Raw genomic sequence first — 55,413 nt, 5'->3', positions numbered from 1 at the left:
GCCTTTGCGCTGGACAACAGATCCAACACGGGAGTTGAACAATGAAAAAACTGCTTCTTGCCGCGTCTGCAGCCGCCCTTGCTTCTGGGGCCGCCCACGCCGAGAGCCACATGTCCGAAGTCAAGATCGGGATCATCCTGGGCTTCACCGGGCCGATCGAATCCATCACGCCGGCCATGGCCGACAGCGCCGAGCTGGCGCTGACCGAAGTGAACGAGAGCGGCATGTTCCTTGACGGCATGACGCTGGCACCGGTGCGCGCGGATTCGACCTGCGTCGACGCTGCCGCCGCAACCGCCGCCGCCGAGCGTCTGGTGACCTCCGAGGGCGTCGTGGCGATCATGGGCGCGGACTGCTCCGGCGTGACCGGCGCCGTGCTGTCCAACGTGGCCGTGCCGAACGGCATCCCGATGGTGTCGCCGTCCGCGACCTCTCCGGCGCTGTCGACCGCCGAGGACAACGGCCTGTTCTTCCGCACCGCGCCGTCCGATGCGCGCCAGGGTGCGGTGATCGCCGAGATCCTGAAGGAAAAGGGCATCTCCTCGGTCGCGGTGACCTACACCAACAACGACTACGGCAAGGGCCTGGCCGATGCCTTCGCGGAGAACTTCGAGGGCGAAGTGACCCTGTCCGCGCCGCATGACGACGGCAAGGCGGACTATTCCGCCGAGATCGGCGCGCTGGCGTCTGCCGGCGGCGACGCGCTGGCGGTGTTCGGCTACACCGACCAGGGCGGCAAGGGCATGATCCAGGCGTCCTACGACACCGGTGCCTTCGACATGTACATCATGGGCGACGGCATGTACGGCGACACGCTGTTCTCCGAGCAGTCCGACGCGCTGGAAGGCTCCTTCGGGACCTCGCCCTGGGCACAGGGCGAAGGCGCGGAAGCGTTCGACAAGGTGGCCGGCGATGCGGGCATCGACGCGGCGTCCTCCTATACCCGCGAATCCTACGACGCGGCGGCGCTGATCGCGCTGGCGATGGCGAAGGGCGGCGAGGCGACCTCCGAAGCCGTGGCCGCGAACCTGATGGATGTGGCCAACGCCCCCGGCGAGCCGATCCTGCCGGGTGAGCTGGGCAAGGCGCTGGAAATCCTGAAGAACGGCGGCGACATCGACTACGTCGGTGCATCCGGCGTCGAGCTGATCGGTGAAGGCGAAGCGGCGGGTTCGTACCGTCACTACACCGTCACCGGCGGCGCGGCAGAGACCGTCGAGTTCAAGTAAGCCAGGGCGAAACTTGGGGCCGTCCGGAATTTTTCCGTGCGGCTTCAATGCTTTATGGGGCGCACTTGATGTGCGTGCCACGGGGGACGTTCATTGATAAAGGTGGAGAACCTGCACCGTCATTTCGGTGCCTTCCGCGCCGTGGACGGCGCTTCGCTGGAGATCGCCAAGGGGTCGATCACGGGCCTCGTGGGGCCGAACGGCGCGGGCAAGACGACGCTGTTCAACGTGATCGCGGGCGCGCTGCCGCCGACCTCGGGCAAGGTGACGATGGACGGCGAGGACATCACCGGCCTGCCGCCGCACGAGCTGTTCCACAAGGGGCTGCTCCGGACCTTCCAGATCGCGCATGAATTCTCGTCCATGACCTGCCGCGAGAACCTGATGATGGTTCCGGGCGGGCAGTCGGGCGAGACGCTGTGGAACACCTGGATCGGCCGCAAGCGCATCGCCGAGGAAGAGCGCGCGCTGCGCAGGATGGCCGACGAAGTGCTTGATTTCCTGACAATCTCGCATCTGGCCGATCATCCCGCCGGGGCCATTTCCGGCGGCCAGAAGAAGCTGCTGGAGCTGGGGCGGACGATGATGGTGGATGCCAAGATCGTCTTCCTCGACGAGGTGGGCGCGGGCGTGAACCGCACGCTCCTGAACACCATCGCCGACACCATCGTGCGGCTGAACCGCGAGCGCGGCTATACCTTCTGCGTGATCGAGCACGACATGGATTTCATCGGCCGCATCTGCGACCCGGTGATCGTCATGGCGGAAGGCAAGAAGCTGGCCGAGGGCACGCTGGACGAGATCAAGGCCAACGAGCAGGTGATCGAGGCCTATCTGGGCACCGGCCTGAAGAACAAGGACAAGGTGGCGCAGGAATGAGGGCGGTTTTCGCAACACGCCGTCACCGGCGAAAGGCCTGCACCGGCGGCACGGGCGCCGTCTGCGCGGCCGGGCACCTGCACACGACGGATACCGGGGGGCGCGCATGAGTGGCGAGGACGGGTTCTACCAGGACGACCGCGGCAACCACGATGCGTCGATCACCCGGCGCGGCGGCGAGGGCACGGTCGATCCGACCCGGCGCTCCGGCGCGGTGACGGATGCGCCCGGCGGGCCGTTCCTGATCGGCGACAGCATGACCGGCGGCTACGGCAAGGGGCCGGACATCCTGCACGACTGCACCATCGCCGTCGAAAAGGGCGAGATCGCGGTGATCGTCGGCCCCAACGGCGCGGGCAAGTCCACGGCGATGAAGGCGGTCTTCGGCATGCTGGACGTGCGGTCGGGCGCCGTGCGGCTGGACGGCCACGACATCACCCAGCTGACGCCGCAGGACCGGGTGGCGCGGGGCATGGGGTTCGTGCCGCAGACCTCGAACATCTTCACCTCGATGACGGTGGAAGAGAACCTGGAGATGGGCGCCTTCATCCGCACCGACGATTACCGGACCACGATGGAGCAGGTCTACGACCTGTTCCCGATCCTGCGCGAGAAGCGCCGCCAGCCGGCGGGCGAGCTGTCGGGCGGGCAGCGGCAGCAGGTGGCCGTGGGCCGCGCGCTGATGACCAAGCCCACCGTCCTGATGCTGGACGAGCCGACGGCGGGCGTGTCGCCCATCGTGATGGACGAGCTTTTCGACCGGATCATCGAGGTGGCGCGCACCGGCATCTCCATCCTGATGGTGGAGCAGAACGCCCGGCAGGCGCTGGAGATCGCGGACAAGGGCTATGTCCTGGTGCAGGGTGCCAACGCCTACACCGGCACGGGCCGCGAACTGCTCGCCGACCCCGAAGTGCGCAAGAGCTTTCTCGGGGGGTGACGGTTTGAGTATTTGCAAAGCAGAGAAGCTGGGCGCGCTGGCGCTGATCGTCGCCGCCCTGCCCGTCTTTGCGCAGGAGCATGGCGGGGGTGCTGGCGGTGAGGCTGGCGAGGATACCGGCACGATGCTGACCGTGACCGATGCGCCGGTGCAGGAGGACATCCGCCTCGCGTGCCGGTTCGAACGCGAGTGTTACGAGGACGAGGCCTGCAGCGACGGCGGCTTTGCGCCCCTGCTGGACGCCCGTGCCGGCGGGATGGACCCGTCCGTGATGATGGTGGAGGCGAACCTGATCGCCGATGCCGGGACGGTCTTCATGGTGGGGGCGAAGGACGGCGGGCGGCTGTCGCTGTCCGGCGGCGACTTCGACGCGCGCCACCTCTTGACGATCTCCGAGGCGGGCGACGTGCGCTACACGGTGCATTACGCGGAGGGGCCGATGATGGTGAGCTACCTCGGACGCTGCGAGGCGGCGGAATGAGGGCGGCGTGGCAACCGGTTTCCGGGGGCGTAGCGCCCGTGCACATGCCCGCGGCCCGCGCGGGCGCGGCGCGGCCGTCCGGCATGGACGCTGAGACCGTCGGGCGGCCCCTGCGGGCCTTCGCCCTCTTTGAAAACGGCGCGTTCCACTTGGGCGCGCGCAACGACCTTGAGAGGCCGGGCCCGACCGGCTTAGGGGGCGTCACGCTGTACCGCACCTGCGACATGGAGGGATTGTCCTGATGGACCTGCTGAACGCTTTGGTGGCGCTGTCGAACTTCGTGCTGATCCCGGCCATCGCCTATGGCAGCCAGCTTGCGCTGGGCGCGCTGGGGGTGACGCTGATCTACGGCATCCTGCGGTTTTCCAACTTCGCCCATGGCGACACGATGGCCTTCGGCACGATGGTGACGATCCTCGTGACCTGGCTGTTCCAGAGCTGGGGGATCGGGCTGGGCCCGCTGCCCACGGCGCTGCTGGCCATACCCTTCGGGATCGCAGGGACGGCGGTGCTGGTGCTGCTGACCGACCGGGTGGTCTATCGCTTCTACCGGGCGCAGAAGGCCAAGCCGATCATCTTCGTCATGGTCTCGATCGGGGTGATGTTCATCTACAACGGGCTGACGCGCTTCGTTCTGGGGGCGGACGACCAGATCTTTGCCGATGGCGAGCGGTTCATCATCTCGGCCGGCGACTTCAAGCGCGCCACGGGCCTGGCCGAAGGGCTGGGCCTGAAGACGACGCAGGCGATCACGGTGGTGGTGGCGGTCGTCGTGGTGGCGGTGCTGTTCTGGTTCCTGAACCGCACGCGCACCGGCAAGTCGATGCGCGCCTATTCCGACAACGAGGACCTGGCGCTCCTGTCCGGCATCAACCCCGAGCGGGTGGTGATGGTGACATGGCTGATCGTGGCCGGGCTGATCACCGTGGCGGGCGTGCTTTACGGGCTCGACAAGTCGTACAAGCCCTTCACCTACTTCCAGCTCCTGCTGCCGATCTTCGCCTCGGCCATCGTGGGCGGGCTGGGTTCGCCGCTGGGCGCCATCGCGGGCGGGTTTGTCATCGCGTTCAGCGAGGTGGGCATCACCTACGCATGGAAGAAGGTGCTGGGCTACATGATGCCCGAGGCGCTGGAGCCCTCCGGCCTCGTGCAGCTCCTGGCCACCGAATACAAGTTCGCGGTCAGCTTCATGATCCTGGTGATCGTCCTGCTGTTCCGCCCCACGGGCCTCTTCAAGGGGAAATCGGTATGAACCAGTCGTTGAAGACCGTCCTTCTCTTCGCTCTCGTGGCCGGGCTGATCCTGTTCACCGGCTTCTACCAGAGCTGGAACACCGCGCTTGTGATCCTGAACATGGGGCTGGTCAGCGCGATCATGGCGCTGGGCGTGAACCTGCAGTGGGGCATCGCCGGGCTGTTCAACGTGGGTGTCATGGGCTTCGTCGCGCTGGGCGGGCTTGCGGTGGTGCTGACCTCCGTCTCGCCGGTGCCGGAGGCCTGGGCCGCGGGCGGGCCGCGGGCGCTTCTGGCGCTGGTGGTGGGCACCGCGGTCATCGCCGTCTCGGCCATGCTGTGGAAGCGGTCGCGCAAAGGCTGGCTGGTGGCGCTGGTGCTGATCGCAGGCTTCTTCCTTTATCGCTGGGTGCGGGACGACGCGGTCAATGCCATCGAGGCGGTGAACCCCGCGGGCACCGGATTCCTAGGGGGGCTGGGCCTGCCGGTGGTGCTGGCCTGGCCGATGGGCGGCCTGCTGGCGGCCGGCGCGGCCTGGGTGATCGGCAAGACGGCGCTGGGGCTGCGGTCCGACTACCTCGCCATCGCGACGCTGGGCATCTCCGAGATCATCATCGCGATCATGAAGAACGAGGAGTGGCTGTCGCGCGGCGTGAAGAACGTCAACGGCCTGCCCCGCCCCGTCCCCTACGAGACCGACCTGCAGGCCGATCCGGCCTTTGTCGAGCAGGCGGCGGGCCTTGGCCTCGATCCGGCGACGGCCTCGACGATCTACGTGAAGCTCGGCTATTCGCTGATGTTCGCCGCCGTGCTGGTCGTGCTGCTGGTGCTGGCGCAGCTGGCGCTGAAATCGCCCTGGGGCCGGATGATGCGGGCGATCCGCGACAACGAGGTCTCGGCCCGCGCGATGGGCAAGGACGTGACCTACCGCCACCTGCAGGTCTTTGTGCTGGGGTCCGCGATCTGCGGGATCGCCGGGGCGATGATGACCACGCTCGACGGGCAGCTGACGCCCACGACCTACCAGCCGCTGCGCTACACCTTCCTGATCTGGGTGATGGTCATCGTCGGCGGTTCGGGCAACAACCTGGGCGCCGTGCTGGGCGGCATGCTGATCTGGTTCTTCTGGGTGCAGGTGGAGCCGCTGGGCCAGTCGCTGATGTCGCTTCTGACCGCGGGCATGGCGGACGGGTCCTGGCTGAAGGCGCATCTGCTGGATTCGGTGCAGCACATGCGGCTTCTGACCATGGGGGTGATCCTGCTCTTGGTGCTGCGCTTCAGCCCGAGGGGCCTGCTGCCCGAACGGTGACGGCGCCGGTGGCGTCATAGTCAGCAAGAGACATGATTTGTCGCAAACGGAGGCCGGCGCGGGGATGAATCCTTCGCGCCGGTGGCCTTTGGCCTGTAGGCTGCGGGAAGGTCCGAACCCCGACGCGCGAAAGGTCATCCCATGCTTCAGGTCCTTGCTACGATCTGGGCGCTGCTGATCGGCATCGTCTTCATCATGCTGGGCAACGGCATGCATTTCACCCTGATCGGCCTGCGCGGCGGGATCGAGGGGTTTTCGGCGGGCGAGCTGGCCATCGTCACCTCGGGCTATTTCATGGGGTTCCTGTCGGGCGCGCGGTTTGCCCCGGTGCTGATCCGGCGGGTCGGACACGTGCGGGTCTTTGCGGCGCTCGGCAGCTTCATGTCCGCCGGGCTGATCGCCCTGACCCTGCTGGCGGAGCCGTGGGCCTGGACGATCCTGCGGGTGATCCTCGGCTTCTGCATGTCCGGGATCTATGTCGCCGCCGAAAGCTGGCTGAACAACGCCGCCACCAACGAGACGCGCGGCAAGGTGCTGTCGGCCTACATGATCGCCCAGACGCTGGGGATCATCGGTGCGCAGGGTCTGCTGACGCTGGGCGACGCGGGCACGGCGGCGCTGTTCATCGGGGCGTCGATCCTTGTGTCGATCTCCTTCGCGCCGATCCTGCTCAGCATCTCGCCCGCGCCGGTGGTCGAGGTGGCAAAGCCCATGTCGCTGAGGCAGCTCTTCGTCAGCTCGCCGCTGGGCGTTGTGGGCACCTTCCTGCTGGGCGGGCTCTACGCCACGCAGTCGGGGATGGGCGCGGTCTTTGGCACGCAGATCGGCATGTCGGCCAACCTGATCTCGCTGTTCATCGCGATGCTGTTTGCCGGGGCGCTGGTGCTGCAATACCCGTTCGGCTGGCTGTCGGACCGCATGGACCGCCGCAAGCTGATCTTCGGCGCGGCGGTGGTGGGCGCCGCCGCCTGCCTGCTGGGCTGGGGCTACGGCACGGACCGCCGGGCACTGATGGCCGCGGCCTTTCTGGCCGGAGGCGTCACGACGCCGCTTTACGCGCTGTTCCTGGCCTATACCAACGACTTCCTGACGACCGAGGAGATGCCCGCGGCCTCCGGCGGGCTTGTGTTCACCTTCGGGCTGGGCGCCATCGCCGGGCCGCTGATCACCGGCTGGGCGATGCAGGGCTTCGGGCCCTTCGCCTTCTGGCTTGTGCTGGCGGTGACCTTCGGGGCCGTGGCGCTCTACGCGCTCTACCGCATGGCACAGCGCGCGGTGACGCCGGTTGCGGAGACCGACAGCTACCTCGGCGTCCTGCCCATGTCCTCGCCGGTCGCGGTGGAGGCCGCGGGCGCCTGGGCCGCCGAACAGGCAGAGGCGGAACGCGAGGCAGAGGGCGAGACCGTGCCGGGGTGAGGGCGGCATGCGGCCGCCCGCTGCAATCTGCGCGCTTACCAGGTTATGTCGATGACACGCCCGTCGCTTATCTCGCAACGGCCGACACCGCCGGACGAGGTCATTCCGCTGCTGTCAGCGTAATTCATTTCACATCTCATGCTCGAGCCCTTGTCTCCCAGCAGGACGGCAACGAAATTGCCGCTGGAGGTGGTCGTGAACACGTTCTGCACACCGTTTCCGGTGAAGACATTTCCGATGCCGCTTGTCGCACCGACATCGACGGCGTGACCGCTGAACTTCTCTCCGTCAATCGTTGTGGTGTAGAAATCGCGATCCATGCCCTGTTCGTATTCGAACACCACGGGCGTGCCCTCTCCACGGATCACGCCCTGCATGGTACCACTGCATGCAGTCAGCAGCACAAGCATCGAAATACTTACGGAAAATCTGGAAACGTTCATTGGTCTTTCGTCTTTCGGAAATCGTCCTCGGCGAGGACTTCGCACACCAAATTTCCGGAAAGGTCTCGGAAAAACAATAGGTGTCGTGAGCCCTTTCGGTCCGTGTTTCCTATCTGCAACCAGACCGTCACAAACCCCGTTCTCGGGATACCTTCGCCGCCCCTACCCCAGCGTCACGTCGAGGAACATCATCAGCACCAGTCCGACGATGAAGCCCAGTGTCGCCTTGTCCTGATGGCCATGACGGTGGGTTTCGGGGACGATCTCGTGGCTGATGATGAACAGCATGGCGCCTGCCGCGAAGGTCAGGCCCCAAGGCAGGAGCGAGGCGGAGACGCTGACCGCCGCCGCGCCGAGGCCCGCGCCCACGATCTCCACCGCGCCGGTCATTGCCGTGACGCCGAGCGCCTTCCAGCGGGAATAGCCGAGGCCGGTCAGGGCGACGGCGACGGCCAGCCCCTCGGGGATGTCCTGAAGCGAGATGCCGGTCATCACCGACAGGCCCTTGGCCTGGTCGACGCCGAAGGCCACGCCGATGGACAGGCCCTCGGGGAAGTTGTGGATGGTGATCGCGAGGATGAAGAGCCAGATGCGCGCGACCGTGGCCTTGTCGGCGCCGCCTTCCGGGCCGGACTTGAAGTGTTCATGCGGGATCTTGGCGTTCAGCAGCCAGACGAACCCCGCGCCGAGCGACACGCCCGCCGCCGCGATGGCCGCCGCGAGCCAGACGGAGCCGGTCTGCTCCTGCGCGCGTTCGATCCCCGGCAGGATCAGCGAGAAATAGGCCGCCGACAGCATGACGCCCGCGGCAAAGCCCAGCATCAGGTCGGAGGTGGCGCGGGTCATCCGCTTGCCGATCACGGCGGGAATGGCGCCCGAGGTGGTGGCCAGCGCGGCAATCGCGCCGCCAAGGAGGGCTGTGGCGAGGGGGGTCATCTTGTCTCCGGTGTCGCGCAGGAGGTGGCGCAAAGCGGTCGGAGGGCAAGCTGCATCCTGTGTGTCCGCGTTCAGGCCAGCGAGGTGACCCAGAGGATCGTCGCATCCTCCGGCGAGACCGAGACGACGTTGTGCCCCATGGTCGCGTCGTAATAGGCGCTGTCGCCGCGCTTCATCTCCACCGGCTCGTAGAACTCGGTGTAAAGGCGGACCACCCCGGTCAGAACGTAGAGGAATTCCTCGCCGTCGTGGCGCACCCAGCCGTCGAATTCCTCCAGCGTGCGGGCGCGGACGCGGGCGCGGTAGGGCAGCATCTTCTTGCGGCTGAGCGATTCCGCCAGCAGGTCGTGTTCGTAGGTGGCGGTGGCGAGGTGCCGGCCCTCTTCCACGCGGGTCACCGCCATGCGGCCGTTGGCCTGCGCCTGGACGGGCGGCGTGAAGAGCTGCGGGACGGAGATTTCCAGCCCCGTGGCCAGCTTCTTCAGCGCGTCGTAGGTGGGCGACATCTGCCCGTTCTCGATCTTCGACAGCGTGGAGCGGGCGAGCCCGGCCTTCTTCGCCGCCTGTTCGAGCGTCCAGTCCTTTTCCTTGCGGAGTTCGCGTACCCGGAGGCCGAGGTCGAGCGGCTCTGCCACCGTCTCGGGGCCGGTTTCGCGCGCGATGCGGATCAGGGATTTCGGGTCGTTGGACATGGCTTGGATGACGGCCTCCGGTGTGGCGCCCTTCTATAGGAGCGCGGGGCCACCCTTGCAAGCGGCGGGCGGCGGACTTACTCCATCCATCATGAAAGCCTCCGTCTTCGATCAGGGCGCCTTTGCGCCATGCCCCGCGCCGTTCAACCTTGCCGCGCATGTCTTGGCCGCGGGTGCGCTGTCACCGGACAAGATCGCGCTGTCGGTGGTCCGGCCCACGGGCGCGCAGCGCTGGTCCTACGGGCGGCTGATCGCGGCGGTGCGCGGCACGGCGACCGGGTTGCTGGAGGCGGGCCTTCGCCCCGGCGACGTGCTGCTGATGCGGCTGGGGAACACGGTGGATTTCCCGATCGCCTACCTTGGCGCGATTGCCGCGGGCGTGGTCCCGGTGCCGTCCTCCTCGCAGCTGACCGCGCCGGAGGTGCAGAAGATCCTCGACCATCTGTCGCCGGCGGCGATCCTGAGGGCGGAGGGCGTGCCCTGCCCCGGGACCACCGTGCCGGTCTTCGGGCCCGAGGTCTACGAGGGCTGGCACGATCTGCCGCCCGCCGATTATGCCATGGGCGATCCGGAGTGGCTGGCCTACATCGTCTACACCTCCGGCACTTCCGGTACGCCGCGGGCCGTGGGCCATGCGCACCGGGCGATCTGGGCGCGGCAGATGATGATGGAGGGCTGGTACGGGCTGGGGCCGGAGGACCGGCTGCTGCACGCGGGCGCCTTCAACTGGACCTTCACGCTGGGCACCGGGCTGATGGACCCCTGGACCATGGGGGCCACGGCGCTGATCCCCGCGGCGGGCACCGATGCGGCGCAGCTGCCGCTGCTGATGAAGCGCAACGATGCGACGATTTTCGCAGCCGCGCCGGGCGTTTACAGGCAGATCCTCAAGTTCCCGGTGGTGCCGATGCCGCGCCTCCGGCACGGGCTGGCGGCGGGCGAAAAGCTGTCGGAGGCGATCCGGGACGGCTGGCGCGCCGCGACGGGGACGGAGATATTCGAAGCCTACGGCATGTCGGAATGTTCGACCTTCATCTCCAACGCGCCGGCGCGGCCCTCCGCCCCCGGCACGCTGGGCCGTCCGCAGGCGGGCCGTCACCTTGCCATCGTCGACGAGGCGGGCGTGCCGGTCGGCCGGGGCACACCCGGCACCATCGCCATCCACCGCGACGACCCGGGGCTGATGCTGGGGTACGTGGGCGCGGAGGAGGCCACGGCGGAGAAGTTCACCGGCGACTGGTTCATGACCGGCGACCTTGGCGCGATGGACGAAGACGACCAGATTTCCTACCTCGGGCGGTCGGACGACATGATGAACGCGGGCGGCTACCGGGTCTCTCCCCTTGAGGTGGAGGCGGCGCTGGCAGGACTGCCGGGGGTGATTGAACTGGCGGTCACGGACCTGCAGGTGAAGGACGACGTGCGGGTGATCGCGGCGTTCTACACCGCGCCCGACGCGCTGGACGAAGAGGCGCTGAAGGCCGCGGCCGCGGAGCGGCTGGCGCGGTACAAGTGCCCGCGCACCTTCATCCGGCTGGACGCCCTGCCCCGCAATCCCAACGGCAAGCTGATCCGCAAGGCGCTGCGACGGCCCGATCCGGCGTGACCGCGCGCCCCTCGGGGCCGTGACACAGCGCCGTGCAACGCGGTCTCGCCACCGCGGTGCGTGGCTGCTAAGAGACCGGGACTGGAGGTCTCATGGTACAACTCGATATCTTTTCCGACCCGATCTGCCCGTGGTGCTACATCGGCAAGGCCTATCTCGACCGGGCGCTCGAGGCGCATCCCGATCACCCGTTCCGCATCCGCTGGCTGCCGTTCATGCTGAACCCGGCAATGCCGCAGGAAGGCATGGACCGGCGGGAATACCTCGAAGGCAAGTTCGGCGGACAGGAGGGCGCGGTAAAGGCCTACCTGCCGGTGGAGGAGCACGCGAAGAAGGCCGGACTGACGATCAACCTCGACCGGATCGCGCGCACGCCCTCGACCATCGACGCGCAGCGGCTGATCCACTGGGCGGGGATCGAGGGGCGGCAGACGCCCGTCGTCTCGGCGCTGTTCCGGGCCTATTTCGTCGACGGCCGCGACATCGGCGACCGCGAGACGCTGGCCGACATCGCCGACAGCATGGGCATGGACGCGGCGTTGGTCATGCGGCTGATGAACTCCGACTCGGACCGCAAGGAGATCGTCGAACAGGACGCCACGGCGCGCGGGATGGGCGTGACCTCCGTCCCGACCTTCGTGGTGGCGCAGAAACATGCCGTGCCGGGTGCGCAGCCGCCGGAGCTTTGGGCGAAGGTGATCGAAGAGCTGCGCAGCGGGGCCGACCCGAGCGCGTGATGCAGAGGCTGCGCTGGCTCACCCTGATCCTGACGCTGGCGGCGATCATCGCCACCGGCACGGTGTTCTTCCACCGGGTCGAGGGCTGGAGCTGGCTGGACAGCTATTTCTTCACCGTGGTGACGCTGTCGACCGTGGGCTACGGTGAGCTTGTTCCCGCCACCGCCGTCGGCAAGATCGGCACCACGGTGTTCATCCTCGTGGGTCTGGGGATTTTCGCGGTTGCGATCCAGCAGTTCGGGCAATACGCCATGCGCAAGCGCGAGGAGCACACGGAATGGCTGATCGCGCGGCTCGACACCAGCGAAGAGAATGCTGCCAATGATGATGATCCGCCGGACCGCCGCTGACGCCTGCGAGGTGGCGGCATGACGTCCCGTCCCCAAGCGCCTCAGGCGCCCGCAACACCTGCCACGCCCGATTACGTCATGCCGGGGCGGTTGGAGTTCGTCACGATGATGGCGATGCTCACCGCGATGGTGGCCTTTTCCATAGACGGGATGATGCCCGCGCTGCCCGAGATCGCCAGCGATCTCAGCCCCGACTCGCCCAATGCCGCGCAACTGGTGCTGACCACCTTCGTGCTGGGGCTGGGCATCGGCACGCTGTTCACCGGGCCGCTGTCGGACCGCTTCGGACGCAAGCCGGTGATCGTCGCGGGCGTGGCGGTCTACGTACTGGCGGCGCTGGCCTCGGTGCTGTCGGACAGCCTGTGGTGGCTGCTTGCCACGCGCATGTTGCAGGGGCTGGGCGCCGCGGGGCCGCGCGTGGTGGTGATGGCCGTGACGCGCGACCTTTACGAAGGGCGCGGCATGGCGCAGATCATGTCCTTCGTGATGATCGTCTTTGCGCTGGTGCCCGCCATGGCGCCGCTTCTGGGCCAGCAGATCATCCGCGTCTGGGAATGGCACATGATCTTCGTGGCCGCGGCGATCTTCGGGGTGGCGGCGGCGACCTGGGTGACGATCCGCCTGCCCGAAACCCTGCCGAAGTCCCGGCGCCGCCCGTTCCGCCCGCGGCAGATCCGCGCGGCGCTGACGGAGATGATGGCGCTGCCCGACGTGCGGCTGCCGATCGTCGTGCTGACGCTGACCTTTGCCTGCCTGTTCTCGGTCATTTCCTCGATCCAGCCGATCTATTCGGTCTGGCTGGACCGGGCCGAGACCTTCCCGCTGTGGTTCTGCCTGACGGCAATCCTGGCCGCCTCGTCGAGCTACGTGAACGCGAGGCTCGTGGTGCGGCTGGGGATGCGACGGCTGATCAACTCCATCCTCTACGTGCAGATCGTGGCGAGCGTCGGGATGCTGGTGCTGCTCGTGCTGAACCCCGGCGCGCTGGTGCTGTTCGTGGCCTTCCTCGTCTGGCAGCAGGTGCAGTTCTTCCAGGCCGGGCTGACCATCGGCAACCTCAACGCCATCGCCATGTCGCCCATGGGCCATATCGCGGGGACCGCCGCTTCGGTCATCAGCGCGCTGGCGACCGTGGCCTCCGTTGTCCTGGCGATTCCCATCGGGCTCTTGTTCAACGGCACGCCAGTGCCGCTGGTGGGCGGGGTGCTGATCTATGCCACGCTGGGCCTGCTCGTCATGCGCAGGCTGCGCCACCTCGAAGACGCCTGACGCAAGGCGCGCGCACCTGCAGGGCTGTCCGGCGGTTCAGGGCGCCGGGCCGGTCCGGTCCGGCGGTGGCCGGTCGTCGGGGTCCTTCAGGTCGTCCTCGGAGAAGGTGAAAGCCTCCATGTCGCAGGACAGTTTCCTTGAGGAGACGGTCATACGGCGGCTCATTCCGGCAAGCCGTTCGCCCATGACGGCGGCCTGCCGGGTCCGGTCGTTGGTGCTGCGCACCATCTCGTGCAGTTGCGAAAGCGCGCCCGCCTGTTCAGCGTTGCGGTTGGAGATCGAGGCGGTGAGCTCGCTGGCGCGGGAGATCTGGTCCTTGATCTCCTGCAGGCGCTGGCCCACGGCATCCACCAGTTCCGCGCCGCTGCTGACCTGACGGGTGCTGTCGTGGATCAGCTGACGGATGCCGCTGGCCGCCTCCGACGTGCTTTTCGCCAGTTGCCGCACCTCTGCCGCGACGACGGCGAACCCCTTGCCCGCCTCTCCGGCGCGCGCCGCCTCCACCCCGGCGTTGAGCGCCAGGAGGTTGGTCTGGAAGGAGACGTCGTCGATCAGGTCGACGATGGATTCGATCTGGCGGGAGCCTTCCTCGATGGCGCGCATGGCGGCGATGGCGGCGGTCGTGACCTCGCTGCCGTTGACGGCGCTGTCGCGCGCCTCTCCGGAGCTGCGGGCGGCGTCGCGCGCCTGTTCGGCGGTCCTCGACAGCACGTCGACCAGCGTTTCGGTGGCGGCGGTCATCTCTGCCAGCGCGCGGGACTGCACCTCTGACAGGGCGGCGAGGTCGTTCATGGTGTGGGACAGGCTTTGCGAGTCGGTCGAGAATCCGCCGACCACGTCGCTGGCGCTGGCGAAGGCCTCCCGCAGGGTGCCGACGGTCACGTTGAATTCGGAGCGCAGCACCTCGTACTGCGCGGGAAAGGGACCCTGAATCCCGAAGCAGAGGTCGCGCCCGGCCAGCCGGCTGAGGGCGATGCGCATCTCCCCGATCACCCGGCTGGCGGCCTGGTGCGCGGCCTGAACCTCCAGCCGGGCGTCTTCGGCCATCTGCGTGCCGATCTCCAACTCACGCGATTTTCTGCGTATCTGCGCGAGGCTGGCGTTGCGGTCGCGGGCGGCAAGGCCCAGCACGACGCCCTCCAGCACGACGATGCCGCCGTGCAGCGCGGTGCGCGCGATGTTGGTCGTCAGCTCTGCCGTGGGATAGACCAGCGCCGGGAGCGCGACGGTGAGCAGCAGGTGATGCAGCGCCGTGATGGCGCAGGCGTAGATCAGCACGTCGATCCGCCCCGGGATCGCGATCACCGCCAGCAGGACGAAGAACAGCATGTGCGTGTCGAGCTGGAACGGGTGCCCGGTGAAGACGGCGGTCATCATCATCGCCTGACCCATGATCGCCGTGGCCATCACGTAGTCGCGCAGGCCCGAGGACATGGCGGTTCCCAGAACCATCGCCACACCCAGCGCCAACGTCCCCATGAGCGCCGGGACGAAAGGTGTCCCGGCATAGAGGCTGGCGAGCGGGATCAGCGGCAAGAGCAGCGCGCTGACGGCGATACGGCGCGCCGGGAAGTCCGGCCGCCGGGCCCATGTGGCGAGGGAAGTCATCTCAGGACACTCCGCAGAACCGGGCGAGCTGCCCGCCATCGACCAGCGCCCAGGCCCCCAGACGTCGAAGGCTGTCGGCGGGCAGATGGCCGTCGAAGACCGCCAGGGCGGCCAGCCTGCGCGGCGGCCAGGGCGTGAGCCTGCGCCCGCCCGCGGCGTCCACCATGCCCCCGGCCCCCGTGGACCAGGGTGAGGCGATCACCACCACCGGTGCCCCGTCGCGCGGCGGCAGGGCCGAGACCGTCACCACCAGCGCCGCGCCGGTCACGAGGACAAGCATCGCCACAAGCAGCGCTATTCCGGCGATTTGTCGAACGAGGCTTCTCATCCGGCCTGCCTAGGGCAAGGGAGATTACCCGCCGTTTAACGCCTCCGGATTTATCTCTAAATTTCAGGTATTTAAAAACTGCCGCAAATGCGTGCAGGGCTTGCCTGAACTGCCTGTCGCGGGGCCGCAGGCTGGATGTTTTTTCGGTATGCCACTGTATACTTCATTCCCGTGCAACGTCCCATGCGTTAGACAGCGGACAAACGACTCATCGCAGAGGGGAAAGCCGATGACCCGTATCAAGGTCGACAACCCGATCGTGGAAATGGACGGCGACGAGATGACCCGCATCATGTGGGCCTTCATCAAGGAAAAGCTGATCCTGCCGTACCTCGACCTGGACCTGCTGTATTACGACCTCGGGATCGAGGAGCGCGACAGGACCGACGACCAGGTGACCATCGACGCCGCCGAGAAGACCAAGGAGGTGGGCGTCGCGGTCAAATGCGCGACGATCACCCCGGACGAGCAGCGGGTCGAGGAATTCGGCCTGAAGAAGATGTGGAAGTCGCCCAACGGCACGATCCGCAACATCCTGGGCGGCGTGGTCTTCCGCCAGCCGATCATCTGCCGCAACGTGCCGCGGCTGGTGCCGGGCTGGACCTCGCCCATCGTGGTGGGCCGCCATGCCTTCGGCGACCAGTACAAGGCGACGGATTTCCATTTCCCCTCGGCCGGCAAGCTGACGATGAAATGGGAAGGCGCCAACGGCGAGGTGATCGAGCGCGAGGTCTACGATGCGCCCGGCGCCGGGGTCTACATGGGCATGTACAACCAGGACGAGTCGATCCGCGACTTTGCCCGGGCGTCGCTGAACTACGGTCTGACGCTGGGCTGGCCGGTGTACCTGTCGACCAAGAACACCATCCTCAAGGCCTATGACGGGCGGTTCAAGGACCTCTTCCAGGAGATTTACGAGGCCGAGTTCGCCGAGAAGTTCAAGGAAGCGGGCATCTGGTACGAGCACCGGCTGATCGACGACATGGTGGCCTGCGCGCTGAAGTGGAACGGCAAGTTCGTCTGGGCCTGCAAGAACTACGACGGCGACGTGCAGTCGGACACGGTGGCGCAGGGCTTCGGCTCGCTCGGAATGATGACCTCTCAGCTGATGACGCCGGACGGCCGGATCGTCGAGGCGGAGGCGGCGCATGGCACGGTGACGCGGCACTACCGCCAGCACCAGAAGGGCGAGGCGACCTCCACCAACTCCATCGCGTCGATCTATGCCTGGACCGGCGGGCTGAAGCACCGCGCGAAGCTGGACGACAACGTGGCGCTGCGGGCGTTTGCCGAGACGCTGGAGCGGGTGATCGTCGAGACGGTGGAGGCCGGATTCATGACCAAGGACCTCGCGCTGCTGGTGGGCCCGGACCAGGGCTGGCTGACCACGATGGGTTTCCTCGAGAAGGTCGACGAGCGTCTGAACAAGGCGCTGGTGGGCTGAGGGCCGGGATGTCGGCGCGCTGGCGCGCTGACTGGTCCGGTTTTTCGCCGCGTTGGCGCGCGCCGATCCGCCGGGGGGCTGCCGCCCCCCGGACCCCCCGCAGGTATTTGAGCCAAGATGAAGGGCCTGGGCCTTTGGGTCCGGGGCGGGGTTTCCTGGTTTGGGGTCCGGGGTCAGCCCTGGCCGAAGAAGCGGTCCGGCAGCTCGGTCCGGAAGGGCAGTTTCAGGGCGCGGGTCTTGACCACGCTGAAGCGGTCGAGGCGGGCCGGTTTGACCGAGAGGGTCGCATGGGCCTGCGGTTCGGCCTCTTCCCATGGCAGCTGCGGCTTGGCCTCGAAGGTTTCGTAGAATTTCCGGGCGTCTTCGCCGGCCTCCTGCCAGCCGCCGCCGGGCAGGCCCTTGCCGGGGGCGTTTGCCACCGCCATGCGGATCGCGTTGCCGTCGTCGAGCACCGCGCGGTTGGCGTATTTCAGGTGCGCGAGGTAGAGCCCCTGCGGCATGTGGAAGGGGAAGCTCTCGAGCTTGCGGGGGGCGACGCGGGTGCCGTGCAGCTGGAAGCCCACGGCGCGGCGGGCGGCCACGGCCTTGGAGTAGTGGCCGGAGAAGGCCAGCGCGCGGCGCGGGCCGAAGACCGGGCCATCCTTCAGCGGCGTGTCGCCGGGGCGTTCGGCAAGGTCGAAACCCAGGGCCGTGACGACCGGCACCTCGCAGGCGGCCAGCGCGGCCGCGAGGCTGTCCCAGCGGTCCGGGTCGATCACCACCAGTTCGTCGGCATCGGTGCGGATCACCCAGTCGTAGACCTTCGAGAGACCGGCGTGGAACCCGTCGAGCATCTCGGCCCGTGCCTTGTCGAAATTGTCGAAGCCGTCGCGCGGGATGGTCAGGACCGAGGCGCCGGGGCAGATGCGGGCGATGTCCGGATCGGCGCCATGGGCCACGACAAAGAGGTTCCCGGCGCCGATGTGGCGGGCGTGATGGGCGTACCAGCGGGACAAGGCCCAGTAATCGCGGTGGACCATGGTCAGGCAGGCAATGCGCATGGAGGCCCTTTCGACGCCGTGCATCCGTTTCCGCGCCACTGTTTCGCGGCGCGCGGGGAGTTTCAACCGCGCACCGCCCTGAGTTTGAGCAAACGCACCGGCGCCGGGCAGACCGCGGCACCCTGCCCCTTGCCCGCGCCGCCGCAATGGGGCATCGGCTGACGATGCCCAGCCTGATGCACCTTCCCCCCGCCGACCGCCACACCCTTTACGAAGACGCGGTGGGCCTGATCGTCGGCACGCTCCTGATGGCGCTGGCCGTGCAGGCGTTGCGCGCGGGCGGGCTGATCACCGGGCAGATCGCCGGCCTGTCGCTGATCCTGTCCTATGCGGCGGGATGGTCCTTCGGGGCGGTGTTCTTTGTGCTGAACCTGCCGTTCTACGTGCTGGCGCTCCGACGGATGGGGGTGAAGTTCACTCTGAAGACCTTTGCCGCGGTGGCGCTGCTGTCGATCTTTACCGAGGTACTGCCGCTGGGGCTGACGGTGACGGCGCTGCAGCCCTGGGTGGCGGCGGTGGTCTTCGGAGTCTTGGGCGGCGTGGCGCTGATCGTGCTTTTCCGCCACGGGGCGACGCTGGGCGGTGTGGGCATCGTGGCGCTTTGGCTGCAGGACACGCGGGGGATCGCGGCGGGCAACGTGCAGCTTGCCTTCGACCTCTGCGTCTTTGCGCTGGCATTCGCGCTGTTCCCCTGGGAGGTGGCGGCGACGTCGCTTCTGGGGGCGGTGATCCTGAACCTGATGATCACCGTGAACCATCGGGGCGACAGGTACATCGCGCGCTCGCGGTAGGCTTTGCGCATGACCGGCGAGGCGCGGGTTGCGTGCCGGTCGGGGCAGACACCCCGGACCATGGAACTGAACAATCGGGAAGGCCCCCTGGCCAGCGCGGGGCACGGGAGGTAAGCCGCGCGCTGGCCCTGGCCGCCGTTCATGGCGGCCCGGGGGCACGCGCCCCTCCCGAGGGAGGAGAAGGGGCGCGGCCTGTGGGCCTGGGCGTCAGCCGCGGTCGGTGCTGTCGTCCGCGGGCTCTTCGGGCAGGAGACCGTCGGCCTGGGCGATCACCACCTCGTCGGCGTTCAGGAGCCCGTCCGCATCGACATCGGCCTCGTCGAAGACCTCGGCCTGCACCTCGGGGAAGACCGCCTGGACTTCGGCCAGCGTGACGAAGCCGTCGGCGTCGGCGTCCATCTGCTCCATCACGGCGACATCGGCGCCGGGCATGGGGGCATCGGCGCCCATCTCGCCGTCCATCGTGGTGGACTGCGCAAAGGCGGGGAGCGTGAGGGCCGCGAGGGCGGCTGCGGTCAGTGCTGCGGTTTTCATCTTCTTTCCTCCTTCGGGTTGGTTCGAAGATGACAGGGATCTGGGGGCACGGTCGGGCGCTTGCCAGAGGTGCGGGAGGCGGGCCGCGTTTCGGCGCGGAAGGTTGCCCAAAGGCCGGGTGCGGCTGGGCGGCGGATCGCCATTCAAGACCGCATTCCAAGGGGTTGGCCAAGTTCTGCCGCGCTGCAGCGCAGCAACGGGCGCCTTGCCGCCGCTGGCCTTGCGGGTCTGTCGGGTCATCGGGAACCGGGCTTTGACCGGGGGTGCGCGGTGCACGGGCCCCGGCCGCGATCGACTGACGTTCGAGGTGCATCAAAGCGGGGCACCCGGCCCCTGCCCGCCATCCGGGCAAGCCGGCCACACCCGCCAAGCCCGTGTCCTGAAATGCGAATGCGGCGCCGCTTGCAATCGACGCGCCCCGATGCCGGTGCTAAGGTCGCCCCTGAGCAGAGAGGCCACATCGGATGCGTGCATGAAGGACCCCCGGGCGAAAGACATCTTCCAGCTCGGACAGCTCCTCAACAACACCTACCGGGTGGAGGCGGTCCTCGGCCGTGGCGGCCTGTCGGAGGTCTATCTCGCACGCTCGACGATTTCGGGGCGCGTGGTGGCGATCAAGGCGTTGCGCGCCGAGTTCTCCGACAACGACAGCTACACCTCGCTCATCACCCGCGAGGAAGGCGTGCGCGAGATCCGGCACGACGCGGTGGTGCGCTACTTCGACACCCAGCGGACCCCGGACGGCATCGTCTATCTCGTGATGGACTACATCGAGGGCAAGGCGCTCGACATCGTGCTGCGCGAGGGCGGCATGTCGATGGAGGACGTGCTGGCCGTGGGCGAGCGGGTGCTGGCCGGACTGGCGGACGCGCACCGCAACAACATCGTGCATCGCGACATCGCGCCCGACAACATCATCCTGCGCGCGGGCGATCCCCGGCAGGCGGTCATCATCGACTTCGGCATCGCCAAGGACACGACGCCCGACGCGGTGACGATCGTGGGCGAAGGCTTTGCGGGCAAGTTGGGCTATGCCGCGCCCGAACAATTCGGCGGCCATACCGATCCCCGCTCCGACATCTACGCGCTGGGCGCGGCTTTGCTGGCGACCTACCTCGGCAAGAAGCCCAACATGGGCAAGCAGCCGATGGAGGTGCTGCCGAAGAAGATGCAGCCGCTCGACACCGAGGGCGTGCCGGAGCCGTTGCGGATGCTGATCCTGCGGATGACGGAGCCTGACGCGAAGAAGCGGTTCCAGACGGCGGACGAAGCGGTGGAGGCCTTCAAGCGGGCGCAGAACGGCACCCCCCTGCACTACGTTCTGGACGGGCCGCCGGAGCTGACGGTGACGGAGAGCCCGACGGTGCGCGCGGTGCCGCCGCAGGGCAACGGGCATGGCACGATGGCGCCGGGCACCGTGCCGCCGGGAACGATGCCGCCCGGGACCTTCCCCCCCGGAACCATGCCGCCGGGGACGTTTCCGCCGGGGACGTTCCCGCCGGGCACGATGCCACCGGGGACCATGCCGCCCTCCGGCGGGACATGGACCATGGCACCGGATGGCACCGCGCATTGGCAGACCGCCGTGCCGCAGCCTCCGAAGCGCGGCAAGGGGCTTTGGATCGGCGCGGGCCTTCTGGCCGTGGCGGCGGTGGCGGGAGGCGCGTGGTACGTCCTGAACGGCTCCGGCGGATCGCGTTTCCCGGAACAGTCGCCATTCGAGCTGACCGTGTCGCGCGGGGCGGACGGCGCGGTGACGGCGACGGGCTTTGTCCCCTCGCCCGCGGCGCTGGCGGAGCTGACGCAGCGGGTCGAGGCCCTGGGCGGCACGGCGGAGCTGTCGCTGGGCAGCGGCGCTCTGGCAGAGACCTGGCCGGAGGATGTCATATCGTTGCTCGGTGCCGCCGCCACGCTGGAGGAGTTCGAGGTCGCGCTCAGCGACAACCGGGCCGAAGTCACCGGGCTGGCGGAGGACCGCGCCGCGCTCGACGCCGCGACCAAGGGGCTGGATGGCACGCTCTATCCCGGGCTGGACGTGCGGGCGGAGCTGCTGCTGGGGCCGCGCGTGCTGACGCCCGGAGACCTCTCCGACGTGATCGACTTCTGGGCCGACTGTGGCGCGCTGACGTTGCAGCCGCCGCAGGGCGAGGCCTATGCGCTTGGCGACACGCTCAGGGTCACCGGCACCTTCGCCGCCGAGGCCAGCCGCGCGGAGCTGGAGACATCGCTGACCGACCGCATCGGCAGCCGGTCGTTGCAGATCGACGCGGATGTGCTGAACGACATGCATTGCCGCATCGACGAGGCGCTGCCCCCGCTGCCCGCCGAAGGGATGGAGATCGCCTTCGGCTCCGGCGACGATGGCGGGGCGCGGCCCGACGGCATCTTCCGCCCCGGCGACAACCCGACCATCGACGTGGGCCTGCCAGAGGGGTCGGAGGGCTACCTGCACGTGATCCTCGTGGACGTGCAGGGTGTGGTCTACAATCTGCTGCCGAACCGGCTTGCGCCGGAGCACAGTGTCGCCGCGCTGCGCGAGACGGCGGAGGACGGGCGCATCCGGGTCGCGTTCTCGGAGGCGGTGGCGCGGGCGGAGACGCGTGTCGCCTTCCGCGTCGACGACAGCGTGATCGGCCGGTCGCGCGTGGTGGCCTTCCACACGCGGGAGCCGCTGTTCGAGGGCAACCGCAAGGTGACGGAGACGCTGGACATCTTCCTGCAGGACCTCGTCAGGCGGCGCGAGGCGGCGCCGGAGATCTTCCTCGGCGTGCAGTCGGCGATACTGGAAACGCGCGGCTGACGGGCCTCAGTCGTCGTCCACCGCCGCGCTGCCCGGCGCGGGCCAGGGACGGAAGGCGGACATGAGGTGGTCGAGCGCGCCGAGGCCGCGCAGCGCCTGCCCCAGCGCCAGACCGTTGGAGAACTTGTCGAGCGCGTCCTCCGTCCCGTCCTGCCGCTGGAAGTAGGAGGCGGAGGGGAATTCCCACGCCGGAACGTCGAAGCCCAGCGTCGCGAGATGGCGCGATAGGTGCTGCGCCCGGACCTCCGGCGTGCCGGGCAGGAGGTCGCGGTCGTATTCGACCGTGGCACGCGCCACCCCTGCCCCGTCGCACAGCCGCGCCACGTCGCCCAGCCAGGCATCGAGCATGCCCGCGAAGGCCAGCGCCTGCTCGGCCCCGCCTTCGGGCCTGAGCCCGGAGGTGTTGGCGCCGAACCAGATGCCGGTCTCGCGCGCCTTGAGGTAGGAGGCGTACTGGTCGAGCCGCCGCCGGGTGAGGATCAGCGCGCCGAAGGCCTGCGCCTCGAGGCATTCGCGGAGGGCGGCGAGGTGCACGTGATGCGGCAGGACCTTGAGTACGATGGCCTGATCCTGCGGGACGGCCGCGTCGAGGAGCGCCAGCGCCCCCGGCGGGTTCATCCGGAAGAGCCGGGCCAGCGCCTGCGGCCCCCCGGCGCGCTCGGTCAGCTCCGTTTCGAGGTCGGGATGCAGGCTCAGCCCGTAGATGCCCGCGGGGTTGAAGACCTCCGAGAGGGCCAGCACGTCCGGCAGTTGCCCGAGAATGTCGACCAGCAGGTTCGACCCGGCGCGCGGCCCGGAGAAGACCACCAGCATCCGCTTGTCGCGGGCGGGTTGGGTCACGGTGCCGGTCATCGCGGGTAGGCGTCCCACGGGAAGCGGTCGGTGCGCACCATGCCCGCGTGATCGGCGACGAGACCCGCCAGTTCCGCGGCACCCTTGCTGGGTTTGAGCGTGGCCATGCTGGCGCGCATCGCGGCACGCGCGTCGGGGTCGAGCAGTTCGGCCAGCTTCGCGTCGAGCCGCGCGGCGGTGTCGCGGTCGCGCAGGCAGAGGCCGTGGCCCATGACCTCCGCCCATTGGGCGCGGGTGAGCTGGCTGTCCATCTCGGGCGACTCGTTGGGGATGAAGAGCGTGGGGATGCCGCCGTAAAGCTGTTCGTGGAAAGCGTTGTAGCCCGCCACCCCCACCGCGGCATCGACGGCGCGGCTGTTGAGGAAGCTCGGGAATTCGCGGAGCTGGAGGACACGGGCCTCCGCCCCTTCGGGCACCGGCGGCAGGGTGGCGAGCGGCGAGACGATGTCCAGCACCCGCACCTTCGGATGGCGCAACAGGTGGCGGATCACCTCGGCGCGCAGGTCGGCCGTCTCGAAATTCGCGCCGGAGCCCATCTGCAGCGCCACGACAAGGTCGTCGTCGCCAAAGCCGTAGTGGCGGCGGGCGGCGGCGCGGTCGTGACGGGCGGCGGGGTCAATGTGGAGGACCGGCTCCGTGACATGGGTGTTGATGCGCTGGTCGCGGGTCGGGCCGAAGTCGAGGTCGCCGGGCAGTTCGCCCGGTTCGATCACCCCGGTGAAGGCGTCGGAGGCGTCGAGGAAATCGCGGTGGATCTCGCGCCACATGGCCCGGCGGACCCAGAGGGAGACGAGATCGGGGAAGGCGTCGAGCGCATCGATCAGCCCGCCAAAGGCCGCCGTCCCGTCATAGGCGAGAAGCGCGGGCTGCAGGTGGCGGATCAGGTCGTAGAGTTCCTCGGCGAAGACGGTGTTCCATGTTTCGTGCCCGGCGCCGAGGTGGCGGTGGTGCGGCAGGTAGAACACCGGGTAACCCGCGTCGGCGGCGACCTTGAGCGAAAAGCTCATGGAGGCAAAGACCGGTTGCAGCGCGTCGCGGGGCAGACGGTCGGCGATGGCCATCTGCTGGGTCAGGTGCCCGACCCCGATGCCGTTCGTGGACACGAAAAGGACCGGTGCGCGCGATCTGCCGCCGATGGCGGGCGTTTCGTGCACGGTTTCGGGCGCCGGGCGTTCCGAGAGGCCGAAGAGCTTGGCCCGGTCGGCGGCGCGCCACGTCACGGCGTGGTTCTCCAGCACCCAGCGGCGGGCGGCGAGACGCAGGGAGCGCCAGCGGGCCGGATCGGCGGCGATGGAACGGACGAGCGGCAGCACCTCTTCGGGTTTGGCGTAGAGCGCCGCGTCGCCGAAGAGGTCGCGGAAGTGCGGCGGCAGGATGGTGACGCAGCCCATGGCGAGCGCCTCGAGGATGGTCCTGCCGAAGGCCTCGCTCCACGCGCTGTCGTGGTAGTAGACGTAGAAGTCGAGCCCGGCGAGGAAATCCTGCACGCCGTCGAACTCGAACGGCAGCAGGCGCCAGTTGCCCGGCACGGGCTTGCCGTACTTCTCCTGCAGGAAGTCGCCCGCGCCCAGAACGCGGACCTCTATGTCGTCCTCCTCCGCACCGTAGATCAGCGCGGCCTCCTTAAGCGTGTCGGGCCATTTCGACGGGTCCGGGCGGGCATGGCGGCCCAGCACGATGTTCTTCGGGTCCGGCGCGGCGCGGTCGGGATCGAAGGGCCAGTCCTCGGGCGCGATGAGGTTGATCCAGTCCTCTTCGACCAGCACGCCCGTCTTGCCCCTGCGCGCCCGGAGCGAGCGGCGCACCACCGGGCTGACCGGGGTGATCAGCACCTCTGGCGCCAGCGTCGCGGCGATGACCTCGCAGACCGCGTCGAGGTCGTATTGCCGGGCGCCCTTCGCGTCGACCATGGGGTGATGCAGGACGAGGATCGCGCGGCCGGCCCGGAGCGGCAGGCGCACGCGCGGCAGGTTGGCGAAGACCACCGGGTGGTGGACCAGCGCAAGCTGCGCGGTCAGCCGCTCCCACGGCCAGACGACGCGGAGAAAGCCGCTTTCGATGTGGCGCCGGATGCCGGGGTGCGAGGGCCAGGGCAGACCGAGGAGGTGCGCCTTGACCATCATGATGCCGACGCGCGGCGGGTTCGGTGCCTCTGCCAGCCCGTCGAGTTCGGCGGCGACGGCGGTGGAGGCCCCTCCCTCGAACCGGGGGTCGAGCACGTAGACGAGATCGAGATCTTCCACGCTAGGCCCGCCCTCCGAAGCGGCGCGCCGCCTCGTCCGCGTATCCCTGAAGGTCGAAGCCATAGGCGATGGCGCGTTGCGGGCGCCATTTCGACAGGAGCAGCGCGCGCCGGTCCTCGAGGTAGCGCGGCCAGTTCACGAGCTCCGGGAAGGCCGCCATCTGGCCGAAGGAGGGCAGCACCTCGAAGGCGGCCTTTGCCTCCATGAAGGGGCGGAAGTCGAGCGCGGAATGCACGAAGACCAGCTTGTGCCGGGCAAAGCGGCGGTCCAGCTGGGCGATCACCGGCGGCAGCGCGGCGGCGTCGATGTCGAGGGTGAAGACCATGATGACCGGCACGTCATCCGGCAACAGCGCCAGTTCGGCGGAGGGTTCGGGGGCCGTGGTGCCGGTCTTATGCCCGAAACCGAGCATCTGCCTGACCTGCGTCCCTCAGTAATTGAAGCGGGAGCGGTCGTTGATGGGCCTCGTCGTCCGCGGCACCGTCACCGGCGCCGTCGTGGTGACGGGCGTCGTCCTGGTCACCGCCACTTGCGGACGGGGGGTGGCGGGCGTGTAGACCCGGGGTCCGCAGTCGATGGCGCGGCCGCGCGTGGCGCTTCCGGGTTCGCAAAGACGGGGTTTGTGGGTATCGGCGGGGAGGCACCCGATCAGGCCGAAGCCGGTGACTGCAAAAGCCATCAATCTGCCAAGACGCGACTTCATGGTGCAAACCCTTTTCGAATATCAATATATAACGCATACTTAATTTTGTCCGGAATCTCAAGCTCGCAGACGTAGGGTAAACCTCTTTGCCAGCCTGCGGCGCGATCCGGACAGCCGGGTCCCGGTTTTCAATGGGCCGGGTTGGTACAGGCAAGTCACTGGTATCCTTTTCGGAATTTCAATTCGAAGTGGTTGGACAATGATTTTGACGGCACGATTCCTCGGAACGCTCGGGGTGGCTCTCATGCTGTGGCTGGGGGCGGCCGGCGGGCTTCTCGCGCAGGGTGCAGAGCCGCGCCGGGTGGCGCTGGTGATCGGCAACGCGCGCTATGTTCAGGTGCCCGCACTGGGCAATGCGGTGAACGATGCGCGGTTGATTGCCGACCGGCTGGAGGGCCTCGGCTTCGAGGTCATGTTCCGCACCGACCTGACGCGGCGCGGCTTCCTCGACACGATGACCGAGTTCCGCGAGACGGTGGAGGGCGCCGATACGGGGCTGTTCTTCTTTGCCGGGCACGGGGTGCAACTGCGGGGCACCAACTACCTGCTGCCGACCGACGTGGAACCGGGCACCACCGACTTCCTCAATGCCGAGGCGATCGACCTCGACACCGTGACGCGCATCCTGAACGAGGGCGCGCAGGTGTCGATGGTCTTCCTCGACGCCTGCCGCAACAACCCGTTCGAGGCGACGCGCGGCAGCGATCCCGACACGCGCGGGCTGGCCCGGGTGGCGGCGCAGCGCAATACGTTGATCTCCTTCGCGGCGGCGCCGGGCGAGGTGGCGCTGGACCGGGTGGCGGGCAGCGACTTCCAGAACAGCCCGTTCACCACCGCGCTGGCGCGGCACCTGGGCACGCCGGGCGATCCGATCAGCCGCACGATGATCAAGGTCCGCCGCGACGTGCTGGACCTGACCGACGGCCGGCAGGTCCCTTGGGAGAATTCGTCGCTCGTGGAAGAGCTTGTGCTGACCAAGGACCCCGCCGCGCCGCCGGAGGCGGTGGGCGCGCTGGATGCGGAGTTCTGGGACCTGATCGGCGAAAGCGGCAGCGTCGACCTGCTGGAGCGGTTCCTCGAACGCTTCCCCGACAGTTCGTTTGCGCCGGAGGCCGAGGCCCGCCTGCGCCGCGCCCGCACCGCGCGCGAGACAGCACAGGCCGAACCGACGGAGGCGGAGCTGCGGGCGTTTTATGCCGAACCGCTGCCGCCGGTGATCCTCCAGCGGTTCTGGGACTGCGACAGCTGCCCGGAAATGGTGGAGATCGAAGGGTCAGAGCTGATCTACGGCACGCCCGACACGGTGGCGCGGGCGCAGTACGACGAGCGCCCTGCCCTGCGGCTGTCGGTGGGCCAGGCGCCGATTGCCGTGGCGGTGACGGAAACCTCGCAGGCCCAGTTCGACGCCTTCGTCCGCGAGACGGGGCACGACTGGCCCGAGGCCTGCATGATCACCGCAGGCGACGATGCGCTGCCCTCCATGGGATCGCGCAGCGACGTGCCGCAGGACCCGGAGCTGCCCGTCACCTGCGTGAGCTGGACCGACGCCAAGGCCTATGCCGACTGGCTGAGCCAGAAGACCGGCGAACGCTACCGCCTGCCCAACGAGATCGAGCACGAGTACCTGGCCGAGGCGCTCTATTTCAACGTCTCGCTCGAAGAGCGGCTGGACGGCCGGGGCGTCTGCGAGATGGTGAACATCGCCGATTACGGCGCACCGTTCAGCTGGCGCAACTTCGGCTGCGAGGACGCGCTAGGCCGCGGCGCCTTTCCCGTGCGGTCGCTGAAACCGGACGGCTTCGGCCTTTACCACCTGCTCGGCAACGTCTGGGAATGGGCCGAGAACTGCTACACCGACCATCCGCAGGCGATGCTGCCCCGCTCGCTGATCCTGATCGAGGGCGCCGAGGAATGCGAGCGCCGCTCGGTCCGGGGCGGCGGGTGGAGCGATCCGCTGACCTCGCTCAGCACTTCGAACCGCAACTGGGAACATCCCGATTTCAGGTCCGACACCATCGGCTTCCGCGTATTGCGCGAGATGTGAGGCCGGACCCCAGGACAAAGGACGACCGCCATGACCCGACTGATCCACACCTGCCTTGCCCTGCTCGTGCTGGCTGCGCCCGCGCGCGCCGTCGAGATCTCGCTTTCCTGCGGGGTGATCGGCGGCCAGTACAACGTCTGCCAGGATTCGGTGGACCGATGGGAACGCCGGACCGGCCACACTGTGCGCATCGTGCCGACGCCGCAGGCCAGCAACGACCAGCTTGTCTTCTTCCGCGAACGCCTGGCCCGCCCCGAAAGCGGCGAGGTGATCGACGTGGTGAAGATAGACACGATCTGGGTGAACTTCGTCGAGCAGTACCTCGTCGACCTGAGCGCCTATTCGGAGGGCGCCGAGACGCAGCATTTCGCGGCCCTGGTGGAGAACGCCAGCTTCGAGGGCGAGCTGAAGGCCCTGCCGCTCTGGTCCGATGTGGGGCTGTTCTTCTACCGCAAGGACCTGCTTGAGAAACATGGCGCCGCCGTCCCGCGCACATGGGACGAGATGGAGACGGTGGCGCGCCAGATCCAGGCGGCGGAGCGCGCCGAGGGCAACCGCATCTGGGGCTACATCTTCGACGGCGACGCGGGCGAAGGGCTGACCTGCAACGCGATGGAGTGGCTGGCGACCATGGGCGGGGCGCAGATCCTCGACGCGGAGGGGCGCGTGGCGGTGGACGATCCCGCCGCCATGGACACGTTGCGCCGCGTGAAGGGCTGGATCGGCGATATCGCTCCGCCGGACGTGACGACGCTGAACAACGAGAGCGCGCGCGAGATGTTTCAGGACGGCGGCGCGGTCTTCATGCGCAACTGGCCCTACGTCTGGGCGCTGGCGCAGGAGGACTGGAGCAAGGTGAAGGGCAAGGTCGGCGTGACCACCCTGCCCGGCGGCGCGGCGGGATCGGGCGCGGGCACCAGCGGCGGCTGGTATCTCGGCGTGTCGCAGGACAGTGCACATCCGGAGATCGCCGCCGACCTCGTGCTGCACATGACCTCGAAGAACGAACAGCTTCAGCGCGCGCTCTTCAGCAGCGTGAACCCGACGCGGCCGGAGCTGTATTCGAACCCCGACATCCGCAACATGTCGGACTTCTTCGGAGAGATCTTTGCGGCGTTGCAGACCGCCATCAACCGGCCAAACGCCGAGCTGCGCGGCAGTTACACCTTCGTGTCGGACCGCTGGTCGGAGACGGTGAACGCCTACCTCTCGGGCGGGGCGGAGGACCCCTCGACCCTCTTCGCGCCGTTGCAGGAGCAGCTTGCGCGGCTGGAGCGGCGCGGCTGGTGAGCCTCAGGCCTTGAGGCCGTCCACGAAGATGTCGAGCAGGCGCACCACCTGCGCGCGCCAGTCCGGCCCGGGTTCGCGCGCGTAGCAGAGCGCGTACATCGTCTGGAACAGGTCGTCGGCGGTGATGCCTTCGCGCAGGACGCCGGCCTGCTGGCCCTTGGCGATCAGGCCGTTGACCGATCCGGTGATGCGCGCCGAAAGCTCCGCGTAGGTCTTTTTCGCATCCTCGGTCATGACCATCGAGAGCGCGCCGAGCATTCCGCGCTTGGTCTCCACCATCGCGACGTTGGCGTGCAGCCAGCCGCGCAGCGCCGCCACCGGATCGTTGGTGCCGTCGAGCCCTTCGGCGAGGTCGGCCAGCTGCTCCATCTCGCGGCGGAAGACCGCGTGGAACAGCTCTTCCCGATTCGGAAAGTGGCGGTAGAGCGTGCCGATACCCACGCCCGCACGGCGCGCCACGGCCTCGAGGCTGGCGTTGGGACCGCCCTGACCCAGCACGTCCTTGGCCGCCTCGATCAGCAGATCGCGGTTGCGGGCCGCGTCCACGCGCGGTTTTCTCTTGCGCGTTTCACACAAGCGCACGCTCTCCTCTTGAAAAACGGAGGCACCCTCCGTATAACTATAACGCGGGACGGGCACGGTGCCCTCCCCCATACGGACTGTAGGGACTTCCTCGCCCGGGTGCGAGGGACCGGCTTTCATTAAATCATCAAAAAGGAGGGACGGATGTCTTTCTCCATTTCGCTGACCCTGAACGGGGTCGCACGCGATGTCGCGCTGGACGATCCGCGCGTCACGCTTCTCGACCTGCTGCGCGAGCGGCTGGCGATGCCCGGCACCAAGAAAGGCTGCGACCGCGGGCAATGCGGTGCCTGCACGGTGCTGGTGAACGGAAAACGGGTGAATTCCTGCCTGACGCTGGCCGTGACGCTGGACGGCGCCGAGGTGACGACAATCGAAGGGCTGGCGCAGGATGGTGCGCTGCATCCGGTGCAGGCGGCGTTTGTCGAACATGACGGGTTCCAGTGCGGTTATTGCACGCCGGGCCAGATCATGAGCGCGGTGGGCCTGATCGCCGAGGGCGCGGCGGGCGACGATCCCGAACGCATCCGCGAAGGCATGAGCGGCAACATCTGCCGGTGCGCGGCGTATCACGGCATCACGCTGGCGGTGCAGGACGCCACGCGCCGGATGTCCGCAAATCCGGAGGGCGCCGCATGAAACGGTTCGATTTCGTTCAACCCGCGTCGCTGTCGCAGGCGCTTGGCGCATGGAAGCCCGGCGCAGTCTGGCTGGGCGGCGGCACCAGCCTTGTCGACCTGATGAAAACCGGCGCGGCCACGCCCGACAGGGTGATCGACATCACCCGCCTGCCCGGCCTGCGCGGGATCGAGGTGCTGGCAGACGGCGCCACGCGCATCGGTGCGCTGGTCTCCAACGCCGATCTGGCGCGGGACGACGGCTTTGCCAGCCGTTTCCCCATGGTGGCGGAGGCGCTGCTCTCCGGCGCGTCGGGGCAGTTGCGCAACGCGGCGACGGTGGCGGGCAACCTGATGCAGCACACCCGCTGCGCCTATTTCCAGGACCCGAACGCCGCCTGCAACCGCCGGCAGGCCGGGTCGGGCTGCGATGCGAAGGACGGCCTGAACGAGAGCCACGCGGTGCTGGGCTGGTCGGAGGGCTGCATCGCCACCCATCCGTCCGACTTCTGCGTGCCGCTGGTGGCCCTTGGCGCGGTGGTGGAGACCGAGGGACCGAACGGCACCTCCGAGATGCCGCTGGCGGATTTCCTGCGCCTGCCCGGTGACACGCCGGAGCGGACCACCGCCCTCGGTCCGGACGAACTGGTGACCGGCCTGCGGCTGCCCGCCGGGGCGGAGGCGTTTGCCGCCAACGCCCGCTATCTCAAGGTGCGGGACCGGACGTCCTTTGCCTTTGCGCTGACCTCTGCCGCGGCCGCGCTGCGGATGGAGGGCGGCGCGATCGCCGAGGCGCGGCTGGCACTTGGCGCCGTGGCGGCCCGCCCGTGGCGCGTGGCGGAGGCCGAGGCGATGCTGGCCGGACAGACGCCGGATGCGGCGCTCTTCGACCGGGCGGCCAGCGCCGCGATGGCCGGTGCCGCGCCGTCCGGCGACAACGGCTGGAAGATCGACCTCGCCATCCGCACCGCCGCGCGGGCACTGGCCCTTGCGGCAGAGGGCACGCCGGACCGTGTGCCCGCCCTGCCCGCTTCACCCTTCGGACCGACCAAGGAGGCCCAACATGCCTGACACCCTTTCCCCCCAGGTCCGTTTCGGATCGAACTCCGGCCAGCCGGTCACCCGGCGGGACGGCATCGCAAAGGTCACGGGCACCGCGACCTTTGCCGCCGACAACATGCCCGACGGCCTGCTGCACGCGGTCTATGTCCCCGCCACCATCGCGCGGGGGCGTGTCGCATCGCTGGATGTCGCGGCGGCAGAGGCGCACCCGGGCGTGATCCGGGTCTACACCCCGGCCAACCGCCCCGCCCTGCAGGGTGACCCGGACGACAAGCCGACCATGTTCTCCATGCGCATCGAGGCGCTGAAGGACGACACCGTGCGTTACGCCGGCCAGCCCATCGCGCTGGTCGTGGCCGAGACGCTGGAGGCCGCGACGGAAGGCGTGCGCCTCCTGGCCCCGCGTTACGAGATGGAGGCGCCGCGCGTCTCGCTCGCCGACGAACCGGCGCTGAAGGTCGAGGGCGCGGGCTTCGGCAGCCCGGGGGACACCACGCGCGGCGATCCGGAGGCAGGCCATGCCGCCGCCCGGAACGCCGTCGACGTCACCTACACGACGCCCGCGCAGTATCACAACGCGATGGAAATGCATGCCGTCGTGGCGGAGTGGGAGGGCGACCGGCTGACGCTCGATCTGCCGAGCCAGGCGCTGATGCTGACCTGCGAGGCCTACGCGTATTACTTCGGCATCCCGACGGAGAACGTGACCCTGCGCAGCCCCTACCTCGGCGGCGGCTTCGGGTCGAAGGCCTTCACCACCGGGCCGCAGCTTCTGGCGATCCTCGCGGCGCGGGACATCGGGCGGCCGGTCAAGCTGATGCTGACGCGCAACCAGATGTTCGGTCCGGTGGGCCATCGCGGTGCGACCCTGCAACGGCTGCGCGTTGGCGCCGATGCGGAGGGCGCGCTGACGGTGATCGACCACGAGGGTGTCTCGGCGGTGTCGAGCTTCGACGTCTTCGTGGAACCCGCGCCGAACGCGACGCAGGGCCTCTACGCCGCAGGCGCGCTGCGGTCGCGGCACCGGATGGCGCGGCTGGATATCGGCACGCCGGGTCCGATGCGGGCGCCGGGCGAGGCGTCGGGTGCCGCCGCGCTGGAAGGTGCGCTGGACGAGATGGCGGAGGCCTTGGGCATGGACCCGCTGGCCTTCCGCCTGAAGAACTACGCGGAAACGGAGCCCGGCACCGGGCGGCCCTATTCGTCGAAGGCGCTGCGCGAGTGCTACGAACAGGGCGCGGCGCGCTTCGGCTGGGCCGACCGGCCGCTTCAGCCGCGCATGATGCGGGACAGCGACGGGATGCTGACCGGCTGGGGCATGGGCACGGCGCTGTTCGGCTGCCCGATGTTCGCCGCCGACGCCCGCGCCACCCTGCGCGCCGACGGCAGCGCACTGGTGGAGACCTCTGCCGCCGACATGGGCCAAGGCGCCTGGACCGCGCTGGCGCAGATCGCGGCGGACAGCCTTGGCCTGCCGCTCGACCGGGTGGAGTTCCGGGCCGGGCATTCCGCCCTGCCAAGCGGCGGGGTCGCGGGCGGCTCCGGCCACACGGCGACGGCGGGCGGCGCGCTGCATGCGGCGGGCGGCGACGTGCTGCGGCAGCTGGGCGAGATCGCCAGCGCCGACCCGGACTCGCCGCTCTTCGGGGCGGGCAATGCCGGTTTCGTTGCGCGGGACGGCAGGCTTTACGTCGACGGCGACGACAGCCGCAGCGACAGCTTTGCCGATATCTTCGCGCGCAACGGCAGCGCCGAAGTGACCGGCGAAGGCAGCGCCTCGCGCGCGGCGGAACATGCAGAGCGGTTCGCGATGTATTCCCACGGCGCGGTCTTTGCGGAGGTCAAGGTCGACCCCTCGCTAGGACAGGTACGGGTGACACGCATGGTGGGCGCCTTTGCCGCCGGGCGGATCATCAACCCGAAACTGGCCGAAAGCCAGCTTATGGGCGGGATGATCTGGGGGCTGTCCTTTGCCCTGCACGAAGCGGCGAAACAGGACCCCCGGCGCGGCCATATCGTCAACGCCGACTTCGGCGGCTACCACGTGCCGGTCAATGCCGACGTGCAGGGGCTGGAGGTCATCACGGTGCACGAGGAAGACCCCTTCGTGAACCCGCTGGGCATCAAGGGCGTGGGCGAGATCGGCATCACCGGCACGGTGGGCGCCATCGGCAACGCCATACGGCACGCGACCGGGCGGCGCATCCGGTCATACCCGATCCGGGTCCGGGACCTTGTCGGCGCGGGCGACTGATCCCGCCCTTCGAGAGCAAAGAAAAAGGGCCCCCACCGGGGCCCTTTTGAGTTTCGCGAACAAGGCTCGATGTTTCACCGCCCGAGTGTTTTCTGCCTGTGTCCTTGTTCACGCTCAGGGCCAGCGCACCGGCCCCAGAAAAGGATGGCTTCAGTCCCATCCACAACCGGCGCGCCACAGGGACATGCGACGCGCCACCCCCCCACTCGGGGTAGCGTCGGGCCCGGGCAGCGGCAGGAGCCGCCCGGGCCGTCCGATCAGCTGCAGCCGCTCGTGGAGCCGCAGGTGTTGCACTTCATGCAGGTGCCGTTGCGGACCAGCGTGTAGTTGCCGCATTCGCCGCAGGCTTCGCCTTCGTAGCCCTGCATCCGGGCCTTCGTGCGCTCGTCCATCGACATGGCACCGGAGGCCACGGCAATGGTCGAGGTCGCCGCTGCGGATGCCTTCGAGGTTTCCGGCACCAGCGTGCTGAGCGTGGCCACCGGATCGGTGCCCGTCGCCTTTGCCACGCCGCCCTGCAGGACAACCAGTTCCTGCGGCAGACGCTTGCGCAGGTAGCCGGTGGAGCTGATCTGCTTCAGCACCTCGAGGCTGCGCGACGCGGCGGTTTCCGACAGTTCCTTGACGTTGGCCACGCCTTCCTCGGCGCCCCGGCCCAGATCGTCGAAGGCGGCGCCTTCGGGCTTCACATGGGCAAGGTCGGTGCGGTCGAGGTAGGAGACCGCCAGTTCGCGGAAGATGTAGTCGAGGATCGAGGTCGCGTTCTTGATCGAGTCGTTGCCCTGCACCATGCCCGCCGGTTCGAACTTGGTGAAGGTGAAGGCGTCGACGAATTCCTCCAGCGGCACGCCGTACTGGAGACCCACGGACACGGCGATGGCGAAGTTGTTCATCATCGCGCGGAAGCCCGCGCCTTCCTTGTGCATGTCGATGAAGATCTCGCCCAGGGAGCCGTCCTGATACTCGCCGGTGCGCAGGTAGACCTTGTGACCGCCGACGATGGCCTTCTGGGTGTAGCCCTTGCGGCGCTCGGGCATCTTCGTCCGTTCGGACTTGATGATCTCCTTCACGACGATCTTCTCGACGATCTTCTCGGCCAGCACCTGCGCCTTTTCGTGCGGCGTGCCGGTTTCCATGATCTCGGCGGCGTCCTCGTCGTCCTCGACCAGCGCGGAAGCCAGCGGCTGCGACAGCTTGGAGCCGTCACGGTAGAGCGCGTTGGCCTTCGTGCCCAGCGACCACGACAGCTCGTAAGCCTTCTGGCAGTCCTCGATCGACGCCGTGTTCGGCATGTTGATCGTCTTCGAGATCGCGCCCGAGATGAACGACTGGGCCGCCGCCATCATGCGGATGTGCGCCTCGACCGACAGGTAACGCTTGCCCTTCTTGCCGCAGGCGTTGGCACAGTCGAAGACCGAGTAGTGCTCTTCCTTGAGGTGCGGCGCGCCTTCCAGCGTCATCGTCCCGCAGACGTGGTCGTTGGCCGCGTCGATCTCGGCCTTCTTGAAGCCCAGGTGACGGAGCATGTCGAAGGTCGGGTCGTTCAGCTTGGCCTGCGGGATGCCCAGCACGTCGGTGCAGAAGGCCTCGCCCAGGGTCCACTGGTTGAAGACGAAGCGGATGTCGAAGGCGGTGGCAAGGGCTGCCTCGACCTTCTCGATCTGCGCCGGGCCGAAACCGTGGCCGATCAGCGCGGTGTGGTTCACGCCCGGGGCGTTGCCCAGCGTCTGGTGACCCACGGCGTAACCGATGATCTCCTCGATCTGCGCAGAGCCGTAGCCCAGCTTGGCCAGCGCCGCCGGAACGGAGCGGTTGATGATCTTGAAGTAGCCGCCGCCCGCGAGCTTCTTGAACTTCACCAGCGCGAAGTCCGGTTCGATCCCGGTGGTGTCGCAGTCCATGACCAGACCGATGGTGCCGGTCGGCGCGATGACGGAGACCTGCGCGTTGCGGTAGCCGTGACGCTCGCCCAGTTTCAGCGCCTCGTCCCAGGAGGCCATGGCCAGTTCCACAAGCGTGGCGTCCGGGCAGTTCTTGTGGTCGAGCGCGACCGGCTTCACCGCCAGCTTTTCGTAGCCGGTGGTCTTGCCCCATGCCGCGTTGCGGTGGTTGCGGATGACCTTCAGCATGTGCTTGGCGTTGCGCTCGTAACCCGAGAACGCGCCCAGCTCGCCCGCCATCTCGGCGGAGGTGGCGTAGGACACGCCGGTCATGATCGCGGTCAGCGCACCGCAGAGCGCGCGGCCTTCGTCGGAGTCGTACCCGAAGCCCATGTTCATCAGCAGGCCGCCGATGTTGGCATACCCGAGGCCCAGCGTCCGGAAGTCATAGGAGAGCTGCGCGATCTCCTTCGACGGGAACTGCGCCATGGTGACGGAGATTTCCAGCGTCAGCGTCCACAGACGGGTGGCGTGCATGTAGTCCTCGGACTGGAACACGCCGTCCTTGAGGAAGGTCAGCAGGTTCATGGACGCGAGGTTGCAGGCCGTGTCGTCGAGGAACATGTACTCGGAGCACGGGTTGGAGCCGCGGATCTCGCCGTCTTCCGGGCAGGTGTGCCAGGCGTTGACGGTGTCGTGGAACTGGATGCCCGGGTCGGCACAGGCCCATGCGGCGTGGCCGATCTGCTCCCAAAGCTCCTTGGCGGACACGGTGCGCGCCACCTTGCCGTCGGTGCGGCGGATGAGCTCCCACGGCTTGTCCTCGCGGACGGCCTTGAGGAAGGCGTCGGTCACGCGGATCGAGTTGTTGGAGTTCTGGCCCGACACGGAGGCATAGGCCTCGCTGTCCCAGTCGGTGTCGTAGGTCGGGAACTCGATGGAGGCATAGCCCTGGCGTGCGTAGTCCAGCACGCGCTTGATGTAAGTCTCCGGGATCATCGCCTGCTTGGCGGCGCGGACGGCCTTCTTCAGCGCGGTGTTGGCGGTGGGCTCATAGGCGTCGGCCTCGGCACCGTCCCATGCGCGGATCGCCTCGAAGATGCCGTTCAGCATCTTTTCGTGCATCTTGGAGCCGGCGACGATGGACGCCACCTTCTGCTCTTCCTTCACCTTCCAGTTGATGAAGTCCTCGATGTCGGGGTGGTCGGCGTCGCAGATCACCATCTTGGCGGCGCGGCGGGTGGTGCCGCCGGACTTGATGGCGCCGGCTGCGCGGTCCCCGATCTTGAGGAACCCCATCAGGCCGGAGGACTTGCCTCCGCCTGACAGGGCCTCGCCTTCGGCACGCAGGGAGGAGAAGTTCGTGCCTGTGCCGGATCCGTATTTGAAAAGCCGCGCCTCACGGACCCACAGGTCCATGATGCCGCCTTCGCTCACCAGATCATCGGAAACCGACTGGATGAAGCAGGCGTGCGGCTGCGGATGCTCATAAGCCGACTTCGATTTGACGAGTTTGCCGGTTTTGTAATCGACGTAGTAATGGCCCTGGCCCGGACCGTCGATGCCATAGGCCCAATGCAACCCTGTGTTGAACCACTGCGGGCTGTTCGGCGCGGCAACCTGAGTCGCCAGCATGTAGCGCATTTCGTCGTAGTAGGCGCGGGCGTCTTCTTCGGTGGTGAAGTAGCCGCCCTTCCAGCCCCAGTAGGCCCATGCGCCTGCAAGCCGGTCAAAGACCTGGCGGGCGGAGGTTTCGCCGGTGCGCTTGGTGTCCTTCGCGGCGGGTTCGGAGCGCCACAGGAATTCCGGCACGCCCTCTTCCTCGACCTTCTTCAGTTCGACGGGCACGCCTGCCTTGCGGAAGTATTTCTGCGCGATGACGTCGGACGCAACCTGGCTCCACTTGGCGGGAACTTCGAGGCTGTCGTGCCGGAACACCACGGTGCCGTCCGGGTTGCGGATTTCCGAACTGGTGGTGACGAAGGGCACCTCGGCGTAAGCGTCCTGTCCTGCCTTCGTGTATTTTCTTTCGATCTTCATCGTGTTCTGCCCCGTCGCAAAGTCCTGGTCCCGAGCCGTCACGACAGGGCAACAGGGGTAAAAGAGCCGCCTCGTGCAGAGCGCACGTTTCCGGGGTGTCCCCCCCATCAGGCTGTATGGCTGTTCTGTCCCTGAGCCGCCCCGACCACTATATCTTGTGGCATCATCGTCCGGCCCGCACAAAATGACCAATCCGGAGCAGAGTCGTCAACGCCAAATTTACCCAAAACGTCATATATTTTGTGTTGACGATGCGGGCACCTACTACTGGCAGTTCTCTGTACAAGAGTGTCCCATGATTCATTCACAACGCGTTAATGTTCCCTTTGCCCGGGAAACAGCGATTCCGCGTTTGTTTGCACAAAGTTATCCACAGAGCGGGGGATAACCCGTCCCGCGTCCCCGAAAGCCCAAGTTTACGCTTTTTAAACTGAGGTTAACGCGATCTGGTGTGGCACCGATGTGACGTGCAAGCACCTGACGCCGGGGAATGGGCGGGGAGTCATGCACAGGCAGATTCGTTTGCCGCATCTCGCGGCATCGCCTGTCCTGACCGATCGCATATGAAGTGGTGTGCCGCCCGGTGCGCCGCGGCGCAGGAGGCGGGATGGTCGGGGCGGCGAGATTCGAACTCACGACCTTCTGTACCCAAAACAGACGCGCTACCAGGCTGCGCCACGCCCCGACAGCGAGGGGAATAGCGATCCCCCGCCGCAAAGAAAAGCCCCTATCTGGTGCGGTCGCGGATTGCGTCAGTCGCAGGGCCAGGCGGCGTCCGTGATGGCCGGATGGCGCAGCTCCGTGCCGGGGCCGATGCCCAGCATCCGCGCCATGCCGCCGTTGATTTCCAGCACGTACTGGATCTGGCCCTTGCCCGGGATGGAAGTCAGGTCGCCCGGCACGGCGTTCGCGTGCACGTTCTGCACCACGCCCTGCGCATCGGCAAAGATCATGTCGAGGGGGATCAGCGTGTTCTTCATCCAGAAGGCCACGCGCTGCGGACGGTCGTAGACGAAAAGCATGCCGTAGCTGGCGGGCATCTGCTTGACGAACATCAGGCCGCGGTTGCGGTCCTTGGGGGTCGCTGCGATGTCGATGGAAAAGCGGGCCTGCCCGAAGTCGCCCCTGAGGTAGAGCGTGTCGTCCCGGCAGGCGGGCGCGGCATCGGCGCGGACGGTCGCCGGCGCAAGGACGGCCACACAGGCCAGCGCCAGAAGCGCCGCGGTCAGCAGGGACCGGGCGCGGTACAAGATGCCAGCAGTCGCGGCAGAGCGGTTCAACGGGTCAGAGCGGCTTCCCATGCGTTCACTTCCATAGCCATGCGGCCGCGCCGTCCATCGACCACCCGGATCGCAAGGGCTTCGCCCGGCTGCAGATCCGAGAGGCCCGACCGGCGCAGGACCTCGATATGAATGAACACATCTTCGGGTTTTCCGAACACGTTTGCAAAGCCGAATCCCTTGGCCTTGTCGAACCATTTCACGCGGGCGGGTTCCAGTTCGGCGGCTTTCATCACCTCGGGATCGAGATGTTCGAAATCGGCCAGCGGCGCGCCTTCGGCCGTTTCCGGCGGTTCGATCGACAGCACCTGTGTGGCCTGCACCCCGCGGTCGGTGCGCTGGACACTGATCTCGATCCGGGCGCCGTCGGCGACCGAGCTCTGGCCGAAATTCCTCAGCACGTTGGCATGCAACAGGATGTCCGGACCGCCTTCATCCGATACCACGAACCCGAACCCCTTAACCGGGTCGAACCACTTCACTTTCCCGACGACGTGCCCGTCGTCACTTGACTTGTTTTCCAACTCTTCTTCCCAAACGCATCCTGCGGCCACAGCCAGAGTCTTGGATCAAACTTTGAGTCACATTCAAGGCACGCGGAAGGCTGATTTGTGTCAGCACCCCCGTTTTTCCACGTTAAGTTGACCGTCGGAGCATTTGACGTAACGTGAAATGCCCCTTCACTGTCAGACCTTTGTTAAGGATTCAACCGGGTAACGGTCCATTCACGTTGCCCGGATTTCTTCTGCCAGCGAAATCTATCATGCAACCTGAATGCACCATCTGCCCAGAACTCGATCTCATTCGGACGTATACGATACCCTCCCCAAAAGGGTGGTCTTTTGGGGTCCGTGCCGTGCCGTGCGGTGACCTTTGCCACTTCGGTGACCAGCGCCGCGCGACTCGCCAGGGGCTGACTCTGGTGTGAAGCCCACGCGCCCAGGCGGCTTTTCAGCGAGCGGGAGGCGTAATATTCGTCCGCCTTCGGACCGTCCTCGCGGGTGACCGTGCCGCGCACGCGGACCTGGCGGCGCAGCGATTTCCAGTGCATCACGAAGGCGGCTTTGCCCGCCCCCTCGATCTCGGCGGCCTTCACGCTTTCGTAGTTGGTATAGAAGACGAAGGCGTCGTCCTCGATCTCCTTCAGAAGCACCATGCGCACGTTGGGCAGCCCGTCGGCATCGACCGTCGCCAGGGCAATGGCGTTGGGATCGTTTGCCTCGGTCTTCTCCGCCTCTTCCAGCCAGCGCCGTGCCAGTGCAAAGGGATCGTCGCCCTTGAAAATGCCGTCTCTGTCGCTCATCCGCCGTTCCCTGTCCTGTCTTCCATCGTGTTCCGATCCGTCACCGCCCCGAGGTCCGTGACAGCGCCCGCCCGATCACCCTGTTTCCGGTCTGGCGCAGCGCCGGGGGCGCCACAAGTCGGGATTTCCCGCTTTTGCGCCCTTGATGCCCACATTTGTATCGCCTACACGACGATCCATTGTCGATCTGGTGGAAGGGACGGTCATGTCAAACGGGTTGATGGCGGGCAAACGCGGCCTCATCATGGGGCTGGCGAACGACAAGTCTATCGCCTGGGGCATTGCCAAGGCGCTGAGCGAAGCGGGCGCGGAGCTGGCATTCTCCTACCAGGGCGAGGCGCTGAAGAAGCGTGTCGATCCTCTTGCCTCCCAACTGGGCAGCCAGATCGTCCTGCCCTGCGACGTGGGCGACGAAGGCTCTATCGACTTGTTGTTCAATGCCTTGGAAGAAGAATGGGGCGGGCTCGACTTCGTCGTCCATGCCATCGGCTTCTCGGACAAGAACGAATTGCGCGGGCGCTACGTGGACACCACGCGCGGCAATTTCACCATGACGATGGACATTTCCGTCTACAGTTTCACCGCCGTGATGCAGCGCGCCGAGAAGCTGATGAAGAGCGGCGGGGCTGCCTTGACGCTCACCTACTACGGCGCCGAGCGCATCATGCCACACTATAATGTGATGGGCGTGGCCAAGGCGGCGCTGGAGGCTTCGGTCCGTTACCTCGCCGAGGATCTGGGCAAGGACGGCATCCGGGTCAACGCGATCTCGGCCGGGCCGATCAAGACGCTGGCAGCTTCGGGCATCGGCGACTTCCGCTACATCATGAAGTGGAACGAGTACAACTCGCCCCTCCGCCGCAACGTGACCATCGACGATGTGGGCGGGTCCGCGCTTTACCTGCTGTCCGACCTGTCGAACGGCGTCACCGGCGAGACGCACCATGTCGACAGCGGCTATCACGTCGTCGGCATGAAGGCGGTGGACGCGCCGGACATCCAGAAGGGCTGAGGCCCGCGGGGTTCCGAATGCTGGCCGGGCGTCCGAACGGGCGCCCGTTCGCGTTTTCGGGGCCGGGCGGTTCCGCGCTCGCGACAGCAGGCTTGCCCTCCGGCCCCGCCCTGCCCTATGACGCGCCCCAGACCGCATGAGGAGTCCGCCATGAACGACCGTCTGCCCCACGAGAAAGGCTTTCACGTCAGCTGGGATCAACTGCACCGCGACGCGCGCGCGCTGGCGTGGCGCCTGCAGGGGCAAGGCCCGGACGAAGGCGCCTGGCGCGCGGTCGTGGCGATCACCCGCGGCGGCATGGCCCCGGCGATGATCGTGGCGCGCGAACTCGACATCCGCATGGTCGATACGATCAGCGTGAAAAGCTACAACCACCAGACCCAGGCAGAACCGCGCGTGATCAAGTCGCCCGACATGGACGTGATCGGCGACGGCACCGGCGTGCTGGTGGTCGACGACCTTGTGGACACCGGCCGCACGCTCGAAGTGGTGCGCACCCACATGCCCAAGGCGCATGTCGCCACGGTCTACGCCAAGCCGATGGGCCGCGCGCAGGTGGACACCTTCGTCACCGAAGTAAGCCAGGACACCTGGATCTTCTTCCCGTGGGACATGGCGCTGCAATACGTCAAACCCTACCGCGGCGACGACTGACGCCGGCCGCGGGCGCTGCAATGGCGGGCGCCCGCGTCTTCCGCGCCCGTTTGGCCGGGCTGGACCGACGCTCTGGCTTGCGCGTCCGGTCCGGGCTGATAGCTTCGCCGCGAACAACCGCAGGCGCACCATGACCACCCGTACCGAAGCCACCTTCTTTCCGCCGATCCCGGAAGCGCAGCGCTGGCTGCAGGGCGTGGAATTTCCCGCCGACCGGCCGCTCCTGAACCTCGCGCAGGCCGCGCCCGCCGATCCGCCGCCGCCCGCGCTGCGGCGCGCCATGGCGGAGCTGATCGAGGTGCCGTCTAGCCATCTTTATGGTCCCGTCCTCGGACACGGCGATCTGCGCGACGCGCTGGCAGAGGACTGGGCGCGCCATTACGGCGGCACGGTGGAAGCAGCGCAGGTGGGCATCACCGCGGGCTGCAATCAGGCCTTTGCCGCGACGCTGTCGGCGCTGACCACGGAAGGGGATGAAGTCATCGTCCCAACCCCCTGGTACTTCAACCACAAAATGTGGATGGACATGTCGGGCGTGGTGGCGGTTCCGCTGCCCACGGACGACACTCTGATCCCCGATCCGGAGGCCGCCCGCGCGCTCATCACGCCGCGGACGAAGGCGATCTCCATCGTGACGCCGAACAATCCCGCGGGCGTCGAATACCCGGCAGAGACGCTCTCGGCGCTTTTCGAGCTGTGCCGCGAGGCCGGGATCAGGCTGATCGTGGACGAGACCTACCGCGACTTCGCCACCCACACCGGCGCGCCGCACGACCTGCTGACGCGTCCGGACTGGGCCGACACGCTGATCCAGCTATACAGCTTTTCAAAGGCCTACCGGCTGACCGGCCATCGTGTGGGCGCGGTGATCGGCGATGCCGAGCTTCTGCACCAGATCGAGAAGTTCCAGGACACGGTGGCGATCTGCGCGCCCTCGCTGGGCCAGAAAGCGGCGTTGCACGGGTTACAGACACTGGCACAGTGGAAGGCCGAACAGCGCGACGAGATCCTCGCCCGCCGCGCCGCCCTGGCCGAGGCGTTCGCCCCGCTCGAGGCGAAGGGCTGGCGGCTGAAGGGGCTGGGCGCCTACTTTGCCTATGTCGAGCATCCCTTCGCCATGGGGGCCGCGGACCTCGCGCCGCTGCTGGTGCGCGAGGCGGGTGTGCTGATCCTGCCCGCGACGATGTTCACCCCGCCGGAAGACCCCTCCGGCGACCGGCATTTCCGCATCGCCTTCGCCAATGCCGGGGCCGAGAGCCTGCGCGCGCTCTGCACGCGGCTGGCCGCACTGGACCTGCCCCCCTTGCAGCCCCTGTGACCCCGGTTTAGACACTCCCGAACCAGCGCGGAGGGGTTAGGCCATGAGCAAGAAAAAAGGCGGCGTCGGCAAGACAGGCGGGTACATCCTGCTGGGTCTGCTGCTCCTCGGTCTGGGCGGTTTCGGGGCCACCAATTTCGGCGGCAGCGTGTCGAGCATTGGCAAGGTCGGCGAGGCGGAGATTCCCGCCTCCGACTACTTCCGCGCCATCCAGCAGGAAATGCGCGCCGTGCAGGCACAGACGGGTCAGGCGCTGACCTTCCAGCAGGCGCGCGCCATGGGCATTCCGGACATGGTGCTGAGCCGCGTTGTGACCTCTGCGGCGCTCGAGAACGAGGCCGCGCAGCTTGGCATCTCCGTCGGCGACGAACGTCTGGCGCAGGACCTGCGCGAGATCCCGGCCTTCCAGGGGGTCGACGGCTCCTTCGACCGGGAATCCTATCGCCTCGCCCTGCAGGGCGCCGGCTTCTCCGAGCGCGAGTTCGAAGAACAGCTGCGGGCCGAAAGTGCCTCCACCCTGCTGCAGAACGCGATCCAGGCAGGCGTTGTCCTGCCCCCGGTCTATGCGCAGACGCTGGTGTCCTACACCGGCGAGCGCCGCGCCTTCACCTGGGCGGAGCTTGGCGCGGAGCAGCTGACCACCGGCCTGCCGGTGCCCTCCGACGAAGATCTGCAGACCTTCTACGACGAGAACATCGACCGCTACACCCGCCCCACGACGCGCAAGATCACCTACGCGTGGCTGACGCCCGCGATGATCGTCGACACCGTCGAGGTGCCCGAGGACAGGCTGCGCGCCACCTACGAGGAGCGTTCGGCCGAGTTCAACATGCCGGAGCGCCGTCTTGTGGAACGGCTGGTCTATTCGTCCGAAGAGGCCGCACAGGAAGCCGCCGAACGTGTCGCCAGCGGCGACGTGCCCTTCGAGACGCTGGTCATCGAACGCGGGCTCGACCTTGCCGACACCGACATGGGTGACGTGACCGAAGCCGCGCTGGGTGATGCGGGCGAAGCGGTCTTTGCCGCGGACGTGGGTGAGGTCGTGCAGGCGCCCTCCGACCTCGGGCCCGCGCTTTACCGGGTGAACGCCGTTCTGGCCGCGCAGAGCACCAGCTTCGAAGAGGCCGTGCCGCAGATGCGCGACACGCTGGCGCTGGACCAGGCCCGCCGCGTGATCGAGGGGCTCGCCAACCAGCTTGACGACGAACTGGCCGCGGGTGCGACGCTCGAGGATCTTGCCGGCGACACGGAGATGGAGCTGGGCCAGATCGACTGGACCTCTTCCAGCAACGAGGGCATCGCAGGCTACGCGGCCTTCAACGAGGCGGCTGCCGAAGCGGAGACCGGCGATTACCCGGCCATGGCCGAACTGGGCGACGGCGGGCTTTTCGCCCTGCGCCTCGACGAGATTCAGGAGGCCGCGCCCTACCCGTTCGAAGAGGTTCGCGACCGCGTGGCCCAGGACTGGGAGGCCAATGCACGCGCCACGGCGCTGGCCGATCAGGCAGAGGCGCTGGCCGGTCAGCTTTCCGGCGACACCGGGTTCGACGATCTGAACCTGCGCGCCCGGACGGTGGACGAGGGCCTGACGCGCAACGCCAATACCGACGATGTGCCGCAGGCGGTGCTGACGCAGGTCTTCACCATGTCCGAGGGCGAGGCCGCCGCCGTCAAGGGTGCCGGCACCGCCTACGTCGTCCGCCTCGACGACATCATCGAGGTCGACCCGGAGGATGAGAATGTCCGCCAGTTCCGCCAGCTCTTTGCGCAGCAGGCCGATCAGGACGTGAGCCAGGACCTGTTCCGGGCGCTTGCGCAGGACATCCAGTCCCGTGCCGGTGTCGAGATCGACCAGGCCGCGGTCAACGCCGTCCTCGCGAACTTCCAGTAAGGCGCCCGAGCCCATGCCCACGCTGACCCCCGCCTTCGACGCCTTCGCGACCCGCTACCAGGCGGGCGAGAACCAGATCGTCTACACCCGGCTCGCCGCCGACCTCGACACGCCTGTGTCGCTGATGCTGAAGCTGACGGGCGCGGCCAAGGACACCTTCGTCCTCGAATCCGTCACCGGCGGCGAGGTGCGCGGGCGCTACTCGATGATCGGGATGAAGCCGGACCTCGTCTGGCAGTGTCATGGCGACAAGGCGCGGATCAACCGTCATGCGCGGTTCGACCCCGATGCGTTCGAGCCGATGGACGCCGACCCGCTGACCGCCCTGCGCGCCGTTCTGGCGGAATCGAAGATCGACCTGCCGGAGGATCTGCCGCAGGCCGCCGCCGGGCTGTTCGGCTACCTGGGCTACGACATGATCCGGCTGGTGGAGCGCCTGCCGAACGTGAACCCCGACCCGCTGGGCCTGCCCGACGCGGTGCTGATGCGCCCCTCCGTCGTGGCGGTTCTGGACGGCGTGAAGGGCGAAGTCACCGTCGTCTCGCCCGCTTGGGTGCAGGACGGCGTGCCCGCGCGCGCTGCCTATGCGCAGGCGGCCGAACGGGTGATGGACGCGGTGCGCGATCTCGAACGTGCGATGCCGCAGGCCAGCCGCGACCTCGGCGAGGCCGCCGACCTGGGCGAGCCCGTCTCGAACTTCACGCACGAGGAATACAAGGGCGCGGTCAACAAGGCCAAGGAGTACATCAAGGCGGGCGACATCTTTCAGGTGGTGCCCTCGCAGCGCTGGACGCAGGACTTCCCGCTGCCGCCCTTCACGCTTTACCGTTCGCTGCGGCGCACCAACCCGTCGCCCTTCATGTTCTATTTCAACTTCGGCGGCTTCCAGGTGATCGGCGCCTCGCCGGAGATCCTCGTCCGGGTCTTCGGCAACGAGGTGACGATCCGCCCCATCGCGGGCACCCGTCCGCGCGGCGCCACCCCCGAAGAGGACAACGCGCTCGAAGCGGATCTGCTGGCGGACCAGAAGGAACTGGCCGAACACCTCATGCTGCTCGACCTCGGACGCAACGACACCGGCCGCGTGTCGAAGATCGGCACCGTCCGCCCGACCGAGAAGTTCATCATCGAGCGCTACAGCCATGTGATGCACATCGTCTCGAACGTGGTGGGTGAGTTGTCGGAGGAGCATGACGCCCTCTCTGCCCTTCTGGCGGGTCTGCCCGCAGGCACCGTCAGCGGCGCGCCGAAGGTCCGCGCGATGGAGATCATCGACGAGCTCGAGCCGGAGAAGCGCGGCGTCTACGGCGGCGGCGTGGGCTATTTCAGCGCCGGTGGCGACATGGACATGTGCATCGCGCTGCGCACGGCGATCGTGAAGGACCAGAAGCTGTATATCCAGGCGGGTGGCGGCGTGGTCTATGACAGCGACCCCGAGGCCGAGTACATGGAGACCGTGCACAAGTCGAACGCCATCCGGCGCGCGGCAGCGGACGCGGCGCGCTTTACCGGCAACGGCAACGGCTGAACCCGGCCGCGCCACCTGCCCGCTTGCGGCCGCTGCACGTCAGTGTGTCAGCCAGCCGCGTTGCCGACATTTCCATGCGGTGGAGGCATCCTTGAGGCCCCGCGCAGAGGGTCCGGATACACACCGCCCACCACAGTCACGCCACGCAGACCGTCAAAGGCGCCGCCTTGTCGGTTCCGCTGCGCCGGATCGCCTCTCGTCAGGCGGCGGAGTCGCGGATGCGTTCGATCATCGCGCGCAGACCGTTGGACCGCTGCGCCGACAGGTGGTCATGCAGTCCGAGGCGGCCCAGTTCACCCCTTGCATCGACACCCGCGACCTCGCCCTCCGGCAGGCCATCGTAGAGCCGGTGAAGAAGCGCGATCAGCCCCTTGACGATCATCGCGTCGCTGTCGCCCTGAAAGTGGAAGCGCCCGTCCTCAGGCGCGATGTGCAGCCAGACCTGGCTGGCGCAGCCTTCCACCTTCGTTGCGGGCACCTTCAGCGCATCGGGCATAGGCTCCATCGCCTTGCCCATCTCGATCACCATGCGGTAGCGGTCTTCCCAGTCCTCGAGGAACTCGAAATCCTCAACCACCTCTTCGAACGCCTCCTGGGCCATGACACCACTCCTTTTCCCCCGCAGGTAAGCGCCCGCGCCGCAAAGGTCCAGCACCTCGCAGGCTTTTCAAGCGTCTCCGGATGGGTTAACCGGGGAACACTCAGGCAAGAGGCACAAGATGCACAAACAGATCTCCGTTCTGGTCCTTGCAGGCCTCGTTCTGTCCGGTTGCGGCGGCGTGCGGGAGTCCCGCCTCAATCCGTTCAACTGGTTCGGCGGCAGCACCTCGGTGCGCACCGAGGTCCGTGCGGACGATCCGGCCTACAACCCGCTGATCCCCGTGCGCGAGGAATCGGTGTTCCGCCGGAAGAAGGACGAAAGCTACGGCGGCATCGCCGTGGACGAGGTCACCGGCCTTTTCGTGGAGCGCCGTCCCGGCGGTGCGCTTGTCCGCGCCACCGGCGTCACCCGCTACCAGGGCGCCTACGACGTCAAGCTGGTCGAGGTGGAGAACGAGACGACCGACGACACGCTGGTCTATGCGCTGCGCGCGGAACAGTACGTCGGCCCCACCGGCCCCGTCTCGGCCCGCACAGTGACCGCCGCCACCTGGCTGACCGACAACGAGCTTGCGCTGGTGCGCAGCATCGTGGTCAAGGCGCGCAACAACACCCGCACCACCGGCCGCTGACAGCCGCGGGTCGCACGGGCCTTTCGGCCCGTCCCCGTTGTCTCTTCCGCTGTGAACCGGGCCTGCGGCCCGTCCGTCAGAGTTCGATGACGTCGACGTTCTTGCCCCGCGCCGCCAGCGCGATCTGGCCGGAGCACAGGCGCAGCGCATCCTCGCCGAAGACTTCGCGGCGCCAGCCGGACAGCGCCGGCACGTCGCGCATCCCCGCCGCGATGGCGTCGAGGTCGGTCGCCGGGGCGATCAGCTTGGAGGCCACGCCGAAACGTTCCGTCTTGGCCTTCAGCAGCACGCGCAGAAGATCCGCCAGCGCCGGGTTCACCTGCAGCTTGTCGCGCACGGTGTCGGCTTCGGGCAGGTCGTCCTTGGGGCATTCCACCCCGGCCTTGACCGCTTCGAGGATGCCGTCGGCGATGGGGCCCTTGCGGGCCTCGCGCAGCAGCAAGCGCGAGCGCGACAGGTCATTGGCCGACATCGGCTTGGTCGAGGCCAGCTCGACCAGCGCGTCGTCCTTGAACACGCGGTTGCGCGGGATGTTGCGCTCCTGCGCGTAGGTTTCGCGGAAGGCCGCCAGTTCACGCACGATGGCAAGGAAGCGCGGCGCGTTGGACCGCGTCTTCACCCGCTGCCACGCGTCACGCGGGCGGGTGATATAGGTTTCCGGATCGGTCAGGACGCCCAGTTCCTCGGCGACCCAGCGCGCCCGTCCGCTTTCCTCCAGCTTGCCCGCGAGGAATTCGTAGATCTGGCGCAGGTGCGTCACATCGGCAAGCGCGTAGGACTTCTGCGCGTCCGTCAGCGGGCGGCGCGACCAGTCGGTAAAGCGCGAGGACTTGTCGAGCTGCTGCTTGGCGATGCGCTTGACCAGCGTCTCGTAGCCGACCTGCTCGCCGAAACCGCAGACCATGGCGGCCACCTGCGTGTCGAACAGCGGCTGCGGGATGACCCCGTGATCGATGTAGAAGATCTCCAGATCCTGCCGGGCGGCGTGGAACACCTTCACGATGCTCTCGTCGCGGAAGAGGTCCAGCAGAGGGTCCAGCGACAGCCCGTCCACCATCGGATCGACCAGCACGGCGTCCTCGTCACCCTTGCCGGGCAGCGCAAGCTGGATCAGGCACAGCTTGGAGTAATAGGTCCGTTCACGGAGGAACTCCGTATCGACGGTGATGTACGGCTGGCCCTTGGCACGGGCACAGAAATCGGAAAGCTCTTCGGTCGTCGTCAATGTCTGCATGCGCAGTCTTTTCTGTTATGTGGTGTCGACCCTGCGGCGCGTTTCACCGTCATAACCCATTTTCCTGAAATGGGAAACGCCACGCATCAGGTCAGGATCAGGGGTGTGCGACGGCCTTCGAGGAAGCGGCGCAGGACCGCGGGATAAAGCTTGTGCTCCATGGTCAGAACCCGCGCCGCCAGCGTGTCGGGCGTGTCGCCGGGTTCGACCGGGACATGCGCCTGGCCAAGGATCGGGCCCTCGTCCAGCTCCGCCGTGACCTCGTGCACGGTGCAGCCCGCCTCCGTGTCGCCGGCTTCCAGCGCGCGGGCGTGGGTGTGCAGCCCGCGGTACTTCGGCAATAGCGACGGGTGGATGTTCAGCATCCGGCCCTCATAGGCGGCGATGAAGGACGGCGTCAGGATGCGCATGAAACCCGCAAGGCACAGCACGTCCGGTTCGGCCGCGTCGATGTGGCGGCGCAGTTCCGCCTCAAAGGCGGCGCGGTCGCCCCGGAACGGCTTGTGATCCACCGCCGCCACCGGCACGCCCCGTTCTGCCGCGCGGGTCAGGCCCGCCGCATGGGGATCGTTCGACGCCACCAGCACCGGGCGGCCCGGATGGTCGCCGGTCATGCTGTCGACCAGCTTCACCATGTTGGAGCCGCCGCCGGAAACGAGGATGGCGATGCGCTTCACAGGTTGCCCCGGTAGGTGACGCCCTCGCCCGCCGTGACCGTGCCGATCCGGTGCACCTCGTGCCCGGCCTCGGTCAGGTGGGCGCGTGCGGCGTCGGCCTTGTCGGGTGCCACGACGGCGATCATGCCGATGCCGCAGTTGAAGGTCTTCAGCATCTCGCGCTCTTCGATGTTTCCCTGATCGGACAGCCATTTGAAGATGCCCGGGAGCTCCCATGCGCCAAGGTCGATCTCGGCGCCCAGGCCCTCAGGCAGCACGCGCGGCAGGTTCTCCGTCAGGCCGCCGCCGGTGATATGGGCCAGCGCGTGGATGCAGTCGTCCTTGACCGCCGCGATGGCGCCCTTGACGTACAGCGTGGTCGGCGCCAGCAGCGCCTCGCCCAGCGTACCCTCGCCCCAGGGGCACGGCGCGTCCCAACCGAGGCCCGAGACCTCGACCAGCTTCCGCACGAGGCTGTAGCCGTTGGAGTGCACGCCGTTCGACGCCACACCCAGCAGCACGTCGCCTTCGGCCACGCCTGCGGGCAGTTCGCGTCCGCGTTCCATCGCGCCCACGGCAAAACCCGCGAGGTCGAAGTCGCCCGCCGGGTACATGCCGGGCATCTCTGCCGTCTCACCGCCGATCAGCGCGCAGCCGGAGCGCACGCAGCCCTCCGCGATGCCTTCGATGACCCGCGCGGCGGTGTCGGTGTCGAGCTTGCCGGTGGCAAAGTAGTCGAGGAAGAACAGCGGCTCTGCGCCCTGGCACACGAGGTCGTTGACGCACATCGCGACGAGGTCGATGCCCACGCCGTCCACCAGCCCGGTGTCGATGGCGATGCGCAGCTTGGTGCCAACGCCGTCGGTCGCCCCCACGAGGATCGGGTCCTCGTAGCCCGCGCCCTTCAGGTCGAACAGCGCGCCGAAGCCGCCCAGCCCGGACATCACCCCGGGGCGGTTGGTCCGTTTCGCCGCCGGCTTGATCCGTTCGACCAGCGCGTTGCCCGCGTCGATGTCCACGCCCGCCGCCGCGTAGGTCAGCCCGTTCTTGCCGTCGCTCATGTCGCTCTCCGAGAGGTTGGCCGCTTGATTGCAGAGGCGCTTACCCCAAAGGCTCCGCGCCTGCAACGCGCTGCCCGCGCAGTAGGGAAATCATCACTGTGAAGAAACCGCCTTCTCGGCTATCCTCGTGGCATATTTCATTTGTGGCGTTCCCGACCCATGCTTTCGATATCCAATGCACAGATGGATGCATTCGATGCCATGGAGTTTCGTGCTTTCGAAACCGGACTGGCAGAGCATCTCGAAACCCATTTTCCGTGGGGAAAGGCCTTCTGGCCCGACGGCAGCGCGATGGCGTTGGCCACTTTCGCCCACACGCGCGCCCGGCACTACGGCTTTGTCACCGAACGCAGCATCTACATGTTCGCGACCTTCATGCCGGTTCTGGGCAGCCGCTACGACGAGAACCCGCTGCTGCCCTGGGCCTCGGACAAGCTGGCCGACCCGATCATCCGCGAACCGATCCACCGCATCAACCAGCTGAACGACCGGATTCTCCTGCACCTGCGCAAGACCAATGGCCGCGACGGGCGGGCGGCGGTGCGGGGCTTCCGGCAGGTGCACCACGTGCTCGGGACCGGCGATGCGCCGGCGGACCCCGTGGGCGCGCTTTGCGCCGCCTTTCCGCAGCGCGCCGCGGCCTCCACCATGACCGGGCAGGTGCTGGGCGACGCGGTTGCCCAGTCGGACGCCTTCGGGCTGGAACAACCGCTTGGCGGTTACATCTGCGCGGCGCTGGCACTGATGTACGGCCCCTACTACTACGCCGAACCGCAGCTGCCGCTGATCCATGCCACGCTTTACGACAAGGGCCTCGCCCCCGCCGCAAAGACGCAGGCGCTCCGCCAGGCCGCGCTGACGATGATCACCGCCCTCGGCGAAAGCGTCGGGGAGGAGGCCTGAGATGTGCCAGTGCGGAAAGGCCAACGACGACGCCTGCAAGAAGACGGAGAACAAGCCCGGCGCGACCAAGGGCTGCGAGGCCGGCAAGGGCGGCGGCGTCGTCTGGGAAAAGCAGGAAGGCGCCACCGACGAGGATCTCGCAAAGGCCAAGCAGCAGTGGGAAGACGCCAAGAAGCGCCGCCTGCCGGACGGATCGAAGCCAAAGACGGTCGAAGCGATGGAGGCGCTGGAGAACAGCGACAAGACCACGACCATCAAGGTCGGCCCCGAGGGCAACAGCGCCAGCCCGGACAGCCGGTCGGATTCGCAGGACGGCACCGGCTCCGAAGGGACGATCAAGTACAACCCGAACAAGACGGGCACCTACGGCGACGGCGTCGACCGCGACCCGGAATCTTCGCTGGCACACGAGGCCTATCACACCTACGAATACACGCAGGGCTCTTCCGGCGACACGCGGGAGAAGCGCGAGGTTTCCGCCGCGGCCGCCGAAAATGAACACCGCGAAGCCAAGGGCCTGCCGCAGCGCCAGAAATACGGCGCCTGGGACATTCCGCAGTACACGCCCTGAGCGACCGATCCGGCCGCCCACCGGGGCCCGCCGCGCCACGCCTGACACGCAACGCCTGACAAGGACCGAACACCGATGACCCGCAGTTTCGTTTCGACCCACACCGACTGGAACGGACACCAGACCATTCCCTTCGTCATCCCCGCCGAAGACGGGCTCGACGTTTTCCGCGATCCGATGTGGGGCGTGATGATCGAGAAGGTGACCGCCGACCACCACCCGATCGAGCCGCTGGTGGATGCGACCGACCTCGACGATGTGGATTTCGGTGCGCTGTCGCTGAACGGCGCGGCGATGGTCGGCCAGATCCTGTGGAACAACCTGACGACCGCCGCGCGGATCGATCCGTCGGGCGATTTCGTGCTCCACACCTGGCGGGTGGCGTCGAGCGCGAAACGCGTCGAGATCGTCTATCGCCCGCGCTACGCCAACGGCGCGCTCGGCGATGTGTGCACGCTGGTCTCGCTGCTGAAATAACGGGCTGTTGCGCGCTGGTGGGTGTTCAGGCCTTCCGCAACTCAGACCCTTTCTTCAGAACTTCGTCGCCGTCCTCCTGTTCGATCCGGTAGGCGGGATTGTCTTCGTCGGCGTCGCGCGTCACCTCGCTGCCCTTGATCTTCAGCGTGATCTTCCGCGTGTATTTCTTCACCACCGTGCCGCTGGCCGTGCCGTTGCCCCAGTCCCACGCGACCTTGTCGCCTTCGTCGTAGTCCATCATCGCGTCCTCCGCATGTGCCTGCGGCTCAATGCAGAGCCCCGCGCCCGCGTTCCCCCGCTTGACGCCCCCGCGCCCCGCGCTTACTCAGTCTGCCACGGTGGGCCTGTAGCTCAATTGGTTAGAGCAGGGCGCTCATAACGCCTTGGTTGCGGGTTCAAGTCCTGCCGGGCCTACCAACCGTCATGTTTTCTGACGTCATTTCAGCTACTTACCTTTCTTTTTGACGAACCTAGCGGGGTGGTTCGTCAATTTTTGTTCCCCGTTCGCCCCGCTCGGGAGACTCGCAATCGCTGCGTCGGCCTTCGATTTTCGCCCGAACGCCTCGATGTATTTCTGCGCCTGCTTGATGTCCTTGTGGCCGCTGACCGCCATCACCTTGAACACGTCATTCTCGATTTCAGCGATGCGTCGGCAGATCGCCTTGCGCAATCCGTGCGCGGTGCAATTCGGCAAGCCAGCTTCATCGCACCACTTTCGCATGTCGCCGCCAAGGCTCTTCTCTGAGCGGGCCTTGGCGTACCTAGTCTCTAGAAATGTGAACGCGTCAGCACGCAAATGCCCAAGGGTCTCGGCAAGATATGGATGGATCGGAATGCTAACCTCGAATCCATCCGGGTTTTTCTTGGTCTTTCGGCGGCGGTAGGTTAGCCGTCCATCGCGAATGTTACTCCTGCCAAGTCGCACCGCATCACACTTCGCCGCACCCGTGTAGAGCATCAACGTCATGACCAAGTGCGGGAGCGTGCCCATGCGGTGGACTTCATAGAACCGTGAAATCTCGCCCTCGTCCCATGTGTGGTATCCCTCAGGATTGGTAGGAAAGAGCTTCACCCCCTGCACAGGATTGTCAGCGCGCAGCTCCAAGTCTATTGCTAGGTCCATCAACTGGCTAAGGCGCTTAAGCGTCTTGTTCGCTTGCTGAGGAGTGCTTGCCATCTTGGCCTTGATCTCGATCACGTGACGGCGCTGCATGTGGCTGACACGCTTGTGCCCGTGCGCAAGCCGGAACGGCTCAATACAGGCCCGATAGTCCTTTTTGGTGCTGTCTTCGATGGTCGGAAAGTGCAGGGTGTAGAATTTGGCTACCAGCCAATCCAGCGTGCCTGGCACGCTTCGTGAGGCCCCTGCCCCGGCTTTACTCTTTTCACGATTCACCGCGTCAGCGTAGCGGCGTGTAAAGTCCTCTGAACCCCAGTCAGAGCCAAGCTCGGCGGAGAAGCCTTTGCATCGATACCGCCACCGGACTTTACCGTGACGGTCGCGGTATTGCCTTGCATTTGGGAAGCGGTCGGTCTTCTTGCCCATCGTCAGTCCCAATCATTTGCGTCTTTGGCACTGCCAGGAGCGCCGATTATGACCACGATCTTACCGTCTCGGTCGATTTCCGTTCTCGCCACCGACAAACCAGCTGCAACAACACCTTTCACAGCGCGGGTAACATCAGCTTGTTTGAAAATCGTGGGACGGTTGGTCATTATCAGGCTTCCCCGTAGATCCCATCAAGGACCAAGCGGTGATCTTGGCCAAGGCGAGCGCAAACGTTCATGAAGATTGCCGACACGTTCAGAACCAAGAGGCCCACGGTATCAAGATAATCCGGTGGAAAGCCGGTCATGTCGATCTTGCCGTCTTTGCTCAGAACCACTTCGCTGTGGTCGCCCTGAGCAACAACAAAGGTGAAGCCTTCGGAATAGTGAAACGGTGCGCCCGGATGGCGTTCAGGCGTCGTATCTTCTTCGCCAATCCAGCCAGCCCCGCCTTCACCGATATAGGCGAAGATCGCCGCGAGCCTGAACGCGCGTTCCGGGGTGAAACCGAATCGCTGCATCGCCGCGACACAAAGCGCGATTTCCATCACGTTTGAGAAACTGAACCTGCGGTGTTTGCCCTCCTCAAAATTCCCAAGAATGTACCCGCGAGAAACCCAATCCGAGATATTTCGGGGTTGGGTGCCGGTCGCGGCGGCAACGTCCTGAACGGAGAATTCTTTTTGAGTCAACATCATGAGCCTGTCCTTAGCCTGCTTGGCCCAGAACATAACGCACTCCGCGTCAAAATGCAATAACGCAGAGTGCGGTATTCTTCAACCCGCGCGGCAATCCTGACTTTCAGGACGCCTGACGCTCGGCGCGGTCCAGCACGTCCAACAGTTCGCCGAGAAGGCTCTCGGCCAACTCCAAGGACTCCGTTGCCAAGCGGCCATGAGGGAAAACCTTGTCTGGGTCGCAGGGGCTGTCTGCGGCGAGGATGTGGTCTTGCAGGATCGAGATCGCGGCGCACATGACCTGCCACTGAACTTTCATCCAGCCACGACCGGAGCCCGGTTAGTGTTTACGCCGGTTGGCGCAGGTTGAGCAATCGCCCGGCGCGCGGAGCTTTCATCTCGCGCAGCGGGGCGGGCGATTGCGGTGGTCAGGGTCC

Annotated in this window: 53 protein-coding genes and 2 tRNA genes; 29 read left to right on the top strand and 26 right to left on the bottom strand. The window is 67.2% G+C overall.

Going from position 1 to position 55,413, the window contains the following annotated elements; translation table 11 throughout:
• Positions 1 to 41: 41 nt before the first annotated feature.
• The 7 genes from ACU0DV_RS16750 (at position 42) to ACU0DV_RS16720 (ending at position 7,486) form a co-directional block, all read left to right on the top strand.
• Positions 42 to 1,229 (top strand): ABC transporter substrate-binding protein, encoded by a 1,188-nt coding sequence (locus ACU0DV_RS16750; RefSeq protein WP_100930646.1) that lies wholly within the window; start codon positions 42 to 44, stop codon positions 1,227 to 1,229.
• 93 nt (positions 1,230 to 1,322) lie between these two features.
• The gene (locus ACU0DV_RS16745; RefSeq protein ID WP_100930647.1) at positions 1,323 to 2,108 is read left to right on the top strand and encodes an ABC transporter ATP-binding protein; all 786 of its coding nucleotides are present in this window, start codon (positions 1,323 to 1,325) and stop codon (positions 2,106 to 2,108) included.
• A 106-nt stretch (positions 2,109 to 2,214) separates the two neighbouring features.
• Complete coding sequence (locus tag ACU0DV_RS16740) at positions 2,215 to 3,048, top strand: ABC transporter ATP-binding protein (protein WP_446242311.1); 834 nt, start codon at positions 2,215 to 2,217, stop codon at positions 3,046 to 3,048.
• A gap of 4 nt (positions 3,049 to 3,052) precedes the next feature.
• Complete coding sequence (locus ACU0DV_RS16735; RefSeq protein ID WP_446242310.1) at positions 3,053 to 3,529, top strand: hypothetical protein; 477 nt, start codon at positions 3,053 to 3,055, stop codon at positions 3,527 to 3,529.
• 241 nt (positions 3,530 to 3,770) lie between these two features.
• Complete coding sequence (locus ACU0DV_RS16730; RefSeq protein WP_100930651.1) at positions 3,771 to 4,781, top strand: branched-chain amino acid ABC transporter permease; 1,011 nt, start codon at positions 3,771 to 3,773, stop codon at positions 4,779 to 4,781.
• A complete protein-coding gene (locus ACU0DV_RS16725) occupies positions 4,778 to 6,070 on the top strand; it encodes a branched-chain amino acid ABC transporter permease (RefSeq protein WP_446242309.1) in 1,293 nt (430 codons plus the stop codon). The genes ACU0DV_RS16730 and ACU0DV_RS16725 overlap by 4 nt, the downstream gene beginning before the upstream one ends.
• Positions 6,071 to 6,211: 141 nt before the next feature.
• Positions 6,212 to 7,486, top strand: coding sequence for an MFS transporter (locus tag ACU0DV_RS16720; protein WP_446242308.1), 1,275 nt, complete (start codon positions 6,212 to 6,214; stop codon positions 7,484 to 7,486).
• 35 nt (positions 7,487 to 7,521) lie between these two features.
• On the opposite strand, the gene ACU0DV_RS16715 is transcribed toward ACU0DV_RS16720, so the two are convergent.
• From ACU0DV_RS16715 to ACU0DV_RS16705, 3 genes are all read right to left on the bottom strand, one after another.
• Positions 7,522 to 7,929: a hypothetical protein gene (locus ACU0DV_RS16715; protein WP_157815074.1), complete on the bottom strand. Its 408-nt coding sequence runs from the start codon at positions 7,927 to 7,929 to the stop codon at positions 7,522 to 7,524.
• A gap of 162 nt (positions 7,930 to 8,091) precedes the next feature.
• Positions 8,092 to 8,865: a ZIP family metal transporter gene (locus ACU0DV_RS16710; RefSeq protein WP_446242307.1), complete on the bottom strand. Its 774-nt coding sequence runs from the start codon at positions 8,863 to 8,865 to the stop codon at positions 8,092 to 8,094.
• 71 nt (positions 8,866 to 8,936) lie between these two features.
• Positions 8,937 to 9,557: a helix-turn-helix domain-containing protein gene (locus ACU0DV_RS16705; protein ID WP_100930654.1), complete on the bottom strand. Its 621-nt coding sequence runs from the start codon at positions 9,555 to 9,557 to the stop codon at positions 8,937 to 8,939.
• 91 nt (positions 9,558 to 9,648) lie between these two features.
• Between ACU0DV_RS16705 and ACU0DV_RS16700 the strand changes: the two genes are divergently transcribed.
• The 4 genes from ACU0DV_RS16700 (at position 9,649) to ACU0DV_RS16685 (ending at position 13,519) form a co-directional block, all read left to right on the top strand.
• Complete coding sequence (locus tag ACU0DV_RS16700) at positions 9,649 to 11,163, top strand: class I adenylate-forming enzyme family protein (RefSeq protein ID WP_446242306.1); 1,515 nt, start codon at positions 9,649 to 9,651, stop codon at positions 11,161 to 11,163.
• A gap of 92 nt (positions 11,164 to 11,255) precedes the next feature.
• Positions 11,256 to 11,900, top strand: coding sequence for a DsbA family oxidoreductase (locus tag ACU0DV_RS16695; RefSeq protein WP_100930656.1), 645 nt, complete (start codon positions 11,256 to 11,258; stop codon positions 11,898 to 11,900).
• Positions 11,900 to 12,250, top strand: a complete 351-nt coding sequence (locus ACU0DV_RS16690) for a potassium channel family protein (RefSeq protein WP_446242305.1) — start codon at positions 11,900 to 11,902, stop codon at positions 12,248 to 12,250. Before ACU0DV_RS16695 ends, ACU0DV_RS16690 begins: the two co-directional genes overlap by 1 nt.
• A gap of 18 nt (positions 12,251 to 12,268) precedes the next feature.
• Positions 12,269 to 13,519, top strand: coding sequence for a multidrug effflux MFS transporter (locus ACU0DV_RS16685; RefSeq protein ID WP_446242304.1), 1,251 nt, complete (start codon positions 12,269 to 12,271; stop codon positions 13,517 to 13,519).
• Between the two features lie 36 nt (positions 13,520 to 13,555).
• Here ACU0DV_RS16685 and ACU0DV_RS16680 read toward each other — a convergent pair whose 3' ends face one another.
• Both ACU0DV_RS16680 and ACU0DV_RS16675 read right to left on the bottom strand, forming a co-directional pair.
• Positions 13,556 to 15,127 (bottom strand): methyl-accepting chemotaxis protein, encoded by a 1,572-nt coding sequence (locus tag ACU0DV_RS16680; RefSeq protein ID WP_446242303.1) that lies wholly within the window; start codon positions 15,125 to 15,127, stop codon positions 13,556 to 13,558.
• Position 15,128: 1 nt separating this feature from the next.
• Positions 15,129 to 15,455 carry a hypothetical protein gene (locus ACU0DV_RS16675; protein WP_446242302.1) on the bottom strand — a complete coding sequence of 109 codons (327 nt, stop codon included), beginning with the start codon at positions 15,453 to 15,455 and terminating at the stop codon, positions 15,129 to 15,131.
• A gap of 229 nt (positions 15,456 to 15,684) precedes the next feature.
• Here ACU0DV_RS16675 and ACU0DV_RS16670 point away from each other — a divergent pair, with 229 nt between their 5' ends.
• Complete coding sequence (locus tag ACU0DV_RS16670; RefSeq protein ID WP_283983248.1) at positions 15,685 to 16,899, top strand: NADP-dependent isocitrate dehydrogenase; 1,215 nt, start codon at positions 15,685 to 15,687, stop codon at positions 16,897 to 16,899.
• 173 nt (positions 16,900 to 17,072) lie between these two features.
• Here the strand turns inward: ACU0DV_RS16670 and ACU0DV_RS16665 are convergent, their stop codons facing one another.
• The gene (locus tag ACU0DV_RS16665) at positions 17,073 to 17,939 is read right to left on the bottom strand and encodes a glycosyltransferase family 2 protein (protein WP_446242301.1); all 867 of its coding nucleotides are present in this window, start codon (positions 17,937 to 17,939) and stop codon (positions 17,073 to 17,075) included.
• Positions 17,940 to 18,115: 176 nt separating this feature from the next.
• On the opposite strand from ACU0DV_RS16665, the gene ACU0DV_RS16660 reads away from it, so the two are divergent.
• On the top strand, positions 18,116 to 18,730 hold the full coding sequence (locus ACU0DV_RS16660) for a YitT family protein (protein ID WP_446242300.1): 615 nt from the start codon (positions 18,116 to 18,118) through the stop codon (positions 18,728 to 18,730).
• Between the two features lie 207 nt (positions 18,731 to 18,937).
• Here ACU0DV_RS16660 and ACU0DV_RS16655 read toward each other — a convergent pair whose 3' ends face one another.
• Entirely contained in the window at positions 18,938 to 19,264 is a 327-nt protein-coding gene (locus ACU0DV_RS16655; RefSeq protein ID WP_283983246.1) for a hypothetical protein, read from the bottom strand.
• 472 nt (positions 19,265 to 19,736) lie between these two features.
• Here ACU0DV_RS16655 and ACU0DV_RS16650 point away from each other — a divergent pair, with 472 nt between their 5' ends.
• On the top strand, positions 19,737 to 22,064 hold the full coding sequence (locus ACU0DV_RS16650; protein WP_446242299.1) for a protein kinase domain-containing protein: 2,328 nt from the start codon (positions 19,737 to 19,739) through the stop codon (positions 22,062 to 22,064).
• Between the two features lie 6 nt (positions 22,065 to 22,070).
• Here ACU0DV_RS16650 and ACU0DV_RS16645 read toward each other — a convergent pair whose 3' ends face one another.
• From ACU0DV_RS16645 to ACU0DV_RS16630, 4 genes are read right to left on the bottom strand one after another with little or no spacing between them, the layout of a single operon-like run.
• Positions 22,071 to 22,916 (bottom strand): hypothetical protein, encoded by an 846-nt coding sequence (locus ACU0DV_RS16645; protein WP_446242298.1) that lies wholly within the window; start codon positions 22,914 to 22,916, stop codon positions 22,071 to 22,073.
• A complete protein-coding gene (locus tag ACU0DV_RS16640; RefSeq protein ID WP_446242297.1) occupies positions 22,913 to 25,159 on the bottom strand; it encodes a glycosyltransferase in 2,247 nt (748 codons plus the stop codon). Before ACU0DV_RS16640 ends, ACU0DV_RS16645 begins: the two co-directional genes overlap by 4 nt.
• A gap of 1 nt (position 25,160) precedes the next feature.
• On the bottom strand, positions 25,161 to 25,571 hold the full coding sequence (locus tag ACU0DV_RS16635) for a hypothetical protein (protein ID WP_283983242.1): 411 nt from the start codon (positions 25,569 to 25,571) through the stop codon (positions 25,161 to 25,163).
• Positions 25,572 to 25,589: 18 nt separating this feature from the next.
• Entirely contained in the window at positions 25,590 to 25,862 is a 273-nt protein-coding gene (locus ACU0DV_RS16630) for a hypothetical protein (RefSeq protein ID WP_100930667.1), read from the bottom strand.
• A gap of 205 nt (positions 25,863 to 26,067) precedes the next feature.
• Here ACU0DV_RS16630 and ACU0DV_RS16625 point away from each other — a divergent pair, with 205 nt between their 5' ends.
• Both ACU0DV_RS16625 and ACU0DV_RS16620 read left to right on the top strand, forming a co-directional pair.
• On the top strand, positions 26,068 to 27,906 hold the full coding sequence (locus tag ACU0DV_RS16625; RefSeq protein WP_446269809.1) for an SUMF1/EgtB/PvdO family nonheme iron enzyme: 1,839 nt from the start codon (positions 26,068 to 26,070) through the stop codon (positions 27,904 to 27,906).
• Positions 27,907 to 27,936: 30 nt separating this feature from the next.
• Entirely contained in the window at positions 27,937 to 29,196 is a 1,260-nt protein-coding gene (locus ACU0DV_RS16620) for an ABC transporter substrate-binding protein (protein WP_446242296.1), read from the top strand.
• 3 nt (positions 29,197 to 29,199) lie between these two features.
• Here ACU0DV_RS16620 and ACU0DV_RS16615 read toward each other — a convergent pair whose 3' ends face one another.
• Positions 29,200 to 29,742, bottom strand: coding sequence for a TetR/AcrR family transcriptional regulator (locus tag ACU0DV_RS16615; RefSeq protein WP_254698241.1), 543 nt, complete (start codon positions 29,740 to 29,742; stop codon positions 29,200 to 29,202).
• A 180-nt stretch (positions 29,743 to 29,922) separates the two neighbouring features.
• Here ACU0DV_RS16615 and ACU0DV_RS16610 point away from each other — a divergent pair, with 180 nt between their 5' ends.
• Genes ACU0DV_RS16610 through ACU0DV_RS16600 form a run of 3 tightly spaced genes read left to right on the top strand, consistent with a single transcriptional unit; the run spans position 29,923 to position 33,711 of the window.
• Positions 29,923 to 30,417: a (2Fe-2S)-binding protein gene (locus ACU0DV_RS16610; protein ID WP_446242295.1), complete on the top strand. Its 495-nt coding sequence runs from the start codon at positions 29,923 to 29,925 to the stop codon at positions 30,415 to 30,417.
• Positions 30,414 to 31,466 (top strand): FAD binding domain-containing protein, encoded by a 1,053-nt coding sequence (locus ACU0DV_RS16605; RefSeq protein ID WP_446242294.1) that lies wholly within the window; start codon positions 30,414 to 30,416, stop codon positions 31,464 to 31,466. Before ACU0DV_RS16610 ends, ACU0DV_RS16605 begins: the two co-directional genes overlap by 4 nt.
• Positions 31,459 to 33,711: a xanthine dehydrogenase family protein molybdopterin-binding subunit gene (locus ACU0DV_RS16600; protein WP_446242293.1), complete on the top strand. Its 2,253-nt coding sequence runs from the start codon at positions 31,459 to 31,461 to the stop codon at positions 33,709 to 33,711. Before ACU0DV_RS16605 ends, ACU0DV_RS16600 begins: the two co-directional genes overlap by 8 nt.
• A gap of 257 nt (positions 33,712 to 33,968) precedes the next feature.
• Here the strand turns inward: ACU0DV_RS16600 and ACU0DV_RS16595 are convergent, their stop codons facing one another.
• The 5 genes from ACU0DV_RS16595 to pdxH form a co-directional block, all read right to left on the bottom strand.
• The gene (locus ACU0DV_RS16595; protein WP_100930674.1) at positions 33,969 to 37,631 is read right to left on the bottom strand and encodes a vitamin B12-dependent ribonucleotide reductase; all 3,663 of its coding nucleotides are present in this window, start codon (positions 37,629 to 37,631) and stop codon (positions 33,969 to 33,971) included.
• Between the two features lie 608 nt (positions 37,632 to 38,239).
• Positions 38,240 to 38,316, bottom strand: a tRNA-Pro gene (locus ACU0DV_RS16590).
• Positions 38,317 to 38,383: 67 nt separating this feature from the next.
• A complete protein-coding gene (locus ACU0DV_RS16585; protein ID WP_446242292.1) occupies positions 38,384 to 38,932 on the bottom strand; it encodes a DUF192 domain-containing protein in 549 nt (182 codons plus the stop codon).
• Positions 38,908 to 39,435, bottom strand: coding sequence for a cold-shock protein (locus ACU0DV_RS16580; protein WP_283983233.1), 528 nt, complete (start codon positions 39,433 to 39,435; stop codon positions 38,908 to 38,910). The genes ACU0DV_RS16585 and ACU0DV_RS16580 overlap by 25 nt, the downstream gene beginning before the upstream one ends.
• A gap of 173 nt (positions 39,436 to 39,608) precedes the next feature.
• Positions 39,609 to 40,214, bottom strand: coding sequence for a pyridoxamine 5'-phosphate oxidase (gene pdxH / locus ACU0DV_RS16575; protein WP_100930677.1), 606 nt, complete (start codon positions 40,212 to 40,214; stop codon positions 39,609 to 39,611).
• A 205-nt stretch (positions 40,215 to 40,419) separates the two neighbouring features.
• Here pdxH and fabI point away from each other — a divergent pair, with 205 nt between their 5' ends.
• The 5 genes from fabI (at position 40,420) to trpE (ending at position 46,617) form a co-directional block, all read left to right on the top strand.
• Positions 40,420 to 41,226 (top strand): enoyl-ACP reductase FabI, encoded by an 807-nt coding sequence (gene fabI / locus ACU0DV_RS16570; RefSeq protein ID WP_100930678.1) that lies wholly within the window; start codon positions 40,420 to 40,422, stop codon positions 41,224 to 41,226.
• Positions 41,227 to 41,376: 150 nt separating this feature from the next.
• Complete coding sequence (gpt, locus tag ACU0DV_RS16565) at positions 41,377 to 41,880, top strand: xanthine phosphoribosyltransferase (protein WP_100930679.1); 504 nt, start codon at positions 41,377 to 41,379, stop codon at positions 41,878 to 41,880.
• Between the two features lie 130 nt (positions 41,881 to 42,010).
• Positions 42,011 to 43,198, top strand: a complete 1,188-nt coding sequence (locus tag ACU0DV_RS16560) for an aminotransferase (RefSeq protein ID WP_446242290.1) — start codon at positions 42,011 to 42,013, stop codon at positions 43,196 to 43,198.
• Between the two features lie 43 nt (positions 43,199 to 43,241).
• Positions 43,242 to 45,089, top strand: coding sequence for a peptidyl-prolyl cis-trans isomerase (locus ACU0DV_RS16555; RefSeq protein ID WP_446242289.1), 1,848 nt, complete (start codon positions 43,242 to 43,244; stop codon positions 45,087 to 45,089).
• Between the two features lie 13 nt (positions 45,090 to 45,102).
• Entirely contained in the window at positions 45,103 to 46,617 is a 1,515-nt protein-coding gene (trpE, locus tag ACU0DV_RS16550) for an anthranilate synthase component I (RefSeq protein ID WP_100930682.1), read from the top strand.
• A 199-nt stretch (positions 46,618 to 46,816) separates the two neighbouring features.
• Here trpE and ACU0DV_RS16545 read toward each other — a convergent pair whose 3' ends face one another.
• Entirely contained in the window at positions 46,817 to 47,218 is a 402-nt protein-coding gene (locus tag ACU0DV_RS16545; protein ID WP_446242288.1) for a SufE family protein, read from the bottom strand.
• A 118-nt stretch (positions 47,219 to 47,336) separates the two neighbouring features.
• On the opposite strand from ACU0DV_RS16545, the gene ACU0DV_RS16540 reads away from it, so the two are divergent.
• Complete coding sequence (locus ACU0DV_RS16540; protein WP_100930684.1) at positions 47,337 to 47,849, top strand: hypothetical protein; 513 nt, start codon at positions 47,337 to 47,339, stop codon at positions 47,847 to 47,849.
• A 76-nt stretch (positions 47,850 to 47,925) separates the two neighbouring features.
• Here the strand turns inward: ACU0DV_RS16540 and rnd are convergent, their stop codons facing one another.
• The 3 genes from rnd to purM form a co-directional block, all read right to left on the bottom strand.
• Positions 47,926 to 49,083 carry a ribonuclease D gene (rnd, locus tag ACU0DV_RS16535; protein WP_100930685.1) on the bottom strand — a complete coding sequence of 386 codons (1,158 nt, stop codon included), beginning with the start codon at positions 49,081 to 49,083 and terminating at the stop codon, positions 47,926 to 47,928.
• Positions 49,084 to 49,169: 86 nt separating this feature from the next.
• Positions 49,170 to 49,760 (bottom strand): phosphoribosylglycinamide formyltransferase, encoded by a 591-nt coding sequence (gene purN / locus ACU0DV_RS16530; protein WP_100930686.1) that lies wholly within the window; start codon positions 49,758 to 49,760, stop codon positions 49,170 to 49,172.
• Entirely contained in the window at positions 49,757 to 50,800 is a 1,044-nt protein-coding gene (gene purM, locus ACU0DV_RS16525; protein WP_446242287.1) for a phosphoribosylformylglycinamidine cyclo-ligase, read from the bottom strand. Before purM ends, purN begins: the two co-directional genes overlap by 4 nt.
• A 183-nt stretch (positions 50,801 to 50,983) precedes the next feature.
• Between purM and ACU0DV_RS16520 the strand changes: the two genes are divergently transcribed.
• From ACU0DV_RS16520 to ACU0DV_RS16510, 3 genes are all read left to right on the top strand, one after another.
• Positions 50,984 to 51,703 (top strand): hypothetical protein, encoded by a 720-nt coding sequence (locus ACU0DV_RS16520; protein WP_446242286.1) that lies wholly within the window; start codon positions 50,984 to 50,986, stop codon positions 51,701 to 51,703.
• Between the two features lies 1 nt (position 51,704).
• On the top strand, positions 51,705 to 52,274 hold the full coding sequence (locus ACU0DV_RS16515) for a M91 family zinc metallopeptidase (RefSeq protein ID WP_100930689.1): 570 nt from the start codon (positions 51,705 to 51,707) through the stop codon (positions 52,272 to 52,274).
• A 75-nt stretch (positions 52,275 to 52,349) separates the two neighbouring features.
• Entirely contained in the window at positions 52,350 to 52,751 is a 402-nt protein-coding gene (locus tag ACU0DV_RS16510; protein WP_100930690.1) for a hypothetical protein, read from the top strand.
• A 25-nt stretch (positions 52,752 to 52,776) separates the two neighbouring features.
• On the opposite strand, the gene ACU0DV_RS16505 is transcribed toward ACU0DV_RS16510, so the two are convergent.
• Entirely contained in the window at positions 52,777 to 52,989 is a 213-nt protein-coding gene (locus tag ACU0DV_RS16505) for a DUF2945 domain-containing protein (RefSeq protein WP_446242321.1), read from the bottom strand.
• Between the two features lie 102 nt (positions 52,990 to 53,091).
• Between ACU0DV_RS16505 and ACU0DV_RS16500 the strand changes: the two genes are divergently transcribed.
• Positions 53,092 to 53,168 (top strand) — tRNA-Ile (locus ACU0DV_RS16500).
• A 28-nt stretch (positions 53,169 to 53,196) separates the two neighbouring features.
• Here ACU0DV_RS16500 and ACU0DV_RS16495 read toward each other — a convergent pair.
• The 4 genes from ACU0DV_RS16495 to ACU0DV_RS16480 form a co-directional block, all read right to left on the bottom strand.
• Entirely contained in the window at positions 53,197 to 54,297 is a 1,101-nt protein-coding gene (locus ACU0DV_RS16495; RefSeq protein ID WP_446242285.1) for a tyrosine-type recombinase/integrase, read from the bottom strand.
• Between the two features lie 2 nt (positions 54,298 to 54,299).
• Entirely contained in the window at positions 54,300 to 54,467 is a 168-nt protein-coding gene (locus ACU0DV_RS16490; RefSeq protein ID WP_446242284.1) for a hypothetical protein, read from the bottom strand.
• A gap of 2 nt (positions 54,468 to 54,469) precedes the next feature.
• Positions 54,470 to 55,030, bottom strand: coding sequence for a MerR family transcriptional regulator (locus tag ACU0DV_RS16485; protein WP_446242283.1), 561 nt, complete (start codon positions 55,028 to 55,030; stop codon positions 54,470 to 54,472).
• 70 nt (positions 55,031 to 55,100) lie between these two features.
• Positions 55,101 to 55,295 carry a hypothetical protein gene (locus ACU0DV_RS16480; RefSeq protein ID WP_446242282.1) on the bottom strand — a complete coding sequence of 65 codons (195 nt, stop codon included), beginning with the start codon at positions 55,293 to 55,295 and terminating at the stop codon, positions 55,101 to 55,103.
• Between the last annotated feature and the right edge of the window lie 118 nt (positions 55,296 to 55,413).

It is taken from the genome of Sagittula sp. (assembly GCF_052825245.1).
This window is presented reverse-complemented; position numbering and strand designations above follow the sequence as displayed.

Coding starts and splice junctions, on each gene's coding strand:
- ACU0DV_RS16750 (WP_100930646.1), top strand. CDS start 42: ATGAAAAAACTGCTTCTTGCCGCGTCTGCAGCCGCCCTTGCTTCTGGG.
- ACU0DV_RS16740 (WP_446242311.1), top strand. CDS start 2,215: ATGAGTGGCGAGGACGGGTTCTACCAGGACGACCGCGGCAACCACGAT.
- ACU0DV_RS16730 (WP_100930651.1), top strand. CDS start 3,771: ATGGACCTGCTGAACGCTTTGGTGGCGCTGTCGAACTTCGTGCTGATC.
- ACU0DV_RS16725 (WP_446242309.1), top strand. CDS start 4,778: ATGAACCAGTCGTTGAAGACCGTCCTTCTCTTCGCTCTCGTGGCCGGG.
- ACU0DV_RS16720 (WP_446242308.1), top strand. CDS start 6,212: ATGCTTCAGGTCCTTGCTACGATCTGGGCGCTGCTGATCGGCATCGTC.
- ACU0DV_RS16715 (WP_157815074.1), bottom strand. CDS start 7,929: ATGAACGTTTCCAGATTTTCCGTAAGTATTTCGATGCTTGTGCTGCTG.
- ACU0DV_RS16710 (WP_446242307.1), bottom strand. CDS start 8,865: ATGACCCCCCTCGCCACAGCCCTCCTTGGCGGCGCGATTGCCGCGCTG.
- ACU0DV_RS16705 (WP_100930654.1), bottom strand. CDS start 9,557: ATGTCCAACGACCCGAAATCCCTGATCCGCATCGCGCGCGAAACCGGC.
- ACU0DV_RS16700 (WP_446242306.1), top strand. CDS start 9,649: ATGAAAGCCTCCGTCTTCGATCAGGGCGCCTTTGCGCCATGCCCCGCG.
- ACU0DV_RS16695 (WP_100930656.1), top strand. CDS start 11,256: ATGGTACAACTCGATATCTTTTCCGACCCGATCTGCCCGTGGTGCTAC.
- ACU0DV_RS16690 (WP_446242305.1), top strand. CDS start 11,900: ATGCAGAGGCTGCGCTGGCTCACCCTGATCCTGACGCTGGCGGCGATC.
- ACU0DV_RS16685 (WP_446242304.1), top strand. CDS start 12,269: ATGACGTCCCGTCCCCAAGCGCCTCAGGCGCCCGCAACACCTGCCACG.
- ACU0DV_RS16680 (WP_446242303.1), bottom strand. CDS start 15,127: ATGACTTCCCTCGCCACATGGGCCCGGCGGCCGGACTTCCCGGCGCGC.
- ACU0DV_RS16675 (WP_446242302.1), bottom strand. CDS start 15,455: ATGAGAAGCCTCGTTCGACAAATCGCCGGAATAGCGCTGCTTGTGGCG.
- ACU0DV_RS16670 (WP_283983248.1), top strand. CDS start 15,685: ATGACCCGTATCAAGGTCGACAACCCGATCGTGGAAATGGACGGCGAC.
- ACU0DV_RS16665 (WP_446242301.1), bottom strand. CDS start 17,939: ATGCGCATTGCCTGCCTGACCATGGTCCACCGCGATTACTGGGCCTTG.
- ACU0DV_RS16660 (WP_446242300.1), top strand. CDS start 18,116: ATGCACCTTCCCCCCGCCGACCGCCACACCCTTTACGAAGACGCGGTG.
- ACU0DV_RS16655 (WP_283983246.1), bottom strand. CDS start 19,264: ATGAAAACCGCAGCACTGACCGCAGCCGCCCTCGCGGCCCTCACGCTC.
- ACU0DV_RS16650 (WP_446242299.1), top strand. CDS start 19,737: ATGAAGGACCCCCGGGCGAAAGACATCTTCCAGCTCGGACAGCTCCTC.
- ACU0DV_RS16645 (WP_446242298.1), bottom strand. CDS start 22,916: ATGACCGGCACCGTGACCCAACCCGCCCGCGACAAGCGGATGCTGGTG.
- ACU0DV_RS16635 (WP_283983242.1), bottom strand. CDS start 25,571: ATGCTCGGTTTCGGGCATAAGACCGGCACCACGGCCCCCGAACCCTCC.
- ACU0DV_RS16630 (WP_100930667.1), bottom strand. CDS start 25,862: ATGAAGTCGCGTCTTGGCAGATTGATGGCTTTTGCAGTCACCGGCTTC.
- ACU0DV_RS16620 (WP_446242296.1), top strand. CDS start 27,937: ATGACCCGACTGATCCACACCTGCCTTGCCCTGCTCGTGCTGGCTGCG.
- ACU0DV_RS16610 (WP_446242295.1), top strand. CDS start 29,923: ATGTCTTTCTCCATTTCGCTGACCCTGAACGGGGTCGCACGCGATGTC.
- ACU0DV_RS16605 (WP_446242294.1), top strand. CDS start 30,414: ATGAAACGGTTCGATTTCGTTCAACCCGCGTCGCTGTCGCAGGCGCTT.
- ACU0DV_RS16600 (WP_446242293.1), top strand. CDS start 31,459: ATGCCTGACACCCTTTCCCCCCAGGTCCGTTTCGGATCGAACTCCGGC.
- ACU0DV_RS16595 (WP_100930674.1), bottom strand. CDS start 37,631: ATGAAGATCGAAAGAAAATACACGAAGGCAGGACAGGACGCTTACGCC.
- ACU0DV_RS16585 (WP_446242292.1), bottom strand. CDS start 38,932: ATGGGAAGCCGCTCTGACCCGTTGAACCGCTCTGCCGCGACTGCTGGC.
- pdxH (WP_100930677.1), bottom strand. CDS start 40,214: ATGAGCGACAGAGACGGCATTTTCAAGGGCGACGATCCCTTTGCACTG.
- fabI (WP_100930678.1), top strand. CDS start 40,420: ATGTCAAACGGGTTGATGGCGGGCAAACGCGGCCTCATCATGGGGCTG.
- gpt (WP_100930679.1), top strand. CDS start 41,377: ATGAACGACCGTCTGCCCCACGAGAAAGGCTTTCACGTCAGCTGGGAT.
- ACU0DV_RS16560 (WP_446242290.1), top strand. CDS start 42,011: ATGACCACCCGTACCGAAGCCACCTTCTTTCCGCCGATCCCGGAAGCG.
- ACU0DV_RS16555 (WP_446242289.1), top strand. CDS start 43,242: ATGAGCAAGAAAAAAGGCGGCGTCGGCAAGACAGGCGGGTACATCCTG.
- trpE (WP_100930682.1), top strand. CDS start 45,103: ATGCCCACGCTGACCCCCGCCTTCGACGCCTTCGCGACCCGCTACCAG.
- ACU0DV_RS16545 (WP_446242288.1), bottom strand. CDS start 47,218: ATGGCCCAGGAGGCGTTCGAAGAGGTGGTTGAGGATTTCGAGTTCCTC.
- ACU0DV_RS16540 (WP_100930684.1), top strand. CDS start 47,337: ATGCACAAACAGATCTCCGTTCTGGTCCTTGCAGGCCTCGTTCTGTCC.
- rnd (WP_100930685.1), bottom strand. CDS start 49,083: ATGCAGACATTGACGACGACCGAAGAGCTTTCCGATTTCTGTGCCCGT.
- purM (WP_446242287.1), bottom strand. CDS start 50,800: ATGAGCGACGGCAAGAACGGGCTGACCTACGCGGCGGCGGGCGTGGAC.
- ACU0DV_RS16520 (WP_446242286.1), top strand. CDS start 50,984: ATGGATGCATTCGATGCCATGGAGTTTCGTGCTTTCGAAACCGGACTG.
- ACU0DV_RS16515 (WP_100930689.1), top strand. CDS start 51,705: ATGTGCCAGTGCGGAAAGGCCAACGACGACGCCTGCAAGAAGACGGAG.
- ACU0DV_RS16510 (WP_100930690.1), top strand. CDS start 52,350: ATGACCCGCAGTTTCGTTTCGACCCACACCGACTGGAACGGACACCAG.
- ACU0DV_RS16505 (WP_446242321.1), bottom strand. CDS start 52,989: ATGGACTACGACGAAGGCGACAAGGTCGCGTGGGACTGGGGCAACGGC.
- ACU0DV_RS16495 (WP_446242285.1), bottom strand. CDS start 54,297: ATGGGCAAGAAGACCGACCGCTTCCCAAATGCAAGGCAATACCGCGAC.
- ACU0DV_RS16490 (WP_446242284.1), bottom strand. CDS start 54,467: ATGACCAACCGTCCCACGATTTTCAAACAAGCTGATGTTACCCGCGCT.
- ACU0DV_RS16485 (WP_446242283.1), bottom strand. CDS start 55,030: ATGTTCTGGGCCAAGCAGGCTAAGGACAGGCTCATGATGTTGACTCAA.
- ACU0DV_RS16480 (WP_446242282.1), bottom strand. CDS start 55,295: ATGAAAGTTCAGTGGCAGGTCATGTGCGCCGCGATCTCGATCCTGCAA.